46 protein-coding genes and 7 pseudogenes are annotated in these 45,637 nt (G+C 70.1%); 23 read left to right on the plus strand and 30 right to left on the minus strand.

Features of this window, described 5'->3' with window-relative positions:
• Positions 1-95 (minus strand): annotated as a pseudogene (locus tag ABZ646_RS02075) (HAD family phosphatase); the annotation flags it as partial.
• 2 nt (positions 96-97) lie between these two features.
• Here ABZ646_RS02075 and ABZ646_RS02080 point away from each other — a divergent pair.
• Positions 98-366 (plus strand): annotated as a pseudogene (locus ABZ646_RS02080) (L-arabinose isomerase); the annotation flags it as partial.
• A gap of 116 nt (positions 367-482) precedes the next feature.
• Here ABZ646_RS02080 and ABZ646_RS02085 read toward each other — a convergent pair.
• Positions 483-1,115, minus strand: a complete 633-nt coding sequence (locus ABZ646_RS02085) for a TetR family transcriptional regulator (RefSeq protein ID WP_360511993.1) — start codon at positions 1,113-1,115, stop codon at positions 483-485.
• Between the two features lie 165 nt (positions 1,116-1,280).
• On the opposite strand from ABZ646_RS02085, the gene ABZ646_RS02090 reads away from it, so the two are divergent.
• Positions 1,281-2,699 carry a carboxypeptidase regulatory-like domain-containing protein gene (locus ABZ646_RS02090; RefSeq protein WP_360511995.1) on the plus strand — a complete coding sequence of 473 codons (1,419 nt, stop codon included), beginning with the start codon at positions 1,281-1,283 and terminating at the stop codon, positions 2,697-2,699.
• A 28-nt stretch (positions 2,700-2,727) separates the two neighbouring features.
• Here ABZ646_RS02090 and ABZ646_RS02095 read toward each other — a convergent pair whose 3' ends face one another.
• Positions 2,728-3,096 (minus strand): MarR family winged helix-turn-helix transcriptional regulator, encoded by a 369-nt coding sequence (locus ABZ646_RS02095; RefSeq protein ID WP_360511997.1) that lies wholly within the window; start codon positions 3,094-3,096, stop codon positions 2,728-2,730.
• Between the two features lie 467 nt (positions 3,097-3,563).
• Between ABZ646_RS02095 and ABZ646_RS02100 the strand changes: the two genes are divergently transcribed.
• Positions 3,564-3,794: a hypothetical protein gene (locus tag ABZ646_RS02100; protein ID WP_360512085.1), complete on the plus strand. Its 231-nt coding sequence runs from the start codon at positions 3,564-3,566 to the stop codon at positions 3,792-3,794.
• On the opposite strand, the gene ABZ646_RS02105 is transcribed toward ABZ646_RS02100, so the two are convergent.
• From ABZ646_RS02105 to ABZ646_RS02115, 3 genes are read right to left on the minus strand one after another with little or no spacing between them, the layout of a single operon-like run.
• Positions 3,760-4,629, minus strand: coding sequence for an ABC transporter substrate-binding protein (locus ABZ646_RS02105; protein ID WP_360511999.1), 870 nt, complete (start codon positions 4,627-4,629; stop codon positions 3,760-3,762). The genes ABZ646_RS02100 and ABZ646_RS02105 overlap by 35 nt on opposite strands.
• A 45-nt stretch (positions 4,630-4,674) precedes the next feature.
• A complete protein-coding gene (locus ABZ646_RS02110; RefSeq protein WP_360512001.1) occupies positions 4,675-5,430 on the minus strand; it encodes an SDR family oxidoreductase in 756 nt (251 codons plus the stop codon).
• Positions 5,427-6,107: a TetR/AcrR family transcriptional regulator gene (locus ABZ646_RS02115; protein WP_360512004.1), complete on the minus strand. Its 681-nt coding sequence runs from the start codon at positions 6,105-6,107 to the stop codon at positions 5,427-5,429. Before ABZ646_RS02115 ends, ABZ646_RS02110 begins: the two co-directional genes overlap by 4 nt.
• Positions 6,108-6,303: 196 nt before the next feature.
• Here ABZ646_RS02115 and ABZ646_RS02120 point away from each other — a divergent pair, with 196 nt between their 5' ends.
• Positions 6,304-6,546, plus strand: coding sequence for a DUF5302 domain-containing protein (locus ABZ646_RS02120; protein WP_360512087.1), 243 nt, complete (start codon positions 6,304-6,306; stop codon positions 6,544-6,546).
• 214 nt (positions 6,547-6,760) lie between these two features.
• Positions 6,761-7,171 carry a hypothetical protein gene (locus ABZ646_RS02125; RefSeq protein ID WP_360512007.1) on the plus strand — a complete coding sequence of 137 codons (411 nt, stop codon included), beginning with the start codon at positions 6,761-6,763 and terminating at the stop codon, positions 7,169-7,171.
• Here the strand turns inward: ABZ646_RS02125 and ABZ646_RS02130 are convergent.
• Positions 7,158-8,843 (minus strand): ribonuclease J, encoded by a 1,686-nt coding sequence (locus tag ABZ646_RS02130; RefSeq protein WP_360512009.1) that lies wholly within the window; start codon positions 8,841-8,843, stop codon positions 7,158-7,160. The genes ABZ646_RS02125 and ABZ646_RS02130 overlap by 14 nt on opposite strands.
• A gap of 435 nt (positions 8,844-9,278) precedes the next feature.
• Here ABZ646_RS02130 and ABZ646_RS02135 point away from each other — a divergent pair, with 435 nt between their 5' ends.
• The 3 genes and pseudogenes from ABZ646_RS02135 (at position 9,279) to ABZ646_RS02145 (ending at position 10,814) form a co-directional block, all read left to right on the plus strand.
• Positions 9,279-9,734: a GNAT family N-acetyltransferase gene (locus ABZ646_RS02135; protein ID WP_360512089.1), complete on the plus strand. Its 456-nt coding sequence runs from the start codon at positions 9,279-9,281 to the stop codon at positions 9,732-9,734.
• Between the two features lie 311 nt (positions 9,735-10,045).
• A pseudogene (locus ABZ646_RS02140) lies at positions 10,046-10,240 on the plus strand (hypothetical protein); the annotation flags it as partial.
• Positions 10,241-10,274: 34 nt separating this feature from the next.
• The gene (locus ABZ646_RS02145) at positions 10,275-10,814 is read left to right on the plus strand and encodes a MarR family transcriptional regulator (RefSeq protein WP_360512011.1); all 540 of its coding nucleotides are present in this window, start codon (positions 10,275-10,277) and stop codon (positions 10,812-10,814) included.
• A gap of 205 nt (positions 10,815-11,019) precedes the next feature.
• Here ABZ646_RS02145 and ABZ646_RS02150 read toward each other — a convergent pair.
• The 7 genes and pseudogenes from ABZ646_RS02150 to ABZ646_RS02180 form a co-directional block, all read right to left on the minus strand.
• Positions 11,020-11,479 (minus strand): annotated as a pseudogene (locus ABZ646_RS02150) (DUF4142 domain-containing protein); the annotation flags it as partial.
• Positions 11,480-11,596: 117 nt separating this feature from the next.
• Positions 11,597-12,379 carry a DUF4142 domain-containing protein gene (locus tag ABZ646_RS02155; protein ID WP_360512014.1) on the minus strand — a complete coding sequence of 261 codons (783 nt, stop codon included), beginning with the start codon at positions 12,377-12,379 and terminating at the stop codon, positions 11,597-11,599.
• Between the two features lie 136 nt (positions 12,380-12,515).
• Complete coding sequence (locus tag ABZ646_RS02160) at positions 12,516-12,737, minus strand: DUF4396 domain-containing protein (protein WP_360512091.1); 222 nt, start codon at positions 12,735-12,737, stop codon at positions 12,516-12,518.
• A gap of 76 nt (positions 12,738-12,813) precedes the next feature.
• Positions 12,814-13,017 (minus strand): annotated as a pseudogene (locus ABZ646_RS02165) (DUF4396 domain-containing protein); the annotation flags it as partial.
• Positions 13,018-13,147: 130 nt separating this feature from the next.
• Positions 13,148-13,393 carry a hypothetical protein gene (locus ABZ646_RS02170; protein WP_360512016.1) on the minus strand — a complete coding sequence of 82 codons (246 nt, stop codon included), beginning with the start codon at positions 13,391-13,393 and terminating at the stop codon, positions 13,148-13,150.
• A gap of 110 nt (positions 13,394-13,503) precedes the next feature.
• The gene (locus tag ABZ646_RS02175; RefSeq protein WP_360512093.1) at positions 13,504-15,183 is read right to left on the minus strand and encodes a chloride channel protein; all 1,680 of its coding nucleotides are present in this window, start codon (positions 15,181-15,183) and stop codon (positions 13,504-13,506) included.
• A gap of 204 nt (positions 15,184-15,387) precedes the next feature.
• A complete protein-coding gene (locus ABZ646_RS02180) occupies positions 15,388-16,788 on the minus strand; it encodes an amino acid permease (protein WP_360512018.1) in 1,401 nt (466 codons plus the stop codon).
• Between the two features lie 447 nt (positions 16,789-17,235).
• On the opposite strand from ABZ646_RS02180, the gene ABZ646_RS02185 reads away from it, so the two are divergent.
• Positions 17,236-17,643, plus strand: coding sequence for a hypothetical protein (locus ABZ646_RS02185; RefSeq protein WP_360512020.1), 408 nt, complete (start codon positions 17,236-17,238; stop codon positions 17,641-17,643).
• Between the two features lie 394 nt (positions 17,644-18,037).
• On the opposite strand, the gene ABZ646_RS02190 is transcribed toward ABZ646_RS02185, so the two are convergent.
• The 6 genes from ABZ646_RS02190 to ABZ646_RS02215 form a co-directional block, all read right to left on the minus strand.
• Entirely contained in the window at positions 18,038-18,223 is a 186-nt protein-coding gene (locus ABZ646_RS02190) for a hypothetical protein (protein WP_360512022.1), read from the minus strand.
• 76 nt (positions 18,224-18,299) lie between these two features.
• On the minus strand, positions 18,300-18,554 hold the full coding sequence (locus tag ABZ646_RS02195; RefSeq protein ID WP_360512025.1) for an XRE family transcriptional regulator: 255 nt from the start codon (positions 18,552-18,554) through the stop codon (positions 18,300-18,302).
• A gap of 209 nt (positions 18,555-18,763) precedes the next feature.
• A complete protein-coding gene (locus ABZ646_RS02200) occupies positions 18,764-19,336 on the minus strand; it encodes a YbhB/YbcL family Raf kinase inhibitor-like protein (protein WP_360512028.1) in 573 nt (190 codons plus the stop codon).
• A complete protein-coding gene (locus ABZ646_RS02205) occupies positions 19,333-19,899 on the minus strand; it encodes a cysteine hydrolase (RefSeq protein WP_360512031.1) in 567 nt (188 codons plus the stop codon). Before ABZ646_RS02205 ends, ABZ646_RS02200 begins: the two co-directional genes overlap by 4 nt.
• A gap of 24 nt (positions 19,900-19,923) precedes the next feature.
• Entirely contained in the window at positions 19,924-21,729 is a 1,806-nt protein-coding gene (locus ABZ646_RS02210) for an MFS transporter (RefSeq protein WP_360512034.1), read from the minus strand.
• A 27-nt stretch (positions 21,730-21,756) separates the two neighbouring features.
• Positions 21,757-22,197 carry a MarR family transcriptional regulator gene (locus ABZ646_RS02215; RefSeq protein WP_360512037.1) on the minus strand — a complete coding sequence of 147 codons (441 nt, stop codon included), beginning with the start codon at positions 22,195-22,197 and terminating at the stop codon, positions 21,757-21,759.
• 246 nt (positions 22,198-22,443) lie between these two features.
• Here ABZ646_RS02215 and ABZ646_RS02220 point away from each other — a divergent pair, with 246 nt between their 5' ends.
• Positions 22,444-22,749: a hypothetical protein gene (locus ABZ646_RS02220; protein ID WP_360512039.1), complete on the plus strand. Its 306-nt coding sequence runs from the start codon at positions 22,444-22,446 to the stop codon at positions 22,747-22,749.
• Between the two features lie 336 nt (positions 22,750-23,085).
• Here the strand turns inward: ABZ646_RS02220 and ABZ646_RS02225 are convergent, their stop codons facing one another.
• The 3 genes and pseudogenes from ABZ646_RS02225 to ABZ646_RS02235 all read right to left on the minus strand — a co-directional run bounded on the left by ABZ646_RS02225 (position 23,086) and on the right by ABZ646_RS02235 (position 26,462).
• Positions 23,086-25,044, minus strand: coding sequence for a protein kinase (locus ABZ646_RS02225; RefSeq protein WP_360512042.1), 1,959 nt, complete (start codon positions 25,042-25,044; stop codon positions 23,086-23,088).
• 267 nt (positions 25,045-25,311) lie between these two features.
• Positions 25,312-25,413, minus strand: a pseudogene (locus ABZ646_RS02230) (IS5/IS1182 family transposase); the annotation flags it as partial.
• Between the two features lie 179 nt (positions 25,414-25,592).
• Positions 25,593-26,462 (minus strand): helix-turn-helix domain-containing protein, encoded by an 870-nt coding sequence (locus ABZ646_RS02235; protein ID WP_360512045.1) that lies wholly within the window; start codon positions 26,460-26,462, stop codon positions 25,593-25,595.
• A 203-nt stretch (positions 26,463-26,665) separates the two neighbouring features.
• Here ABZ646_RS02235 and ABZ646_RS02240 point away from each other — a divergent pair, with 203 nt between their 5' ends.
• From ABZ646_RS02240 to ABZ646_RS02255, 4 genes are all read left to right on the plus strand, one after another.
• Complete coding sequence (locus tag ABZ646_RS02240) at positions 26,666-27,682, plus strand: zinc-dependent alcohol dehydrogenase family protein (RefSeq protein WP_360512048.1); 1,017 nt, start codon at positions 26,666-26,668, stop codon at positions 27,680-27,682.
• Between the two features lie 144 nt (positions 27,683-27,826).
• On the plus strand, positions 27,827-28,492 hold the full coding sequence (locus ABZ646_RS02245) for an SDR family NAD(P)-dependent oxidoreductase (RefSeq protein ID WP_360512051.1): 666 nt from the start codon (positions 27,827-27,829) through the stop codon (positions 28,490-28,492).
• A 19-nt stretch (positions 28,493-28,511) separates the two neighbouring features.
• Positions 28,512-29,039, plus strand: coding sequence for a cyclophilin-like fold protein (locus ABZ646_RS02250; protein ID WP_360512054.1), 528 nt, complete (start codon positions 28,512-28,514; stop codon positions 29,037-29,039).
• Positions 29,040-29,490: 451 nt separating this feature from the next.
• Entirely contained in the window at positions 29,491-30,258 is a 768-nt protein-coding gene (locus ABZ646_RS02255) for a glucose 1-dehydrogenase (protein ID WP_360512057.1), read from the plus strand.
• Between the two features lie 381 nt (positions 30,259-30,639).
• Here ABZ646_RS02255 and ABZ646_RS02260 read toward each other — a convergent pair whose 3' ends face one another.
• The 3 genes from ABZ646_RS02260 to ABZ646_RS02270 all read right to left on the minus strand — a co-directional run bounded on the left by ABZ646_RS02260 (position 30,640) and on the right by ABZ646_RS02270 (position 31,730).
• Positions 30,640-30,804 carry a hypothetical protein gene (locus ABZ646_RS02260; protein WP_360512059.1) on the minus strand — a complete coding sequence of 55 codons (165 nt, stop codon included), beginning with the start codon at positions 30,802-30,804 and terminating at the stop codon, positions 30,640-30,642.
• Between the two features lie 100 nt (positions 30,805-30,904).
• The gene (locus ABZ646_RS02265; RefSeq protein ID WP_360512061.1) at positions 30,905-31,300 is read right to left on the minus strand and encodes a cupin domain-containing protein; all 396 of its coding nucleotides are present in this window, start codon (positions 31,298-31,300) and stop codon (positions 30,905-30,907) included.
• Between the two features lie 82 nt (positions 31,301-31,382).
• A complete protein-coding gene (locus tag ABZ646_RS02270; protein WP_360512063.1) occupies positions 31,383-31,730 on the minus strand; it encodes a carboxymuconolactone decarboxylase family protein in 348 nt (115 codons plus the stop codon).
• A 163-nt stretch (positions 31,731-31,893) separates the two neighbouring features.
• On the opposite strand from ABZ646_RS02270, the pseudogene ABZ646_RS02275 reads away from it, so the two are divergent.
• From ABZ646_RS02275 to ABZ646_RS02285, 3 genes and pseudogenes are all read left to right on the plus strand, one after another.
• Positions 31,894-32,175: pseudogene (locus ABZ646_RS02275) on the plus strand (helix-turn-helix transcriptional regulator); the annotation flags it as partial.
• A gap of 349 nt (positions 32,176-32,524) precedes the next feature.
• Positions 32,525-33,700 carry a PP2C family protein-serine/threonine phosphatase gene (locus ABZ646_RS02280; protein WP_360512095.1) on the plus strand — a complete coding sequence of 392 codons (1,176 nt, stop codon included), beginning with the start codon at positions 32,525-32,527 and terminating at the stop codon, positions 33,698-33,700.
• Between the two features lie 179 nt (positions 33,701-33,879).
• The gene (locus ABZ646_RS02285; RefSeq protein ID WP_360512065.1) at positions 33,880-34,149 is read left to right on the plus strand and encodes a hypothetical protein; all 270 of its coding nucleotides are present in this window, start codon (positions 33,880-33,882) and stop codon (positions 34,147-34,149) included.
• A 208-nt stretch (positions 34,150-34,357) separates the two neighbouring features.
• On the opposite strand, the gene ABZ646_RS02290 is transcribed toward ABZ646_RS02285, so the two are convergent.
• On the minus strand, positions 34,358-36,049 hold the full coding sequence (locus tag ABZ646_RS02290; protein ID WP_360512067.1) for an acetolactate synthase large subunit: 1,692 nt from the start codon (positions 36,047-36,049) through the stop codon (positions 34,358-34,360).
• Positions 36,050-36,225: 176 nt separating this feature from the next.
• Here ABZ646_RS02290 and ABZ646_RS02295 point away from each other — a divergent pair, with 176 nt between their 5' ends.
• The 5 genes from ABZ646_RS02295 to ABZ646_RS02315 all read left to right on the plus strand — a co-directional run bounded on the left by ABZ646_RS02295 (position 36,226) and on the right by ABZ646_RS02315 (position 40,746).
• Positions 36,226-36,963: a flavodoxin family protein gene (locus ABZ646_RS02295; protein WP_360512069.1), complete on the plus strand. Its 738-nt coding sequence runs from the start codon at positions 36,226-36,228 to the stop codon at positions 36,961-36,963.
• A gap of 181 nt (positions 36,964-37,144) precedes the next feature.
• Positions 37,145-38,410 carry a molybdopterin-dependent oxidoreductase gene (locus ABZ646_RS02300; RefSeq protein WP_360512097.1) on the plus strand — a complete coding sequence of 422 codons (1,266 nt, stop codon included), beginning with the start codon at positions 37,145-37,147 and terminating at the stop codon, positions 38,408-38,410.
• 2 nt (positions 38,411-38,412) lie between these two features.
• The gene (locus ABZ646_RS02305; RefSeq protein ID WP_360512071.1) at positions 38,413-38,916 is read left to right on the plus strand and encodes a hypothetical protein; all 504 of its coding nucleotides are present in this window, start codon (positions 38,413-38,415) and stop codon (positions 38,914-38,916) included.
• Positions 38,913-39,626 carry a methyltransferase domain-containing protein gene (locus ABZ646_RS02310; RefSeq protein ID WP_360512073.1) on the plus strand — a complete coding sequence of 238 codons (714 nt, stop codon included), beginning with the start codon at positions 38,913-38,915 and terminating at the stop codon, positions 39,624-39,626. The genes ABZ646_RS02305 and ABZ646_RS02310 overlap by 4 nt, the downstream gene beginning before the upstream one ends.
• 202 nt (positions 39,627-39,828) lie before the next feature.
• Positions 39,829-40,746 (plus strand): NADP-dependent oxidoreductase, encoded by a 918-nt coding sequence (locus tag ABZ646_RS02315; protein ID WP_360512075.1) that lies wholly within the window; start codon positions 39,829-39,831, stop codon positions 40,744-40,746.
• Here the strand turns inward: ABZ646_RS02315 and ABZ646_RS02320 are convergent.
• The 3 genes from ABZ646_RS02320 to ABZ646_RS02330 are packed head-to-tail and all read right to left on the minus strand — an operon-like array spanning position 40,727 to position 44,306.
• On the minus strand, positions 40,727-42,082 hold the full coding sequence (locus ABZ646_RS02320) for an MMPL family transporter (protein WP_360512077.1): 1,356 nt from the start codon (positions 42,080-42,082) through the stop codon (positions 40,727-40,729). The genes ABZ646_RS02315 and ABZ646_RS02320 overlap by 20 nt on opposite strands.
• A 42-nt stretch (positions 42,083-42,124) precedes the next feature.
• Positions 42,125-43,243 (minus strand): acyl-CoA desaturase, encoded by a 1,119-nt coding sequence (locus ABZ646_RS02325; RefSeq protein ID WP_360512079.1) that lies wholly within the window; start codon positions 43,241-43,243, stop codon positions 42,125-42,127.
• A gap of 7 nt (positions 43,244-43,250) precedes the next feature.
• The gene (locus tag ABZ646_RS02330; protein WP_360512081.1) at positions 43,251-44,306 is read right to left on the minus strand and encodes a ferredoxin reductase; all 1,056 of its coding nucleotides are present in this window, start codon (positions 44,304-44,306) and stop codon (positions 43,251-43,253) included.
• 87 nt (positions 44,307-44,393) lie between these two features.
• Between ABZ646_RS02330 and ABZ646_RS02335 the strand changes: the two genes are divergently transcribed.
• Positions 44,394-45,533 (plus strand): helix-turn-helix domain-containing protein, encoded by a 1,140-nt coding sequence (locus ABZ646_RS02335; RefSeq protein ID WP_360512083.1) that lies wholly within the window; start codon positions 44,394-44,396, stop codon positions 45,531-45,533.
• Positions 45,534-45,637: the final 104 nt, after the last annotated feature.

Raw genomic sequence — 45,637 nt, forward strand, 5'->3', positions numbered from 1 at the left:
GCGAGGAGGTAGGGGTCCGGGTAGGGCTTGGTGCGCGAGACCTCGTCGCCTGCGATGGACAGGGTGAAGTGCTGCGGGCCCAGCACGGTCAGGACATAAGGCCTTGGGCCGGGGGCTGCCCGGCGGCACCAGCTTCATGGAGGACTACACCTACCACCTCGGCCCCGGCACCCCGGGTGTCCTGGGCGCCCACATGCTGGAGGTCTGCCCCTCGGTGGCCGCCGCCCGCCCCAGCTGCGAGATCCACCCGCTCTCCATCGGTGGCCGCGAAGACCCGGTCCGTCTCGTCTTCGACGCGGCCGAAGGCCCCGCCGTGTCCGCCTCACCGCCAACGCGGTGGACGTCATAGCGCCCAGCGAGCCGCTGCACCGCCGAACGGCACCGGGATCGCCGCCTGGCACGGCGCGGCCGCGCCGAGCCGAGCCGCATCAGCCTCGAGCACCACCGGCTGATCGGCGGCAGCTTGCGGGATCCGCGTCTCCTCAGAGAGCACCACTGTCGCCCCGGTCAACCGGTCCTCGGGGAGCGGGCAGTCCTCGGCTCAGCAGGTCCACGGCCTCCGTCACCAGGGTGACCACGTCGGGTCCGGAGTCCGGCTGCCAGCAGCTGATGGCGGCCTGGAGGGTCGCGAAGACGGCGGCAGCGGTCGTGCGCACGTGCAGGTGGCTCTGCGGCAGACCGGTGCGGGTCGCCACCGCCCTGGTCACCGCGTCCTCCACGGCGCGGTTGGTCAAGGTGATCCGGGGCAGGAGTTCCGGACGTTCGCGCACCAGGAGCACCCGTTCCAGCCAGATGCTGCCGGTGGCGAGTTCGCTCAGGCGCCCGACGAAGACCGCCGTGATCGCCTCCACCGGTGTCTCCTGCGGGGGACGGGCCGTGATCCGTTCCTCGATCAGCGCGGGTGTCCCCTCCTCCAGCATGAAGGCGGCCTCGTCCTTGCTGGAGAAGTAGTTGAAGAAGGTGCGCGGGGAGACGTCGGCGTCGGCGCAGATGCTCTCCACGGTGACGGCCTCCGGGCCGTGCAGACGGAAGAGGGCCAGTGCGGAACTCTGCAGTGCCCGGTGCGTCGCTCGCTTCTTGCGCTCCCGCAGTCCGCCGGGGCGGTCGCTCGCCATCCGCTCGTCCTCCCTCCACGGACCGGCAGCCACCGGCAGCCACCCGCACATGTGATGAGTGCGTCATTGCAAAAATGCAGTGCTGCAAGTTTACTCTACGGCGGGCCCCCGGGCCACCTGCCGGGCGAGGTCCGTTCCGGCCGCCCTCAGGTGAACGGAGCACTCGTGGCGCAACGTGCGGAACGATCGAAGGGCCGGTCCGTGGTCATGGCCCTGGCCGAGGCGCTGTGGTTCCCGGTGTGCCTGTTCCTGGGCATGCTGTTCGTCTTCGCCCCCGCGCTGCACGCGCCGAAGCCGCACCATGTGAAGGTGGCGGTGGCCGGCTCCGCGGTGGCCGAGCGGGTCGGCGACGCGCTCGGCACCAAGGTGCCCGGCGGGTTCGACGTCACCGCGGTCGCCGACCGGCGCGCAGCACGGCAGGCGGTGCTCGGCCGGGACGCGGTGGCGGGTTTCGTCCAGGACCGGCGGCACCCCGTCCTGTACGTGGCCAAGGCCAACGGCGCCTCCCTGGAGCAGACGCTCACCCAGGTGTTCACCCGGGTCACGGCGGAGAGCCACCGGCACCTGACCGTCACTGATGTGGCGCCCACCGAGAAGCAGGACGAGCTGGGCACCACCCTGCTGTACTTCGCTCTGGCGTGGAGCGTCCCCGCGTATGTGCTGGCGACCACGCTGCTGCGCGCGGTGACCTTCAACCGGCGCAAGAAGCTCCTCACCGTGGCCGGCGTCGCCGCCGGGTACAGCGCCATCGGGTTCTACGCCGGTCTCGGACTGGGCTACATACCCGACGAACCCGCGGCCATGGCGGTCTCCTTCCTGCTCACCACGGCGGTGGCGACGGCCGCGCTGGGTCTCGCCCCGTTCGTCCGCCAGTTCTTCCCGGCCGTGGCCATGGGGCTGTTCATCGTCCTGAGCGTGCCGACCAGCGGTGGCGCCGTGCCCGCCGCGATGCTGCCGCCGTTCTTCCAGGACGTGCACCGCGTGATGCCGCTCGCCAACGGGATCGACGCACTGCGGGGCGTCCTCTACTTCGACGGGGCCGGGGTCGCCGAGCCGGTCCTCGTGCTCTGTGCCTGGTTCGCGGCCGGAGTCGCCCTGCTGGGTCTCGACCTCTGGTTGCGCACGCGCAGGTCCGGCGCCCCGGCGACGGCGGGCGACGAGACCGGCGCGGGCGACGAGGAGACCGGGGTCGCGGACGGCCCGCCGGTCGAGGATCCGGCGCTGGAGACGCGCAGGCCTGCCGGGCTCCCGGTGCACGCTCATCATTTCGGCGAGCCGGTGCCCGTCCTCTCCGGGCGGGTCCAGGACGAGGAGGGCCGTCCGGTCCGCGGTGCGGCCGTGACCGTCATCGACGGACGGGGGCGTCAGCTGGCGCGCAGCGTGACCGACGGGACGGGTGAGTACGCCGTCACCGGTCTCTCCGAGGGACGCCTCAGCGTCGTGGTTTCGGCGACCGCCCTGCATCCGGTGGTGCATCAGACGCTCGTGCGGACCGGGACGACCGCCAGGGCGGACTTCGCCCGGCGCGGCAGGCCGCAAGGGCGCCATGCCAAGCCCGCGCAGGCGGTCGATGCCCGGTCGTGACACGGCCGGACGGTCCCCTCCGCAGCGGTCACCAGGGCAGCTGCCGGGCCAGCCGCATCCGCGCGGTCCGCTCGGCGTCGGCGAACCTGGTGCGTCCTGCCTCGGTCAGCTCCACCTCGACCGTCCTGCGGTCGTCGGACCGGCGATTGCGTTCGATCAGCCCGGCTGCCTGAAGGCTCTTCAGGAGCGAGGACATCCGGGTCCCCGACTCCTGGAGGAACGCCGTCAGCCGCGTCACGGGTACGGGCCGGCTCCCGGCCCCGGCCAGGGCGCCGAGGATGAGACAGTCGTGAAGCGACAGGCCGTGCGCGGCGCGCGACTCGCCGTGCAGCAGGCCCAGGCTCCACAGGACGGGCGGCGCCTGCCCCGGTGTGTCCGCCGGGACGTGGTCGGTCATGTGTCCTCCCCAGGCCGGGTCCTGCGGTCGCGACGTCGCGGCCACCGTTCACAACCGGGTCCTCGGCGAGGCCGATGGCGCGCCGGGCGGACACGAAGCCCTCGGATCGGGACACGTCGTCTCAGGACACGTCGGCGCCGCGGCGGCGGATGTCCGGATATGAGGCCGATGTGGCATAGAAGGCCGTGCGTCCCCTTCCCCTCCCGGAGCTAGCGTCGACAAGGCGACGCGGTCGCACAGCCCGGGCTCTGGAACGGGAGCCGGACGAGGACCGCGCCGGGACCGGACGGCTCACACAAGGAAGAAGGCGTTCCGCGCCATGGCCTCGCAATCGGACACTGCCCGAACGGTGTTTCACGGACTGGACTTCGGACTCAACACCTGGGTGGTGGACGAGCAGCGGCAGCGTTACCTGCACGACCCCGGCCCGCTACGTCGAGCAGGTCCGGATGGAAGCCGCCCAGGCGATGCTGGAGGGGAGCGACGACCCCATGGCCGTCGTGGCCCGGCGCACGGGCTTCGGCTCGCCGGAGTCGCTGCGCCGGGCCTTCACCCGCACCTGGGCGTCACCCCCGGTGCCTACCGGGCGCGCTTCCGCACCACGAACGGCCCTGGTTCCGCAGCCCGTTGACGGCGCGGGTGGGGGAGCCGCGGGCGGTGCGGCTAGGGCGCGGTGCGGTAGAACCCGGCCGCGGTGACGGTGGGCGGCACGCCGAGTTCGGCGGCGACCGCGCTGATCGCGGCCTCCCCGACCGCGAGGTCCACCTGGCCGTCGGTGGTGTAGTGCGGTGCGATGAAGGTGTCGTAGTGGGCCCTGACCTCGTCCGGTGTGTGGCCACCGAGGAACGTGTGCATGTGCCGCACGGTGGTGTCGGGGTCCTCGTGGATCACCTTCAGGGCCCGCCGGTGCGCTCGCAGGACGGCCTGGACCGCCGGGTCGTCGGGGTCGGTGCGGCTGGTGTCGACCGCCAGGCCCACGGTGGGGATCCGGAAGTGGTCGCCCACCCAGGCCAGTACCCGCCACCCGTGTTCGGCGGCCACCGCCTCCGGCGCCATGGTGCTGCCGACCAGTGCGGCGTCGATCTCGTCGGCGCGGAGCCGGCGCAGGTCCATGCCGTAGTCGCCAGGAGCCCGGACGACCGTCCGGATGTCACGGTCCGGATCGAGGCCGGCCCCGCGCAGCACGATCCGGGCGAAACACCCCGGGGCGGTGCCCGGGGCGTGCACCGCCAGCCGCCGGCCCGCCAGATCGGACAGGGAGTCCAGGCCGGGCCGGGCGAGGAACCAGAACAGCGGGCGGTGCGTGTTGACGGTGAGCGCGACCCAGGGCGTGCCGCCGGTCAGCCGGGACAGCAGGGCCCGGCCGAGCCCGATGCTGGCGCCGCCGCGCAGCCGCTCCTCGTCCCAGGCACAGCCGTCGCGCAGCGCCACATGGACGCCTTCATCGGCGTAGTAGTCCTCCTGGTCGGCGATGTAGGCGACCAGTTCCTCGTGCAGGCCGCGCCCGACGTAGGCGAGATCGATCGTGTCCATGAATACATGTCCTTGAATACGTGTCCTTGGCCGGGTCGCGAGGTGTCAGTACATGGCCATACCGCCGTTGACCGCGGCCGTCGTGCCGGTCATGAACGCGCTGTCCTCGTCGGCGTAGAAGGCGACGGCTCGGGCGACGTCGGCCGGGTGTGCCAGGCGGCCCAGGGGAGTGGCGGCCACCTGCCGCTGCCTCGTCGCGTCGTCCAGCACGTCGTCGGCGGTCCGGGACTCCACCGGTCCGGGCGACACGATGTTGACCGTGATGCCCCGCGGACCGAGTTCCTGCGCGAGGTACCTGGCGAACTGCTCCAGCGCGGCCTTGGACGTGCCCAGTGCGATCATGCCGGCCCGCGGCCGACGGCTGAGGCCGGTACCGAGGTAGACGACGCGTCCCCAGCCCTGTGCGGTCATGTGCGGCAGGACGGCCTTGGTGACGGCGAACGCGGCGCGCATCTCCGCGTCGAGTTTGCCGCCCAGTTCCTCCCACGTCATGTCCTGGAACGACCTGACGGCGTAGGGGATGAGCGCGTTGTGCACCAGCACATCGACGCCGCCCCATGCCGCCCGCACCTGCTCGACCATGTTCCCGACGGCGTCGACCTCGCGGACGTCGGCCCGTACGGCCATGGCCTGGCCGCCGGCCGCCTCGATGCCGGCCACGACCTCCTCGGCAGCCTTGGTGTTGCTGAGGTAGTTGACCACCACGCGCATGTCCCGTTCGGCCAGGACGCGCGCGGTGGCCGCGCCGATTCCGCTGCCTGCTCCGGTCACCAGGGCCACCCTGCCGGCCTTCCCGGTCATGGGCTCACCTCCTCGCCGTCGTCACGGGCTGCCGGAATGACCGCCCCGAGCGGTTCGGCGCCGCCACCCGCGCGGGTGGGGCGGACCGCCCCGTAGAGCACGGTGTCGACGGTGGCCCGCAGCAGCTCGGCTGCGGTCCGGTCCGTCTCGTGCGGGAGGCGGGAGGTGAACAGCCGCTCCAGCGCCCCGCGGGTGATCTCACCGAGCAGTTCGGGAGGTGCCTGGAGCAGCCCCTGCCGGTGCCCGTGCCGGAACAGCTCGTCGATGCGCCGATAGATCACCGTGTCCACGCGCTGCTCCACGTACTGCCGCAGCATCGCGTCGCCGCCACGTCCGGTGGCGAGCTGAGCGGCGCCGATCCGGCCGAGTTCGGTGCCCGCGGCGACCAGGAACCGCCGGACCCGTACGTCGAACGGCTGCCCTTCCGCGCTGTCGGCGGCCGCCGCCAGCGTCTCCTCGACCGCCGAGAACCGCCGGTCCAGCACCGCGGCCAGCAGGCTGCGCTTGTCCGGGAAGTGGCGGTAGATCGTCTTCTTGCTCATCCCGAGCTCACGAGCGAGTTCGTCCATGCTCATGGGCGCGCCCGGCGCGAAGAACAGTCGGCCGGCCACCTCCACGATCACATCGGCACGCCGCTCGTCACCGTCGGAAACTTTCGAAACTACATCAGTTTCCATGGTTTCCATCGTGGATCCACGCCTCCCCGCTGTCAAACGTCCCTGGGTGATCGAAGCCGTCCTCTTCGGGCCCTGCCGGGTTCCTCGTACGAGAGGGATACCCGCCGAAACGGAGCAGGACGACGTCGTCGGCGCCTCGCACTGCGCCCAGCATGACAAGCTGTGCTTGCCCATTCCCCGAACCCAGGAGGTCACCATGACCGCAGAGCCCGTATCTACGGAAGGTTCGGAGCCGGCAGCCCCGGAGATGTCCCCTCTGGAGCCGGACAGCGAGGGCAACTACGACCTCAAGCGCAAGTTCCGCGAAGCGCTGGCGCGCAAGCGCGGTGCGCAGGCGGACGCCGCTGATGTTGCCGCCAAGTCAGATGCGTCGAAGGTGCGTTTGGCGCACGGCCCGGCTGCGAGCCAGCGGTCGTTCAGGCGCAAGAGCGGCGGCTGAGTCGATGAGTCCCGCGATCTGACGCATGCCTCCCGTGCAGTGGCCCGCGAGGTGCGCATGCCCGTGCGCGCGTCGCGGGCGGGGCGTAACCGGCGGACTCGCCAGGGGGACGGCCCGATGCGACTGGCTCGGGTCGGTGACACCGCGGAACGGGAATTCCGAGACGAGGGAACTGCCTGGTCCGAGGGCACGCGGCCGGTGCCGCGCAGGTGGCGTGCCCCTTCCGTTCTCCGCCCTGCTGCGGCTGATCGGCGCACAGTCGGTCGCGTTCCCGGCAGCGGTCGCCTTCGTGCCCACCGGCGACGTGCAGGTGCCGCCCTGCCCCGAGTGGACGCTGTGCGATCCGGTGCACCCTCTGGGCGGGGTACACCGTCGCTGCGTCACCGGCTCCTCCCGCGGCTTCGGCCGCGAGTTCGCGCAGGCGGCCCTGGAACGCGGCGACATGGCCGTCGCCCGCAACACCGACTTCCTCGCGGACCTGTCGGCCGCCCGCGGCGAGGGGATCCGCCTCGTCGAGCCCGGCGGCTTCGCCATGGACCGGTCCCGGCGTGCCCGACCTCGATGCGGGCGGGGCACGGCCGGAACCGGGAACCATGCCGACGGGCTGGGGCTCAGGCGTCGATGATGACGGGGATGATGAGGGGCTTGCGGCGATAGGTGCGGAACGCCCAGTTCGCCACGGCGCGGGCGACGAGTTGTTCGAGTTGGCGGGCGTCTCCGACGCCTTCTTCGGCCGCGGTGGCCAGGGTCTTCTCGATGACGGGGATGACCGGCTCGAAGGTGGTGTCGTCGTGGACGAAGCCGCGGGCCAGGAAGTCGGGGGCCTCGGCGAGGGCGCCGGTGTCCGCGTCGACGATCGCCACCACCGTGACCACGCCTTCGGCGGCGAGGGCGAGGCGGTCCTTGAGGGACGCCTCGGTGGCGCCGCCGACTTCCATGCCGTCCACGTAGACGTTGCCGGCGGGGACCTTGCCGGTGATGGACGCGCGCCCGTCCACCAGGTCGACGACGACGCCGTCCTCGGCGATGACGACCCGTTCGGGGTCGACACCGGTACGGATGGCCAGGTCGGCGTTGGCCCGCAGGTGGCGCCATTCGCCGTGCACGGGCATGACGTTGCGGGGTTTGACGATGTTGTAGCAGTAGACGAGTTCGCCGGCGCTGGCGTGCCCGGAGACGTGCACCTTGGCGTTGCCCTTGTGGACCACGTGGGCGCCCCACCGGGTGAGTCCGTTGATCACCCGGTAGATGGCGTTCTCGTTGCCGGGGATGAGGGAGCTGGCGAGCAGGACGGTGTCGCCCTCGCCGATGCGGATCTGGTGGTCGCGGGTGGCCATGCGTGACAGCGCGGCCATGGGTTCGCCCTGGGAGCCGGTGCACACGAGCGTGATCTTGTGGTCCGGGAGCTTCTCCAGCTCTTTCGTGCTCACGACCAGACCGGAGGGGACCTTCAGATAGCCCAGGTCACGGGCGATGCCCATGTTGCGGACCATCGACCGGCCGACGAAGGCGACCTTGCGGCCGTGCTGGTGGGCGGCGTCCAGGACCTGCTGGATGCGGTGCACGTGGCTGGCGAAGCTGGAGACGATGACCCGGCGCGGCGCGGTGCGCATCACCTGCTCGATCGCCGGGTTCAGCTCTCGCTCGGAGGTGGTGAAGCCGGGTACTTCGGCGTTGGTGGAGTCGGTGAGGAACAGGTCCACGCCCTCCTCGCCGAGGCGGGCGAAGGCGCGCAGATCGGTGATGCGGTCGTCGAGAGGGAACTGGTCCATCTTGAAGTCGCCGGTGTGCAGCACCATCCCGGCCCGGGTGCGGATCGCGACCGCGAGGCTGTCGGGGATGGAGTGGTTGACCGCCACGAACTCGCAGTCGAAGGGCCCGAAGCCACGCCGGTCGCCCTCCCGCACCCGCACCGTGCGCGGCCGGATTCCGTGTTCCTTGAGCTTGGCCTCCAGGAACGCCAGCGTCAGCTTGGAGCCGACGACGGGAATGTCGGACCGCTCGCGCAGCAGGTACGGCACGCCGCCGATGTGGTCCTCGTGGCCGTGGGTGAGGACCACGGCCACGATGTCGTCCAGCCGGTCCCGGATCGAGGTGAAGTCCGGCAGGATCACGTCCACCCCGGGCTGGGTCTCCTCGGGGAACAGCACGCCGCAGTCGACGATGAGCAGCTTGCCCGCGTGCTCGAAGACGGTCATGTTGCGGCCGATCTCACCCAGGCCGCCCAGGGCAGTGACCCGCAGCCCTCCTTCGGAGAGGGGAGGCGCGGCTTTCAGGTCGGGGTGCGGATGACTCATAACCTGACGGTACCCGGAGATCGGGACAGCGTGATCCATCGCGTGTGTGATCCAACGAGCGCTCGATACGATCTGCCGCCGAAGACGTACTGGCGCTCAGGTCGGCATCGAGGGCCGAACGTGATGTCGACCTGCGCGTTCCGTTGTGGTCGGGAAGAGGCGAGGCCGGAATGCCGGGCCGCCGGGGCAGGCGAACGGGCCGGGGACGATCCGTCTCACGAGGCCATCCCCGACCTCATCCCGTACCGGCGCTCTGCCACGGCAGGCCCAGGGAGAGCAGCCGTCGACCAATTCGTTCTCCGGCTTGTCCGCAGCGGTTCGGGTCCAGGAACGGCGCAGGCACGCCCGCGCGAGCGGCCGACCCGCCGCAGGAACGCGTTCCCCGGTGCGAAATACTCTCCCGATGGGTTCACGTCTTCCCCGGTCAGACAGCCGATCACGATACGGAGGGCCCTCGCACGGGATGCCAAAAGGCTCACGCGGCTCGTGCGTGGCTCAGGCGCCTACGCGGGTAAGTACGCAGCCGCCGTCGCGGGCTACCGGGTCGGTCCTGATTACATCGAGGCCCACCGCGCCTTTGTCGCCGTCGGCGCCGACGAGCACGGAGGCCGTGTCCTCGGGTTCTACTCGCTCGTCCTCGTTCCACCGGAGCTCGACCTGCTGTTCGTCGCCGACGACGCGCAAGGACGGGGTATCGGACGGCTGCTCGTGGCGCATATGCAGTCCGAGGCGCGTGCCGCAGGGCTCGACCGTGTCAAGGTCGTGTCGCACGTTCCGGCCGAGGGCTTCTACCACCGCGTCGGTGCGGTGCGGACGGGGACCGCGTTCGCGAACCCGCCCGTCGTGCCGTGGGACCGTCCCGAATTCGAGTTTCGCATTCCTTCGGAATGACGCGGTCAGGCCGGCGCCACGCTCCACCGCATCGTCTTCACCTGCTTGCGGCCCGAGAGGTCTTCCACCTGGTCCCTCACTGGGCACCACCTGGCACAGGTTGTAGAGACCGTCCAGGGACGTCTACGCCAGTCCAGCGCGGGCATGAAAGCCCAGTTCAAGGCATCCTGGGCCGCGGGGGTGCCCGTATGTCCTCGGTCAAGGGAAACGGGGTGCGTCGGGTCGGCGACCCGGGCAGCATGGCGGGGTGAGCGATCTTCTGCGGGATGACGTGAAGTGCTTCTTCGGCCTTGACTTGATGGGGTCGTTGCCGGGACGCCCAGGGCTCCTTCTGTCCCCTCGGTGACCGGGCCGGCCTGCTCAAGGAGCCCGAAGCGGACCAGGCCCTGGAAGTTCCGCGGGAAGACCTGGTCAGACATGCCGACGGGCCGCTCGATGACGACGCCGCGATGCTGCTCCTGCGGTACCACGGTCACGTGGAAGGAAAATCTGTTCCCATCGCGTGAGGGAGCGCCGACTTCGGCACGGTAAAAAGGACCTATGCCGGAGCACGAGACCCCATCGGGGGCCATGGACGATGTCGACGCGGTCACCAGGGCGGTGCTGACCGCCTCCCGCCTGCTGGTGGCGGTCTCCGCCCGTTCCCTCGGCGAGGTCGAGGAGCGGGTGACCCTGCCGCAGTTCCGGATGCTGGTCGTGCTCGCCACCCGAGGGGCCACCAAGCTGGTGGTGCTCGCAGACCTCCTCCAGGTTGCGCCGTCCACCGCGATGCGCATGGTCGACCGGCTCATCGCGGCCGGGCTCGCCGACCGCCAGACCAACCCCGACAACCGCCGCGAGACCCTGCTACAGCTCACCGACGAGGGCCGACGCACCGTCGAGTACGTCACCGCCCGGCGCCGCTCCGAGATTGCGGCGATCGTCGCACGGCTCGGTCCCACGCAGCGGCTCGCGCTGATCGAGGCACTGGGTGCCTTCAACAGGGCGGGCGGCGAGCCGCCGGCGGCCCCCGCCGCCGACCATCCGGATCCGCACCCGCTCGGCTGGGTCGTGGACGAGGCGATCGTCCACGACATGTGACCCGCACGGGTAGGAATCCCAGAGCACGTTCGACCGGGCCCCGTTTTCGGACACATCTTTTCCGGTAACGCAAGGGAATTGTGAACACCGGCCGCGCGACCCGCTCTGGGGCGCGTGGCCTGCGCGCAGGTCCGGCTGAGACCGCGCGGTCGCATGGCACGGGCGCCGGAAGTGGGGGCGCGGGGCTGTGCGGCGGGTGGGTGAGGTCCAGGACGGTGTCGTTGGCCAGGTCGGCGTGCTGACGCACCAGGGTGTTGGTGGTGCTGGCGCGGATCTTGGCAATGGTCGGGAAGATCTGGCCGTGGGTGACGCGCATGATGTTCGCCGCGGTGGAGTCGAACTGCTGGGCGGACTGCGCCGCCGAGTTCGCGACGAACTGCTGCTGTTGCGGGGTCGCCTGGTTGGGCAGCGTGATGTTCAGCATGGGCGCGATCCTGCGGCACAGCTCGTCCAGCCCGGCGTGCCCCACGATCAGGTGCTTGCCGGCTTCCTTCATCTCCGCCGTCGAGCCCTTCTCCGTCCCCACTGGGTGTGGGCGATGATCCGGGACGGCTCGGAGGACGTGGTCTGGACGCCGAGCATGCCGGGTAGACGAGGGCGGCCAAGGTGGCGGAGAGCGCCCCGCCGACGACGAGGGCTCCGATCGAGTTGCGGGCAATGGGCATGCAGGATCCCTCCTGGCGCGAGCAAAGCGTTCGCCAAGAGGTAGCGGGGGACGCGTCCATCGATCATTGCGCAAGGTAAAACTTGCATGCTGCTATATGGCGGTCGGTCGGGCCGCGTCATCCCGCGGTCGGCGACGGCGTCGGGGACGCCGCCGAGGAGCCCTCCGAGGTGACGGCCGGACCGGTCGGCACTCCCTCGGTCGACAGCCCGGGAGGTACCGTGAGGACGACCTGGGGTGCGCCCCCCTGCGGCACGGGCGGGGTGACCTGGGCGGCGGGGAGCTTCGGCGGGGTCGTTATCTGGAAGTTGACCTGGTCGTAGTTGACCAGTCCGGTCTTCTCCATCTGTGTGATGTGGTCCAGGACCACGTCGTTGGCCTGGTCGGCGAGGGCGCGCACGAGGGTGTTCTCGGTCGTGGAGCGGACCTTCGCGATGGTGTTGAAGATCGAGCCGTGGGTGACACGCAGGATGTTGGCGAAGTCGATGTCGAACTGCTTGCCCTGGTCCGACTGGAACGTCGCCAGAAAGCCCGCCTGCTGTGGCGTCGGTTGGTTGGGGATGGTGATGTTCAGCATGGGTGCGATCCTCCGGCAGCTGGCGTCGAGTGCGGCATGCCCGATGACCAGGTGCCTTCCGGCTTCCCGCACGGCCGCGGTCGTCCCCTTCTTCATGGCCAGATCCCCCGAGGGCCCCTCCCAGAGTCCGGCGGAGCGTACGAAGACGACGAAGTTGCGGTCGGACTCGGTGAGCGGCCCCCACTGGGTGTTCGCGAGGATCCGGGACGCGTTGGAGGAGGTGGTCTGGATGCCCAGCATGCTCGGGTAGACGAGGGCCGCGAGGGTGGCGGCGAGTGCCCCGCCGACGGCGAGGGATCCGATCGTGTTGCGCGAGATGGGCATGGTGCCTCCTGGTGCGGACCGTGTGGCTGTCCGGATGTACGGAGGCGACAGGGAAAGAAGACCTTTGCGCTAGGTAAAGATTGCATGATGCCATCCAGGTTGGGTGCCGGACGGAGGCCGACTCGGGCGGACGCGGTCACATCCGTTCCTTCCGGCCGGCGCGTACGAGCCGGCTGTTGACGGGCCAGGCCGTGAAGCAGCCGATGATCATGGCGAGCTGCATCAGCAGCCAGTACGCGGCTGTGGTCTTCGCCAGTCCGGGCGCGAAGAGTGCCTCCTGGTAGACCCACATGCCTGCGAACAGGCCGATCTGGAACGACACGATGGAGAACGTGTCGGCCTTGACGGCGGCCCACAGTCCCTGGGCAGACGCCGATGTCGCGCATGGGGGCGATGGTGAAGTACTGGAAACCGATGCCGAGCGGCCAGGCGAGGGTGAAGTCCATCAGGAAGTCGGCGTGCAGCGACTTGCCTGCGACGGTCATGCCGGTCGCCCGCACCAGCCACTCGCCGACGATGTCGCCGAGGATGCACCCCGCACCGCAGTGACTGATGGCCTTGGCCGAGGACACCCATCGCACGGGGCTGCCGGACCCCAGTACAGGGCCGTGATCGGGTAGACCAGATGCATGATCCACATGTGCTGTCGGTATCCGCGGAGGGCCGTGTCGGCCGCGATCGCGAGCGTGCTCACGGCGGCGAGCGCCAGACCGGCCCGGCCCAGTGCCTCCAGCCGGCCGGGCGGTTGGTGATGCGGCTCCATCGCGGTCACGACTCGTACAGGTGTGCCGTCGCCACCCGTCCCGGCCGCATGATGCGTATCTTGCCGCGCTCGCAGGCCGGGCAGCGGGGCGACTGCAGCGGTGACGGGACGGCCCTGCCGCCGAGGTGGTACGTGGCGATGACCCGCCCCTGGTCGTCCACGGTCACGTCGATGTCGTACGTGGCTTCCCAGCCGTGTCCGCAGTCGAGGCAGGCGAACGAGTAGGCATGCCGGGTGTGCTCGCTGTGCATGGCACCTCCTGGAGTGATGTCACCCTTCGGGGCCCCAGTACCCATTTTTGCATAATGCAAAATAAGGGCGGAGGTCACCGGACCCGGGCGGACCGCGTGCGGTCGTGGGCTCAGGCCGTGGTGTGCACTGCGCGCAGCGCACTCTGGTGGCTGAGCCAGCCCACCGGCTTTCCCTGCTCGGAGTCGAGGACCGGTACGCCGGTTCCCGCGGCCGACAGCAGGGTGTGCAGGGCGTGGGCGAGCGGCTGGTCGGCCACCACGGGCAGGGGCGCCTCGGCGAGCTGTCCGACCCGTGTCGGTGCGTCGTCCGGCTGTTCGGCGAGGGCCTCGGCCACCGCCTGGGCGGTGACCACGCCGACATAGGCTCCTGCGTCGTCGACGACCGGGAGCGCGCCGTGGCCAGAGAGACGGAGCAGATCCACGGAGTCCGCGAGCGTCGTCGATGCGGACAGCGGGGACGGCAGGGGCTCCATCACGGCACCCACCCGCTGGCTGCCGATCCGCGCACCGGGGGCGGGTCCCTCCAGGTCGATGCCCCGCCGTCGCAGCTTCAGGGTGTAGATGGTGTCCCGGGTCAGCAGGCGGCTCGCGGCGGTGGCCAGGACGATCGCCAGCATCAGCGGCAGGATGATCGAGTATTCGCCGGTGAGCTCGAAGAGGATCACCACGGCGGTGATCGGTGCCCGTGCCGCGCCGGCGAACACCGCTCCCATGCCGACCAGCGCGTAGGCGCCGACAGCACCGGCCGATCCGGGCAGCAGGTGGTGGACGGCTGTGCCGTACGCGGAACCGAGCATCGCCCCGATGAAAAGGCTGGGTGCGAAGACGCCGCCGGAGCCGCCGATGCCGATCGTCAGGCTCGTCGCCAGCATCTTGCCCACCAGCAACAGCAGCAGGAAGCCGATCGCGTAACCGCCCTCGGTCGCCTTCTGCAGGACCGGGTAACCGACGCCGTACATCTGCGGCAGGAGCAGGAGAACCAGTCCCAGTGCCAGTCCGCCGACCGCCGGCCGCAGCCACTCGGGGCCGCGCCACAGCCAGTCGCAGGCGTCCTCGATCAGGTACAGGAACCGGGAGAACCCCACACCGACCACCGCGGCCCCCACCCCGAGCGCGGTGAACAGCCCGTACTGGGCCAGGTGGTCCACCCGGAAGCCGGGAAGCCGCAGGAAGGCGACGTTTCCGAAAGCGGCGCGCCCGATGACACTCGCGGTGACGCTGGCCAGCACGGTGGCGCCGAAGGCTTCCGCGCCGAAGGTGCCCAGGATCAGTTCCATGGCGAAGAACACCCCGGCGAGCGGTGCGTTGAAGGTGGCCGCGATGCCGCCCGCGGCGCCGCAGGCGACCAGCAGTTTCATCCGGCCCTCGGACACCCTCGCCAAGCGGCCGAGGGTGGCACCCAGCGCCGAGCCGATCTGCACGATCGGGCCCTCGCGGCCGACCGAACCGCCCGAGCCGATACACAGGGCGGAGGCCAGCGTCTTGACCACGGCGACCTTCGGGCTGATCCGCCCGCCGCGCTGGGCGACGGCCAGCATCACCTCCGGCACCCCGTGTCCGCGCGCCTCCTTGGCGAACCGATTCATCAGGGGCCCGTAGAGCAGGCCGCCCACTACTGGCGCGAGAAGCACGAAGTACGGGCCGAGCCAGGGCACGTGCGGATTGACCGCGCCGGGAAAGGCCGCGTAGTCCGCGTGACCGGAGAAGAGGCGGGTGAACGTCTTGATGCACCAGCGGAAGACGATCGAGCCCGCACCGGCTCCGGCGCCGACCGCGACGGCCAGCGCCATCATCACCCAGGGCGCGGTGCGCACCGCAGGAAATCCCAGGGCCGGTCTGGTACCGCTCGTCGTACTGCTGGGCACGTGCTTTCCGCCTGTCGCCGCTCGTATGGCACTCATCGCATCCCCTTTATACCTTTGCATTATGCAAAACGAGTCAAGGGGGCGGTGCTGCGGGTGGTGCCCGGGGCGGCGTATTGCGCCCTGTGAGAGTCAGTCTGCTTCGGCGCGGGCCTCGACGTCCTCGATGTCCGTGGGCCGTCCGGCCCGCGTCCACCGGGCGTACAGGGCGCCCGCGACGAGCAGGGTCGCGGCCAGGGAGAGGATGGGCCAGCCGCGCAGCAGGTTCACCGCGAGGGTGAACGCGACGGCCACGGCGGCGAGGCCGTTCATCCAGGCCAGGGCCGACTTCCGCGCCCGGTGGGCGAAGCGTGCCATGGCGAGCAGGCCGACCAGGAAGCTGACGAAGACGGCGACCGCATAGAACAGGACGAGTTCCTGTTCCTGGCCGGCCGCCGCGACGATGATCAGTGCCGCGGCGGCCAGGTAGGCCACGACCGACCAGTAGGGGGTGTGGTGGCGGTTGGTCCGGCCCAGTACCGGCGGCAGCACTCCGGGCCGCTCGGCGGTACCGGACAGGGCCTTCAGCAGTCCGGGGCCGGCCTGGAAGGAGGAGCTGGCGGCGGCGAGCAGCAGCAGCGAACTGGTCAGCTGGAAGGCGCCGTACAGCCAGCCCGGGCCGGCCGCGGCGTGCGCGATGTCGGCGATCTGGGTGGAGTCGGAGCCGGGGATCCCGATGTGCAGGCGCACGGCGAGGGCGGTCAGGGCCAGGGTGAGCCCGCCGACGATGACCAGCAGCAGCGCGAGCGTGCCCCGGCCGAAGCGACGGCGGTGGGTGTCGTCGAGCTGCCCGAGCTGGGCGATCGCGGTGGACGGCGCCTCGATGCCGGTGGCCAGCGCCATGGCGACCGGGAAGGCCAGGACCACTGCCAGCGCGGCGGAGCGGCCCGGGTCGGCCGAGGCGGCCGCATGGCCGGCGCGGTGTGGGGACGTGAAGCCCAGGACGAGAACGGCCACCGAGATCACGACGAAGGCCACGGTCATGACGGCGAACAGCAGCCGCCCGCCGTGCCCGAACCAGGTCAGCCCTGCCACCACCACGAGCAGCAGCAGCGCGAGCGGGATCCGGTACGGGGCCAGGCCGGGAAAGAGGGCGATCACCGCGCTTGCCGCGGCCGCGATGGAGATCCCGATGGTCAGCACGAAGTCGACGACCAGGGCGCCGATGGGCAGGAACGTCCAGCGGGCGCCGAACGCCCGCCCGGCAGCCGCTGCGGCACCGCCGCCCTTGGGGAAGCGCCGTACCAGCTGCCAGTAGTTGGCGGTGACCAGTACGACGAGCCCGATGACCAGGCTCATCGTCGGAAACAGCAACGCGAGGTCACCGTGCAGGGCGCGCAGCGCCGCCTCGATCGCGTACGCGACCGAGGAGACGGGGTCGGCGATCACCGCGAAGGCGAACGCGAAGAACAGGACAGAACGGCGGGGTCCGCGCCGGTCCGGGGCGAGGGACGGGGCGTTCGAGGCGACGGCAGCCGACTTCGAGGGGGTCACGGGAAGACCTTCCTTGACGTGAACCGCCTCGGCGCCTTCCGTCGCCCCGCCGGCCGGGCCCTGCCTTCTTGATACTCCTATGTTCTCGCCGACCAGCTGGCCGGATCCCGCAGTATTGAGGAGGCACTCGCCGGATACGAATGCCTGTGGCGCCCGGTCGTCTCCCGCAGGCAGCGCTCCGCCCGCAGGACCGCCCGCTGGTTCGTCCCCGCCACGCCCCGGCAACTGCGGCTGCGCCGACTCGCCCTGCGGCTCGCCGACCTCCCGGTGACGGGCAACGTCGTCGGCATGGCACTCGCCGGCAGACAACGGCCGTATCTGCGTCAATTCGCGGCGGTGCCGCCCTGGTCGAGGACGGCGAAGTCGACCGGGCCACACTCACCTCCGGCCAAGTCGACGTGAACAGCGAGGAGTTCCGGCGAGCAGACCCAGCGGGCGGAGAGTTGGATGTCATCAATCCCCAGGCCCGGCCCGAGCCTCGTCACCGCTCGCCTGCGCGAAGCCCTGGAGACCGCCGACTGCCTGCTGCTGGCCGATCTCCTGCACCCGAACGTGCACGGGAGTCCGCCCGGAGGGGGCGAGACCGGCTGCCACACCCGCTCCCACGTGCTGAGCCGGTTTGCCCGCTTGCACGCGCTCGGACTGCGGGCGAGCGCCGAGGAGACCTTCACCTGTCCGATGGCCGCCGTCCTCGGGCTGCGGATTCTCGGCCCGGTGGCGCCGGCCGACCCGCAGAGCGTGGGCTACCACGTCTTCGGCGTCACCGGCGGCCTGATCACAGGTATCACCGGTTACACGGACCGCGCCCAGGCGCTGGAGGCGGCCTTCGCCGGGACCACCGGCAGGTCAGGCTGAGGTGACCCGGGCCCGGAACCGGATCAGTCCGGCCGCGCCGAACCGAAGGACCACCGGTGGTGTGTCGCGCGCTGACGCCTCGCACGTGATGCAGCAGGACGCGTGGTCCGTCCGCGGCGCCGAACGTGACATTGGTCCCGCTCGTCACCAGGATTCCGGTGGTGGAGAGTGATCGGTCGCCGTCGTCGTTCCGGACGGTCATGGCGAGCGGGGTGTCACCGAAGCGGTCGAGACGCGCGACGGCGCCCGTGACCGTCAGGTCGACCTCGCCGGCGACGACCACATGAACGCTGCCGGGAGCGGCCGTACCGCCGGTGCTCGGGGAAGCGGTGTCGGCAGTGTGGGCGGAGGAGTTGTCAGCGCAGCCTGTGGTCGCAACGGACCCCGGCCGCATTCAGGATGACCAGGACGACGGTCTGCAGGGCGATGCCGCGCGATGCCGCCAAGGATGTTGCCGACGGCGGACGTCCAGCTGACCGGCCAGGAGACGCTCGGCCAGTACGTCGGTGGTGTCGGACAGCTTGATGCCCGCATACCAGATGACGGCCGCGCTGAGCACGAACAACAGCAGCAGCACCACAGAGCTCGAAGATCCCCTGCGGCGGCGAGTACCCGCCCGGGATAACCGAGCTGGCATGGGCCTGCCCATGGGAAGGTCAAACGGGCAGACCGGGACGGGCGGTGCCGACGGTGTGAACAGACCGGCTTGCTGTCTGCACTTCGCCGAGTGGCAGGCGCAGCGCCTTGGCAAGTTCCGTCAATTCGTCCGACGTCGGCTGGATGGGGCCGGCCGTGCCGTCTTCGGCGAATGCCTTGATGCGAGGGGTGCGGATGCCGGTGGCGTAGGCGACCGCGTCGACGCTCATATGCTGTTCGCGCATCGCATCGGCAAGCAGTTCGGCGAGGTGCATGGGTCAACCTCCTTCGGGCCGGCAGCATCGGGTGACGACGGTCCTTCCCGCTCCTGCCGACCGACTGGGTGCATTCCCTGCGTATGCCCACATCGCGTCAGCGTATGAGCGGCGGTTGAACCTCGGTAAGCGCCTGTCTGCTGCCCGGCACGACCGCGCTGCCACGCGGGACACGGCGGCGACCGTCCACCTGGACGAGGACGCAGGGGTCAGCGTTCGAATGTGCCGGTCAGTCGGCCGCGGGCGAGGACGGGTGCGGTGATGGCGGGCAGGAGGGCGCGGGGCCGCGCCCGGTTCGGTTGCGCTGTGTCGGGGGTGCTTTCCACGCGGGTGGCGAGGGCGAACAGCTGGAAGACGTAGTGGTGCGGCCCGTGGCCTTTGATGGGTCCGGGGCCGTGGTATCCGCGACCGATGCTGGAGCGCAACAACTGCACTCCGGCGGCCGGCTTCCGTGCGTCGAGGGCACCGGGCTCCAGGTCTCGGGCTGCCGGGTCGATCAGGGCGGCGCAGTGCACAGCGGGCTTGGCCATGGGGACGTCGATGTCCTCCATGACCAGGAGGAGTTGGGCGGTGCCGGCCGGCGGCGGGGTCCAGGCCAGATGGGGGGACAGGTTGTCGCCACCGATGTTCTTGAGGCAGTGCTCCAGCGGGAGGGAGTCTCCGTCGCCGAAGTGCCGACTGGTGAGGGTCAGCGACTCGGCACTGTGCAGATTGGGCAGATTCCACGCTATGTGGGTCTCGCCTGCTCTGCGGTTGTTCAGGATGCGGCCCAGCAGAGTCATCGCGTTGCCTCGATCATGTCGATGATTCCCGTGACGGTGGTGGTCTCGCCGAGTTTCGGGAAGACGCGTTCGGTGCTGTGGCGGTGGGCATCGGCATCAGGGTCGCTCATGGCGTCGGTGGCCAGGACGACGTGGTAGCCGTAGTCGGAGGCCGAGCGCGCGGTCGACTCCACGCCTGAGCTGGTCGCGATTCCGGCGAGCACGATCTGGGTGACGCCCAAGTCCCGCAGGAGGGTGTCGAGCCCGGTGTCGTGGAATGCGCTGCGCCGCCGTTTGGTGATCAGGTGGTCGGTCGGCTGGACGTCGAGTTCGTCGATGAGGTCGGCCCAGCCGGATGGCAGCGCGGCGCTGCTCCCGGACCGTCGGGCTTCGGTGCGTCCCGGCGCGCGTCCGGTGACGTTGACCAGGACCACGGCCAGGCCGTGCCGCCGGAACTCGGTCGTCAGGTGCGTCGCCTGCTTGACGGCGGCAGCCGCCTGGCTGTCGGTGTGGGCCGCGACTATGCCCTTTTGCAGGTCGATCACGACGAGCGCGGGCGTGGGATCGATCGTTGTCAGTGCCATGGGTGTTTCTCCTGTGGATATCGGCTAGTTGCCGGGATCAGGGCGCACATGGCCTTTCTCTCCATGCGTCGCTTCTGTCCCGTCGTCGGTCGCAGCGGAAAGGGTGTCGCCGGTGGCGGCCGTTCGTGGTGCCAGGGGCTCGGCGGTGGGACTGGTGCCGCGCAGCAGGGAGGCGAGCGCGGCGAGGAAAGCGAGGGCGGCGCCGAAGGCGAACACGATGACCAGGCCGGAGTGGAAAGGCCCGGAGAGCAGGTGCGGGAAGAATTCGCGTCCGGTCAGGACCTGTTGCTGGGCCGCCGTCACGTGGGCCAGGGCGCCACTGGGTTGGAGCAGGTGCTGGATCGGGTTGACGCCCAGTTGGGCGGCGAACAGGGACGAGACCGGAGGCAGGACGCCGACCTGGGTGGCGACGTGAGCCGGTATGCCCTGCTCCCGCAGGCCGGCGGTGAGGGTGTGCGGGAGGCTACTGCTCAGCCCTGCGATCATGAGGGAGAAGAAGACGCCGATGGAGACGGCGGTACCGGAGTTCTGAAAGGTGGAGCGCATGCCGGAGGCGACACCGCGTAGCTCTGCTGGAACGCTGCCCATGATCGAGGAGGAGTTGGGGGAGGCGAACATGCCGCTCGCTGTCCCGTTGAGCGCGATCAGCACGGCGAAGATCCAGTAGCTGAAGTCGATCGGCAACAGCATCAGCCCCAGGAAGCTCGCGCCGAACAGCAGCGCGCCGCCGGTGGCCAGGCCCCGGGAGCCGAGCCGGTCGGACAGGTAGCCGGACACCGGACCTGCGGCGAGGAAACCGGCGGTCAGCGGCAGGATGAAAATGCCGGCCCACAGGGGCGTGTCGCCGTAGTCGTAGCCGTGGAGCGGAAGCCATATGCCCTGCAACCAGATGACCAGAACGAACTGCATCCCGCCTCGGCCGATCGAGATGCCCAGGCCCGCCAGGTTGCCGAAGGTGAAGGCCCGCCGGCGGAAGAGACCCAATTGGATCATCGGTGCGGAGACGCGCTTCTCGATGACGACGAACGCTGCCAGCAGGAACAGTCCGCCGAAGATCAGGATGTCGACCAGCGGGTTGGTCCAGCCCATGGTGTGCTCGCCGTAGGGCTGCAGGCCGAAGGTGACCGCGATGAGGACCGCGCTGAGTCCCACCGCGAAGGTGATGTTGCCCCACCAGTCGATCCGGCCGCCACCGCTCTTCCCCGTCTCTCGCAGGGTGCGGTAGGCCCACAGCGTGAAGAACAGGCCGACAGGCACATTCACCCAGAACACCGCCCGCCAGTCCCAGGCCGACAGTAGACCCCCCGCGACCAGGCCGAGGAACATCCCGGCCAGCCCGGCGACCTGGTTGATGCCCAGGGCGAAGCCTCGTTGTTCCTTGGGAAAGGCATCGGTCAGGATCGCGGCCGAGTTCGCAGCCAGCATCGACCCGCCGACGGCCTGCACCACCCGCCAGCCAATCAGCCACATCGCCGCGTGGACGCCGTCGAAGGGGTCGAGGGACAGCAGGATCGAGGCGAAGGTGAAGACCGCGAACCCGGAGTTGTAGATCCGGACCCGACCGTACATGTCTCCCAGGCGCCCCACCGTGACCACCAGAACAGCCTGGACCAGCCGGTAGCCCATGATCATCCACAGCAGGAAGGCGATGTTGCCCGGAGCCAGCGGGTCCAGGTGCACGCCTCGGAAGATCGCCGGCAGGGCAATCAGCACGATCGAACCGTCCAGCGCGGACATGAAGACCGCGGCGGTCGTATTCGCCAGCGCCGTCCATTTGTACCGGTCACCGGCCGGGCGGCGCGGGGCGTGCGTCTTGGGAGGAGCCGTCATCGGTGTGCTTCCCTGGTTCCGTCGGGGTCAGATGTGCTGGGCCAGCCGCTCAAGGAGCTGCGCGGCCGATGCGAGTTGTTCCAGCTCAGCAGGGGTAAACGCGCCGCTGGTCAGGGACCGGGCGATGAGTTCCATCCGCGCGTTGCGCTTGTCCCGCAGCGCCTGCCGACCGGCGTCGGTCACGGACAGCACCATGCGCCTGCCGTCGTTCGGATCCGGGCGGCGGTCGACCAGGCCACGGGCCCGCAGTGCGCTGAGCGTCGCCCCCATGGCCTGCGCTGTGATCTGCACCTGGCGGGCCAGCGCCGAGGAGGTAGTGGGGCCCGAGCGATCCAGGTGCGACAGCGCGGTCCGCTCGGGCATGGTGAGTCCGCCGTCGACAGGTACTTGGCGCACCCGTCGTATCAGCGTGCTGAGACCGGCCAGCAGGACCGAGGCGACTTCGTCGGGGTCCAGGTCATCGTTCATATACTAAGGCTACCTTATCAAGTTACCTTATCAAGTAACCTTAGTATCTGGCCCCTGCTTCACCGTCCCGGGAGAAGCGGGGCGGCCACTGCGGGCTTGCCCGTCGCCACAATGCGAGCCACGCTGACCCCGGCGTCGAGCGGCTCGCACATACGGACCTTTCCCCGAGCAAGATCGGAACCCGCTACCCGGCGGCGGTGAACCGCTGGTTCGGTTCGCAGAACTCGTCCTCGCTCAAAGGTGGGGATGTACGACCCCAGCGGGCCGGGCTGTCTGCTGTTCGCGTTCTTCACGACGATGGCGGAGACCGAGCGGGAGGACATCCGGGAGTCGACGCTCGAAGGGCTCGATGCGGCGGCCCGCGAGGGCAAGTACGGCGGACGGCCACCTGTCATCACCGACGACGTGCTGCACACCGTGCTGCGGCGCCGGGCGAACGGCGAGTCGGTCGAGGAGATCCAGCCCGACCTGGTGCGATCCGGTCGGCCTCGGCGCGCGCGTATGGGGCAAAGGAGCCGTCGCAGGTGCCGAAGACCTCGCCGCCGCGCTTGAAGCGGGTCACCTTTGCGCCCAGCGCCGCGGCAGCCCCGTAGCGCAGTCGTGGGCTTGCGGGAGTCCGAAGCCGAGGCGGGCCAGACAGGGCAAGCCGGTCATCAGGTGCCAGACACTCGGGTCGACGGCCGCCGCGTGCACCCGCAGGGGCACTTCGTCGTCGCGGGGCTCAGGCACTCGATCTCCCGTGACTCCAGGACGTCGGCGGTGCCGTAGCCGTCTTGGGTGATGGCTGTCGTCGATCCCCCATCACGTTCCACGCCGGCGGCGTGCCTGCGCCATGACGCGGTTGTGGGGTAGCGGAGACTCCGTGCCCACCTTTCGGCGGCGGGGCCGTCAGGACCAGTTCCACACCTGGTTGGCGCTGCCCGCGCATCCCCAGCCCTGCACCGGCTGACCGTCCTGTCCGGAGGTGGGGGCGTCGGCGTCGAGACAGAAGCCGTCCGGAACACTGACCAGTGTCCCGCCGTCGAGCCGCCATCGCTGGGCACTGAGCCCGTCGCAGGTCCTGACCTGGATCTTCTGACCGTTCTGGGCGGCCGTGCCGGCGTCGGCGTCCAGACAGAGATGGCTGCCCCGATTGACGACGAGGTACTGGGAGTCCTGGCCGGCCACGCGATACAACGCCCACTCCTGAGCGGCCGTGGCATTGCACCCCCACACCTGGGGGTTCGACTCGCGGCTGTCGAGGCATCGGGCGACCGAGGTGGCGTTGACGCTCTCCGTCACCGTGACCGAGCCGGCCTGTACGGCCCCGCGGTCCAGGCCGTACAGGAGTTTCTTCGTCGGCGCGTCGGCCTTCCCGTCGGCGGTGAGGCCGGCCTCGGTCTGGAAGGCTTCGACCGCGGCGACGGTCGCTGCGTCGAACTCCCCGTCGGCCGGGACATAGAGGCCGTGGTCGGCCAGGAGAAACTGAAGGGTCTTGACGCAGGCGCCGGTGGCCCCCGACGCGAGTTCGGCGGGGCATGCGGCGGTGCGGAGGTCCGCTGTCCCGGAGTCCTGCCCGGTGGAGTCCTTCGTGGCCGCCTTGCTCGGCGACTCCTTCACCGTCTGGTCCGTCTTCGACGGGCTGGACGTCGGTGTCTCTGTCTGTGAACTGCTGGGCGTGGCGGCCGGGTTGTCCGTCGCGATCGCCGACACGCCGGGTCCGGGGTCGGCTTTCGCGCTGGAGTGGCCCGGCGACAACAGCGCCGCGGTGACAGCCGCGGCTGCCACGACACCCGCCGTGGCAGCCGCGCCCACGATGAGCTTCCTGCGCTTCCCCGGAGCGGGCATGGCGGGAGTGGCGGCCGCGACGGGGCCGGTGGGCAGGTCCACGGGCGGCGCGGCGGCGGGTCGGCTGTCGCGAAGGGGCGCCCTCTTCGGCGCGGGCCGTGATGGCCGCTCGGTCGGCGCGGGCAGCTGGTGCCCGATGGCGGTCCGGAACACCGTCTCCGGTGACGGGCGCGATTCGGGTTCCTTGTCCAGACAGGTGCGGACGAACGCGGCCAGGTCCGGGTCGAGGTCCGCGACCTTGTCGAGGACCTGTTCCTTCGGCGGCTCGAAGGCCACCCGGTGCAGGACGTCGACACCTGTGCCGTCGCCGAACGGTGCCTGCCCGGTGACGGCGTAGGCGAGGGCGGAGGCCAGCGCGAAGATGTCGGAGGCGGCGGTCACCTCCTTGCCCCTGACCTGCTCCGGGGACATGAAGGCGGGCGTTCCCACGTTCTGGCCCGTGACGGTGATGGAGGTGCCGTCGGTGGCCTGGACGACACCGAAGTCGATGACGTGGGCGCCGTCGGCGGCCAGGATCACGTTGGACGGTTTGAGGTCACGATGGACGATGCCCGCGCGCCAGATGGCCTCGACCGCACGCCCCAGGTCGGCCAGCAGCCGCCAGGCGGCCGGCGCGTCGATCGGCCCCCGCGTGTCGACGGCTTCGGCGAGGGTGGGCCCGGGGACGTACTCGGTGGCCACCCACACCAGGTCCTCGTCGCAGCCGCTGCCGAGCAGTCGTACTATGTGCGCCCCCTGGACGCGGTCCAGCGCACTGACCTCGCGTTCGAAGCGCTTCCGGAACTGGGGGTCCTCCGCGTATTCCGGCCGGATCACCTTGACGGCGGCCAGGCCCGAACCGCCGGTGGTGTCGCGGCCCAGATAGACCCGGCCCATCCCCCCGCTGCCGAGCACCGACATCAGGACGTACGGGCCGACCCGAACGGGGTCGTTCTTCCTGAGGGGTACCGGCGGCGGAGGTTCCATTCCGGCCGCCGCGTAGGCGAGCGCGACGGATCGGCTGGGTTGGGGGACAGACATGGGAAATCCCGGACTCCCGCGTGACATGTGCGACGTGTGGCGACTGATGTCGGTCAGCGCGAGAGTATCGCAACAGCCTTGTGAAAAAGGCGAGTTGATGTTCGATTCAACCTCGTGCCGACTCACCCGGCAACGCCTTGGCGATGACCACCTGCTGGATGTGGCCGGTGCCCTCGTGGACGTGGAACAGCCGGGCGTCACGGTAGCAGCGCTCCACAACCACCCCGCGCAGACAGCCGATTCGCCGCCGTGGATCTGCACCGCGCGGTCCGCTGTCCGGTCCGGCAGGACGGCCGAGAGCCACCGCAGCCGGCTGTCGGGATCGGTGACGACCTGTACGTTCAGTCCGTGCCGGCGCCCCCGAGGAGACGGCGGTCTCCAGCACCGTGGAGATCATCGCCGCCGGGAACCACGCCACCGGTCGCCCCTTGCCAAGGCTGCCCGGTCCCCTCCACCGCGACCGGGCGCCTGCGCTGCGGACCGCCGTCCGAACAGACGCGGCCACGGCCACCGCGCCCGGCCGGAGGCTCTGTCCGGCCGCCCGACGCTCAGGCGAGGGCGGAGGAGGGGGCCAGGTGCTGGTCGGCGGCCCAGGAGGCGAGGATCCGCAGCCGTTCGTGGGTGGGGGAGCCGGGGCCGGCCGTCCAGACGGTCAGGTGCTGGTCGGGGTCCGTGTTGGCGGTGTAGGTGTCCCAGTCGAGGACCAGTTCGCCCACGACCGGATGATTGAGCGTCTTCGTCCCGACGGTCCGGGCGGCCACCCGGTGATCTCCCCACCACCGGGCGAACTGCTGGTCACGCGTGGAGAGTTCACCGACCAGCGCGCTCAGCCGGGAATCCTCGGGATAGTTGGCGGCCTCCATCCGCAATTGCGCCACGGCGGTACGCGCGGCGTTCTCCCAGTCCGCGTACAAGGTGCGCATGGCCGGCTCGGTGAAGATGAGCCGCGGATAGTTGCGGTGCTTCTCCGGAACGGCGGCGAAATCGGTGACCATCGCGGAGGCCAGCGCGTTCCAGGCGAGGACGTCCCCGCGCCGGCCCTGCACGATGGCCGGCGTGGCGGTGAGGTCGTCCAGGACGCGCTGCAGCTGCGGCTGGACCGTCTGCCGGCCGCGGCGCCGCGTGCGGGTGGTGGGCTTGCCCGCGAGACGGAAGAGGTAGCCCCGCTCGTCGTCGTCCAGGTGCAGCACCCGTGCGAGGGTCTCGAGCACGGGCGCGGACGCCTGCATGCGGCCCTGCTCCAGCCGGGTGTAGTAGTCGGTGCTGATCGAGGCCAGCTGGGCGACCTCCTCCCGGCGCAGCCCCGCGACCCGGCGGGGACCGCCCGTCTCCGGCAACCCGACCGTGCGCGGGCTCAGCTCGGACCGGCGCTTCTTGAGGAATTCGCCCAGCTCGTTGAGGGGTGCGTTGCTGGTCATGCTGCCCAGGATGACACCGATCGCACCTCGGCAAGGGGGGAGAGTTTCCTCCCAGGATGCGGCTCTCCCCGGATGGATTTCTCCGCTTTTCGCACCCATCCATGCGTGTGACTCTCGATGCCAGGCACTCGGACGAAGCACGCCACCCGTCTGCCGTCCGGGACCGGCCGACAGTCACTCCTGCTAGCGAAAGAAGGATCATCATGCGCGGAGCAGTCATCCACGCCCCCGGCGACGTCCGCTTCGAAACGCTGGACGACCCGGAGATCATCCGACCCAGCGACGCGATCATCCGCACCGTCGTCACCTGCGTGTGCGGCTCGGACCTGTGGCCGTACCGCGGTGCGGAGCCCGTCGACGAGCCCCATCCGATGGGCCACGAGTACGTCGGCATCGTCGAGGAGGTCGGAGCCGAGGTCACCCACGTCAAGCCGGGCCAGTTCGTCATCGGATCCTTCGCCACCTCCGACAACACCTGTGCGAACTGCCGGGCGGGCTACCAGTCCAGCTGCGTGCACCGCGAGTTCATGTCCACCTGCCAGGCCGACTACGTCCGCATCCCCAACGCCCAGGGCACCCTCGTCGCCACTGACGAGCACCCGGCCGAGGCGTTCCTGCCCAGCCTGCTCACCCTGTCCGACGTCATGGGCACCGGCTGGTACGCGGCCCGGGCCGCAGAGGTCAAGCCCGGCGCCACCGCGGTAGTGGTCGGTGACGGCGCGGTGGGGCTGTGCGGCGTCATCGCCGCCAAGGAGATGGGCGCCGAGCGGATCATCGCCATGAGCCGCCACGAGTCCCGGCAGAAGCTGGCCCGGGAGTTCGGCGCCACCGACATCGTCACCGAGCGCGGCGAGGAAGGCGTCTCCCGCATCAAGGACCTGACCGGCGGCGTCGGCGCCGACAGCGTGCTGGAGTGCGTCGGCACCCCCGAGGCCATGCGGCAGGCCCTGCACTCCACCCGCCCGGGCGGCAACGTCGGCTTCGTCGGCGTCCCGCACGGCGTGGAGATCGACGGCCAGGAGCTGTTCTTCTCCCACGTCGGCCTGCGCGGCGGGCCCGCCCCCGTGCGCGGCTACCTGCCCGACCTCATCCAGCGCGTCTTCGACGGCCGCATCAACCCGGGCAGGGTCTTCGACCTCACGCTGCCCCTGGAGCAGGTCGCCGAGGGCTACAAGGCCATGGACGAACGCCGCGCCATCAAGGCCCTGCTCAAGCCGTGACCACGCACGTCCTGCCCTGAGCGAGCCGGCTCGGACCGTGACTCCGGCCGGTCAGTACGAGCAGGACCGGCCCCTCTTCCTCCGGGTCCGCAAGACAGGACCACCCGCTTTCAACGACTCACCGTCCCCTTTCAAGGACTCACTGTGACGACCTTCGCTCTCATCGGCGCCGGTCCCGGCCTCGGTGTGGCCGCTGCCCGCCGGTTCGGGACCGCCGGCCACACCGTCGCCCTGATCGCGCGCGGTGCCGAACACCTGGACGGCCTCACGGCCGAGCTGGCCCGCGACGGCATCGAGGGCCGCGGGTTCGCCGCCGACGTCCTCGATCCCGCCTCCCTCACCGCGGCCCTGCACGCAGCTGCCGACACGCTGGGGCCCATCGAGATCCTCCAGTACAGCCCGGTGCCCCGAGGCGACTTCATGAAGCCGGTCCTCGACACCACCGCCACCGGCCTCGACGACCCACTGGCCTTCTCCGTCAAGGGCCCGGTCACGGCCGTGAACGCCGTCCTTCCCGGCATGCGAGCTCTGGGCCGGGGCACGCTGCTGTTCGTCAACGGCGGCAGCGCCGTAAGGCCGCATCCCGAGCGGGCGGGTACCTCGATCGCGTTCGCCGCCGAGAGCGCCTACGCCGCGATGCTCCACGACGCCCTCGTCGGCGAGAACATCCACGTCGCGCAGCTGGTTGTCCCCGGTGCGATCAGGCCCGACGCCGAATACTCCAGCCCCCAGGCCCTGGCCGAGCGCCTGTATGCCCTCCACGCCGAGCGCGGCGCCTTCCGGCACTACTCCGAGCCCATGCCGACGTGACGACACCGGAGACCTCTGCATGAACTCCGCAATCCGCCGCCGACTCCTCCGCGTCGCTCCGGCGGCCACCGTGCTGCTGGCCCTGACCGCCTGCTCCAGCGGCTCCCCTCACGCCACGCCCACCTCCGCCGCTTCCTCCCCGGGGCGGCACGAGGCGGCACCCTCGGCCGCATCATCCCCCTCCGACAGGAGCACTGCCATGAACATCCGGGTCACCCTCGACGGCCACCGCGTCGGTGCCACCTTGAACGACAGCCCCGCCGCCCGCGACTTCGCCCGGCTGCTCCCGCTGACCCTGGACCTGGAGGACTTCCACAGCACGGAGCGGATCGCCGACCTGCCGCGCAAGCTGGACACCTCCGGCGCTCCCGCACCGGCCGCGGCCAAGGTCGGCGACATCGCCTACTACGCGCCCTGGGGCAACCTGGCCCTCTTCTACCGCAACGGTCCTGCCCCCTCCGCCGACCTGCTCATCCTCGGCCACCTCGACGTCAGCGCCGATCAGCTCGGTCGGGCCGGCCGCATCACCACCGAAGCCGACTCCTGAGCTCGACACTGACCACCTCCGCCTACAACACCGGCATCGCCGCCGGCTCAGCCCTGGCAGGCCATGCCCTGGACACCTCCCTCGGCCTGACCGGCCCGCCCCTGGTCGGCGCCGTCTCCGCCGCCCTCACCCTCATGCCGCTCACCGCTCTGGCCCTCAGCGGCACCCGCAACCCGGCACGGATCGTGGCCCAGAGCACCGCCCCCGCCTCCGCGGACGCAGCCGACACCGCACCGGTGCCGTCCCGGTGCTGATCTCCATCCGCGTCTTGCCGACCGCAAAGTCCCAGCCCGGCTTCCCCCTTCATTCGTGGAATGGCGCTCAGCTCGTTTCCGGGTTGTCACCGCGGTGCTCTGGCCGTTGGCCGCGCCGCCGCCGTCACCACCAGGTAGGCACTCGTCGTTCAGCGGTCACACCGCTCGATCCGCACGTCGCCCCGCAAGGAGTTCCGATGAATCCCACCTACGACTTCACCGGCCAGGTCGCCTTCGTCACTGGCGCCGCCTCCGGAATGGGCCTGGCCGCGGCCCGTGCCTTCGCCGCCTCTGGTGCCGCGGTCACCCTCACCGACCTCGACGCGGGCGCGCTGAAGACAGCGACAGACGAACTCGCCGCAGCCGGGCACCAGGTTCTCGGCCTTGCCTGCGACGTCACCGACGAGGACCAGGTCGCCGCCGCGGTCGACCGCACTGTGGAGGCATTCGGCCGCCTGGACATGGCCTACAACAACGCCGGCATCCAGATCCCGCCGAGCGACGCGGCCGACGAGCCCGCCGAACGGTTCGACCGCGTCAACGCCATCAACCTGCGCGGTGTGTGGGCCTGTATGAAGCACGAGCTGCGGCACATGCGCACGCAGGGCAGCGGCGCCATCGTGAACTGCTCTTCGCTCGGGGGGCTGGTCGGCCTGCCCGGGCGTGCCTCCTACCACGCCTCCAAGCACGGGGTCATCGGCCTGACCACCAGCGCCGCCCTCGAATACGCCCCGCGCGGCATCCGGATCAACGCCGTCTGCCCAGGCACCATCGACACCCCCATGGTCAGCGACATGATCGCCAAGGGGGAACTCGACCGCGCCGAGGCCGAAGCCAACCAGCCCATCAACCGCCTCGGCACCGCCGAGGAGATCGCCCAGGCCGTCCTGTGGCTGTGCAGCCCCGGCGCCGGCTTCGTCGTCGGCGTCGCGCTGCCGGTGGACGGCGGCTACGTCGCCCGTTAGCAAGCGGTCAGGCCAGCCCGCACGGTGTGGTCTGGTCGGGCGCGGCCCGGCCAGACCCGGCGAGACGGTGAGTGGGGCAACCGGTTCGGGGCCTACTAGGGCGAGGGTTTTCGCACCGTGCGACGGGGCCGCTGCCGGTTTCTCCCGCCCGGCGGGTCCGCGAGCCGCTGACCGCGGAAGACCTCGCCTTCGCACCGCACGACGCCATGCACGGAGTGAGCCGCGACCCGGCTCGGGTGCCGCCGTTCTGCCACCCCGCCTGTTCCGGACGTCCGGGAGGAGGCCCGGACACCGCCGTCGCGCTGGCAGATCCGCGAAGCGCCGCGGTTCTCCACCACATCCACCGCTCCACGGTGCACCGGTGGGAGGCGCAGTTCTCGCTCACGGTGTCGGTACGCCGAGACGGCGTTGCCGGAGATCCGGCCGGGCGACCAGCTCCTTCCTCTGCGCAGGGCGGTGTGCACCGCCTCGGCGGTCTACGCCCAGGTCCAGGGCCGGCATCTCGACGCCGTTGTTCAGGGTGAGCGTGGGGTTGTGCCGGGTCATGATGCGGGTTTTCTCCCTCAGCATTCTGGCTGGTCCGGCGGCCACAGGACCGTGGTGGCGGACCGGCTACCGACCAGACGGGGTGGCGCGCGGCCGTGGGTCAGGGACGGATGCGCGGACCGGAGTATTCGGCGTCGGTGACGTGCTCCAGCCAGTCCACGTCGTCGCCCTCCCACAGCGCGACGTGGGCCATGAACCGGTCGGGGGCGGCGCCGTGCCAGTGCTCCTCCCCGGCCGGGGTCCACACGACCTGCCCGGGGTGCGCCTCGATGATCTGCCCGCCACGGGACTGGATCAGCGCGATGCCCTCGACGACGTACAGGGCCTGCCCCAGGCCGTGGCTGTGCCAGGCGGTGCGGGCGCCGGGCGCGAAGCGGACCATGTTCGCCCTGGCCCGGGACTCTCCCTCACCCCGGTAGATCACATCCGCCCAGGCGTCGCCGGTGAACCACTGCTCGGGCAGCTTCATGGTCGAGGGCTGCTTCACTATCTCCATCTGCATCTCCGATGTCGGTGTACATGCCGCGCAGGTCACGGGCGCGGCCCGCCCGGTGGGCGAAAGGGGTGGGGTACGTGTGTCAGGCGGCCGGACCGGCTTCTTCGACGATGGTCTTCAGCTGGGAGACGGCGCTCATCGCAGTGGGCCAGCCGGCGTAGAACGCCAGGTGGGTCAGTGCCTCGGCCAGCTCCTCCTGGCTGAGCCCGTTCTCCAGAGCCCGGCGCAGGTGGAAACCGAGCTGGTCGGTCCGGTACAGCGCCGCCAGGGCCGTGACGGTCACCAGGCTGCGGTCGCGCGGGGACAGCTCCGGCCGTTCCCACACGTCCCCGAACAGGACCTCGTCGGTCAGCTCCACCAGCTTCGGTGCGACGTCACCGAGCAGTGGCCGGGCGCCCGACGGCTGCTTGCTCTGCGTCTCCTGAGTCATCGTTCCTGCCTTCGTGCCACGCTACGAGCTGAGGACCGCACACGCCTGCGGTCCCTCGGTACCCACCAGGAAACCGCTCATCGACACGGCGAGGGAGTTCACGCTGTTCCGTGTACTGACAGGGCACCCCACGCCGTCCCCGCCCGGCCCAGCCTTGGGATACGTGGACAACCGCAGCGAGGTCCGCGAGTTCCTGATCTCGCGACGAGCCAAGATCACTCCCCAGCAGGCCGGGCTGCCCGCACACGGCGGCCGCCGGCGCGTCGCCGGACTGCGCCGCGAGGAGGTCGCCCTGCTTGCCGGCGTCAGCGTCGAGTACTACGCCCGCCTGGAACGCGGCAACCTCTCCGGCGTCTCGGAGAGCGTCCTGGAAGCCCTCGCCCGAGCCCTGCAGCTCGACGAGGCCGAACACGCCCACCTTTTCGACCTGGCCCGCACCGCGAACACCGGCCCCCGCACCCGCCGCCGCCCCGCCCGCCAACAGATCCGCCCGGCATCCAGCGGTGCGGTGCGGCGGCCACTCGGGTGTCCGTCGAGGTCGATCACAGAAGCCGCCTGCCGCATAAGACCTCAGCCTGACTCGAGCACGCCGGCCGTCGTCGGATCCTGACCGTCAGCGAACGAGGCCGTCGCCTGATCGCGGCGGTGCAGTCGAAGCATGGCCCGTGATCGGCCGCGGTTGACGCTCGGCGTGGCAGCTTCCACCCTGTTAGGGGGGTGAAAGGACCGCGGTCGTGAGTGGTGGGCGCAGTGGGTATCCCGAGCTGCTGACGGCTGCGGAGACGGCGGCGCCGGTGGAGGCCGTCGACGTGTTCGCGGAGGAGCTGCTGCGGCGCTTCGGCGCCACGAAGGTCTCATTCCTCATCGTCGATCTGACGGGGAAGGCAGTGGCGCGGCTCTCCACCGCCGGCGCGGTGGAGGACGGGCGGGAGGCGGAGCGGATCCCTCTCTTCGGCAGCGTCTACGAGGTCGTGATCCGCACCCAGCGGCCCTATCAAAAGGCGACAGACCAGGGGCAGCGGGTGATCGTGCCGGTCACCAACCGCGGAGACGCCATCGGACTGCTGGAACTGCTCCTGCCGGCCACCCCCGGCCCGGACGTCCTGGAAGCGGTCGGGGAAGCCGCCCACGTGCTGGCGTACGTCGTGATCGCCAACGGGCGCTTCACCGATCTGTACACCTGGGGCAAACGCTCCCGGCCACCCACCCTGGCAGCGGAGATCCAGTACCAGCTGCTGCCGCCGTCGCTCTCGTGCGAGGCCGCCCAGTTCACTCTGTGCGGGAGTCTGGAGCCCTCCGCAGCCCTCAGCGGCGACACCTTCGACTACGCCCTGGACCGCGACACCCTGCACATTTCGGTGACCGATCCCATGGGCCACGACATCGACGCCGCCCTGGCCGCCACCGTCCTGGTGAGCGCCCTGCGCGGCGCCCGCCGCGCAGGAGCCGGTCTCGCGGAGCAGGCCCACCTGGCCGACCAGGCCCTGGCCGACCACAACCGGGGCCACGCCACCGGGCAGCTGCTGCGCATCAACCTCCACACCGGGCGGGCCCAGCTCGTCAACGCCGGCCACCCGTGGCCCCTGCGCATGCGCGACGGGATCACGGAGACGATCACCTGCCAGGTGGACCATCCCTTCGGGCTGTCCGTGCGCCTACCCCACCCCTACCGCGTCCAGGACATCGATCTGCGTTCCGGTGACCGTCTGCTCATGCTGACCGACGGCATGCTCGAACATCACGGAGACAAGGTCGACCTTGCCGACCTGCTGGAGAGGACCCGGGATCTGCACCCGCGGGAGACCGCGCTGATCTTGACCTCCGCAGTCCTCGACGCGGCAGGCGGCCGCCTCGAGGACGACGCCACCGTGATGTGCCTCGACTGGCACGGCCCCCAGCACACCCAGCGACACGTCAGCTCCGGCGCGGACACCCGGCAAGCCTCAGCGGCCCGTACGAAGCATCCGTGACCGCGGGCGCTCTCAGGGAGACCGCATGGTGGCCGCGGACCCGAATGACGTGAGGGCCGGTCCAGCCCACCCTGTTCCTGCCGGAGGGCCCGTGCCCGCGATGACGGGCGCAGCCCGGCCGAAGCGTTGATGATCAGAAGGCCGTCCTGGTCATAGCCGACCCCACCCTGCGGGAACCGTTGTCGAACCTCGGCGATGCCGAGCTGTTCCGCACCTGCGCGCGTCTCGGCCCGCGCGACGGCGGGGGAGACGAGGACGTGGTGGCTCCGGCCACCTTCATGGCGTTGCGCATGCTCGCCGAACGCATCGAACAGCTCACCGGGCAGATCGATGAGCTCCCGCAGAGCGTCTGCCGCCAGGACCGTGGGCGTGTCTTTCAAGCGGGCGGCGATCGCGGACAGCATCGCCACTGTGCGGCCTTCTTCCCCGGGGAACGGGGGAGCCGTTGAACATCGGCTCGACTGCCACCACCGGTCGGTCGATCGGAGCGTCGGTGTCGCGAACAGGTGAGCGGAGCGCCCGGAGTGTCGGGATTCAGGAAGCGCTGACGCCTCGGCCGGTGGGTGACAGACACCTGCAGGGGTGTACAAGGGGGACAACCGAAATCGGCCTTCAGCAGGACGATGACCGCAAACTCCGGGTTCTGGGGCCGCCAGTTCAGAACGGGCCGTGGAGACTGCCCAGTCTGTCGGTCAGGCGAAGGTTCTCGGAGTAGTCCACGGGGCAGGCGATCACGCAGACGCCGTCGTCGTCGAGGGCGCGGCGCAGTGTGGGCAGCAACTGGTCGGCGGACTCGACCCGGTAGCCGCGTGCGCCGAAGCTCTCGGCGTAGGCGACCAGGTCCGGGTTGGTGAACCGGGTGTGGCTGTGGCGGCCGAGTTCGAGTTCCATCTTCCAGGTGATCAGGCCGTATTCCTCGTCCACGAGGACGAGGACGACCAGGGGGATGCGTTCGCGGACGGCGGTCTCCAGTTCCTGGGAGTTCATCAGGAAGGAGCCGTCGCCCATCATGGCCAGGACGCGTCGGTCCGGCCGGGCCAGTTTGGCGGCGATGGCGCCCGGCAACGCGAAGCCCATGGTGGACAGTCCGTTGGAGACCAGGCAGGTGTCCGGTTCGTAGGTCGGGTAGAGGCGGGACATCCACATCTTGCCGGCGCCGGTATCGGCGAGCACGATGTCGCGGCGGTCCAGCGCGGTGCGCACATCGCTCACGACGCGCTGCGGCACCAGGGGAAACGCGTCGGTGTCGCGTCCGTACTGCAGTTCTTCGTCGAGCAGCGTACGGATCTTCTCGCTGCTGCCCGCGTCGTAGGTGAGTCCCTCAGGGAGCGCTGCCGCAAGTGCGTCCAGCGCCTGCGAGGGGTCACTCTCGACGCCCACGGTGACCGGGTAGTGGGCGTCCACCTCGGCAGGGAAGCGGTGAATGTGCACGATCCGTTTGTCGCCGTTCGGGTTGATCTTGGCGGGGTCGAACTCCTGGATCTCGTAGCCCACGCACAGCAGCACGTCAGCCGCGTCGAAGCCGAAGTTGCCGTAGTCGTGGCGCATGAAGCCAACCGCGCCGAGGGCGTTCGGGTGGTCGTCGGGGAAGACGCCCTTGCCGTGGAAGGTGGTCGCGACCGGGATGTTCAGCCGTTCGGCGAACCGCACCAGGGCGGCCGAGGCCCCGGCTCTCGCGGCGCCATGACCCGCCAGCACGACCGGGTGCCGGGCGGCCGCGAGCACCTCGGCGGCCCGTGCGATCTGGGAGGGTGACGGCGCGTCGGCCCGCACCGCGTCGATCTGCAGGGGCGCCAGCGGCTCCGCGGGACGCTCCGCTTCGATGTCCTCCGGGACTGCCAGGAACACGGCGCCAGGCCGCTCGCTCTGCGCGGTCTTGAACGCCTTGCGTGTCATCTCCGGCACCGCGTCCGGACACTCGATGCGGGCCGACCACCGGGTGACCGGAGCGAACATCGACACCAGGTCGCTGACCTGGTGCGACTCCTTGTGGATGCGGCGCAGGGAGCCTTGTGCGGCCAGCGCCACCATCGGGGCGCTGTTGGTCATGGCGTCCGCGGTGCCGAGCAGTAGGTTGATCGCGCCGGGCCCCAGGGTCGCCGAGCACACCCCGGCCCGGCCGGTCAGCCGTCCGTAGATCTCCGCCATGAACGAGGCGGCCTGTTCGTGGCGCACCAGGATGTACCGGATACCGGAGCCGTTCAGTGCGTCGACGAAGCGGATGTTCTCCTCGCCGGGGATCCCGAAGACGTACTCCACGCCCTCGGCCCGCAGGCAACGCACCAACAGGTGCGCGACGTCCTCAGCTGCTGCCGTGTTCTGCGACTCGGTCGCGCCTTCGGTACCCATGAGACGAACGTAGGCATCGCCACCGGTCCCGGCCACTCGTCGGCAGCCGACCGGGGCGCGGAACGCCGGAACCGTTCGGAGGCGTTGCGGTGGCGGCTGCCGAAGTCGACACGCAGGCTGGGCACAGTGGACGAGTCGCCGCGCACCGTGCGGCGGCAGGGCTCCGGGAGGACCGCGTGACTACTTCGTCGCCCGCTACCGACGCACCGCCGGCCCGGTACGACGACCTGCGTGCTCTGGTGTTCAACTGCACGCTCAAGCGCTCGCCGGAGACGAGCAACACCCAGGGGCTGATCGACCGCAGCACCGCCATCATGGACGCCCAAGGGGTCCAGGTCGACGTGGTGCGGGCGGTGGACCACGACATCGCCACGGGTGTGTGGCCCGACATGCGGGAGCACGGCTGGGAGACGGACGCCTGGCCCGAGCTGTACCGGAAGGTCATGGCGGCCGACATCCTCGTGCTGGCCGGTCCGATCTGGCTGGGTGACAACAGCTCCGTGACGAAGCGGGTGATCGAGCGTCTCTATGCCTGCTCCAGTCTGCTCAACGGGTCAGGCCAGTACGCGTACTACGGCCGGGTCGGTGGCTGCCTGATCACCGGCAACGAGGACGGTGTCAAGCACTGCGCCATGAACGTCCTCTACAGCCTGCAGCACCTGGGCTACACCATCCCGCCCCAGGCGGACGCCGGCTGGATCGGCGAGGCGGGCCCCGGCCCCTCCTACCTCGATCCCGGCTCGGGCGGTCCGGAGAACGACTTCACCAACCGCAACACCACCTTCATGACCTGGAACCTGCTGCACCTGGCCCGGGCGCTGAAGGACCTGGGTGGCGTCCCCGCCTACGGCAACCAGCGCACCGCCTGGGACGCCGGGTGCCACCGCGACTACGAAAACCCCGAGCACCGGTAGCGGGATGACGATGGCAAGTGGTGAACGGCCGTCGAGTTCGGACCCACAAAGTGGACGGGCGCGCCGGGGACCGAACGAGAGGCGCGCGCGGGAGCGGCTGAGGCGTGTGCGGGCCGGCTGGGCGGCAGTGGTGGCGTCGGCGGCAGCCCGTACCCGTACGGCGTCGCAGCGCGTCGGCCAGATGCCCCCGCCCCCGGGGCCGTTCCGGCCGGGATTCTGGCGCAGTCCGATCCGCGGTCCCTGGCTGACGTCGGTGTTCGGGCTGGTCCTCCTGATCTGTATTCCGGTGCTGTTCGTCACCGGGCTGCTGTCCTACGCCTCCTACAACCCCGGCCTGAGCCCCCTGAATGACGAGACACCCGACAAGGGCGTGCTGGGCTTCTACCTCTTCAGCTGGCCCACACATCCCTACTGGCTCTACCGGCTGCTCCAGGGCGTCCATGTGACGTTGGGCGTGGTCCTCGTCCCGGTCCTGCTGGCCAAGCTGTGGTCGGTCATCCCGAGGCTGTTCGAATGGCTGCCGGTGCGCTCCGTCGCTCACGGACTCGAGCGGCTGTCCCTGCTGATGCTGGTCGGCGGCGTCATCTTCGAATTCGTCACCGGTATCCTCAACATCCAGCTCTACTACGTCTTCCCGGGCTCGTTCTACCGCCTGCACTTCTACGGCGCCTGGGTGTTCATCGCAGCCTTCGTCGTCCACGTGTGCCTCAAGCTCGGCCGGATGACACGGGCCCTGCGCTCGCGCAGTCTGAGCGCCGAGCTGCGCACCGACCTTACCCACACCGTGCCCGAACCCCCCGATCCCGACGGCCTGGTGGCAGCTGCCCCCGCTCAGCCGACGATGACCCGCCGCGGCGCGCTGGGCGTGGTGGGCGCGGGATCGCTGCTCCTCCTCGTCGTGACCGCGGGACAGAGCATCGGCGGCCGGCTGCGCGGCACTGCGCTCCTCGCACCGCACAACCGCGATCCGGGCGAGGGTCCGAACGGCTTCCAGATCAACAAGACGGCGGCGAAGGTCGGCGTCACCCCCGCTCTGGTGGGCCCCGGCTGGCGGTTGGAGGTGCACGGACGCGGAGCGCCGCAGGTCTTCACACGCGAGCAGCTTCTGACGATGCCCCAGCACGCCGCCGCGCTGCCGATCGCCTGCGTGGAGGGCTGGTCCACCGACGACCAGAACTGGAGCGGCCTCCGGCTGGCCGACCTCGCCGCCCTGGCCGGCATGACCGATGCCGGAAGCGTCCTGGTCGAATCCATCCAACCACCCGGCCCGTTCACCAGGGTGGTGCTGCGGGGCAACCAGATCCGCGATTCCAGAGCGCTGCTCGCCCTCCGCGTCAACGGCGCGGACCTCTCGCTCGATCACGGATACCCGGCCCGCGTCATCGTCCCGGCCAACCCCGGCGTGAACAACACCAAGTGGGTCCATCGACTCACGTTCAAGGCGTGACCATGACACGATTCGTCCGCTGGTACGGCTCCGGCCCCCTGCATCTGCTGGTCCTGATCGCCTCGTTCGCCCTCAGCGCCTACGCAATGGTGCGCCTCTTCGCGGTCCGGCCGCTGGAGGTGGCGATCTGGTTCGTCGGCGCGGCCGTCCTCCATGACCTCATCCTGCTGCCCCTGTACTCGCTGGCCGACCTGTCCGCCCTCTCTGTACTGCATCATCGCACCGCCGACGGACCGGCAGTGCCGTGGATCAACCACCTGCGCGTCCCCGCCTTCCTGTCCGGCCTGCTCCTGCTGGTCTGGTTCCCTCTCGTCTTCCGCCTCGCCGTCTCCTACCCCGGTGACACCGGGCTCTCCGACCGTGTCTACCTCGGCCGATGGCTGGTGATCACCGGCGTGCTCTTCGCCGCCTCCGCAGTGGCCCTCGCGATCAGACTTCGCCGCGCCCGGCGAGCCGACCGCGGCGACAAGGGCCTGTCCGCCGCAGGTCATGGCGCCACACCGTGACCGCCGATGAGGACAAGCCGTACGGTGCGGAACAGGGCCCCTACGCGATGGCCCTGCTACCCGGCCGTGGACCGGTGTATCTGCGGCTGGTGGACGGGCGCCGGATCCGGTTGCCCGTGCACCGCTGGCACGAGCAGCCCACAGCAGCCGACACGACCGTGCTGGAACGCTGCGTCGGCCCAGTCCTGGACGTCGGCTGCGGGCCGGGCCGGATGTGCAGAGAGCTGCTGCGCCGGGGAGTCTTCGCTCTCGGCGTCGACATCGCACCCCGCGCGGTCGCACTCACCACCGTCCAGGGCGGGCTCGCTCTGTGCCGGTCGGTCTTCGACCGTCTGCCGGCCGAGAGCGGCTGGCAGACGGTTCTGCTCATCGACGGCAACATCGGCATCGGAGGCGACCCGCACAGCCTGCTGCGCCGTTGTGGTGGACTCATGGCCCCGGCGGGACGCCTCGTCGTCGAGGTCGACGCCGATGACATCGAGGAGCTGTGCACGGCGCGGTTCGAGGACCACCAGGGCCACCGCGGTCCGTCTTTCCCTTGGGCACGGCTGGGGCGACGCGCGCTCCACAGGGTCGCCGAGGACCTCGCCCTCAGCATCACCGACCAGTGGACGAGCGGACACCGCTCTTTCCTCACCCTGGCTCATCGGAGATCTTCCTCGGTCGACCCTCGCGAGGGACCAAGCCGGGTGCGCGTGGCACGAGTTTGACGAATGGAGGGTGTCACCGTCATCCGGCCTACCGGACCCGTACCCCGCGATGAGCGTCGGCGTCTCCAATGACCACGTGGGAAAGGTTCGTTATGCCGGGCTCCGAACTCTATGAGATCGCGACATCGTCAGCGGCTCTCGCCGCCAGGCTCGGCAACACCCACCACAACCCACAGCACATACGAGGAAGGGGCCAATCTCGATGAAAGCCATTGTGGTAACCGACCAGGCCGCGGGAACGGCCGGGATGACGTTGACGGAGCGGCCTGAGCCGTCCGCAGCGATCAACGACGTCATCGTTCAGATTCATGCATCGGGCTTCGTCCCGACTGAGATGGAGTGGCCATCGACCTGGACCGATCGCGCCGGCCGTGACAAGACACCGTCGATCCCCGGCCACGAGCTGGCCGGAGTGGTCAGCGCCCTCGGCTACGGCACGACGGGGCTGTCGGTCGGGCAACGGGTGTTCGGCCTCGCCGACTGGCACCGCGACGGCACCCTGGCGGAGTACGTGGCGATCGAAGCACGCAACCTCGCACCGCTGCCCGGCGACGTCGACTTCACGGTAGGCGCGTCCCTGCCGATCTCAGGTCTGACCGCGTGGCAGGGGCTGTTCCAGCACGGCCGCCTTCAGGCCGGCCAGACCGTCCTTGCCCATGGCGCGGCCGGGGCAGTCGGGACGATGGTGACCCAGCTCGCACGTGAGGCCGGCGCTTACGTCGTCGGCACCGGACGCGCCGCCGACCGCGAGAAGGCACTCGACTTCGGCGCGCATGAATTCGTCGATCTCGAGAACGACGCGCTGAAGGACGTCGGCGGTGTCGATCTGGTCTTCGATGTCATCGGTGGCGACGTTCAGAAGCGGTCCGCTGCCCTGATCAGGGCCGGAGGAACGCTGGTGTCCGTGGTCGGCCCGGTCGAGGCTCGGCCCACTGACGGTCTGGCGGTGGACTTCGTTGTCGAGGCCGATCGTGCCGGACTGGGTGCGATCGTGCAGCGGGTGCGGGACGGACGGCTGCGGACAAACATCGGTCACGTCGAGAGCTTGGATGATGCCGTGGGTGCCCTTGACCCGACCACGCGACGCAGCGGGAAGACAGTCATCCACGTACGCCGATAGGGAGTCGGTTCGGCCGCGACGCCGCCGAACCCACCGCCCCCCAGCGGGCACGGCAAGCTGCTGTTCGCATTGTCAGACCGTCCAGCTGGTGGAGGGCCATGTTGCCGGTGGTGGCGCTTCCCGGGGCTGGTGCCCGGAAGGTGGCGACGAGGTGGGTCCAGGTGCCGATCGTGCCGCTGTTGGGGTCGCCTTCGGCGGTGGGGAAGTCGGAGTGGTGGTCTGGAACATCCAGGCGGCGCTGGGTTTGTCGTAGGAGAGGTAGAAGGCTTGGTGCTGGGTGGTGCCCTGGCAGACGGCGGTGGTGCCGAGCGCTGAGTTGATCTTCACCCAGGCGGAGACGGTGTAGTCGCCGAGGGTGTTGACCGCGCTCTGTTTGCTCTTGAGGAAGCCGGTGCTGCCGTCTAGGGACGATCACGCTGCCTGCGTCGGCGTCGACTGACCGACTGGGTGACCGGCGCGTCGTCGGAGCGCTTCGAGCGCCGGGTTCGGGTCGGTTGCTCGGGTCGGGTCTGTCGCGTCGCGACCAGGAGGTCGGCGAGGTGTTCGAGTTCGGGAAGGAGGCCGGTCTCGCGAGCCAGCCCCACTGGAAGACGGCCACGACCGCGCCGAAGGTGGCGGCCACCGACAGCAGGAAGCCGAGACTGGCCTTCAACGGGACGATCACCGAGCGGAAGACGAGCAGCAACAGCAGCAGTGACAGGCCGACGACGGGCGCGAAGGGGATCAGAGAGTTCGCCGACCGGTCGGAGACGTCGATGTTCACGGCGGTCGTACCGGTCACCGAGACCTCGGCCTGTGTCTGCTGCTGCCAGGTGGGTGCCTCGTCGCGGATGTGCTGTACGAGGTCCTTGGTCTTCTGGTCCGAGGGTCCCGTCTTCGGTACCACCTGGATGACGGCCGCCTCCCCGTGGTCGATGACCTGGGGCTTGCCGACCGCGGCGACGCCGTCGGCGGCCTTCAGGTACTTGGCGAGCGTGGCGGTGGCCGCTTGCGCGTCCGTGGCGTGGGAGGTGTCGGCGTGGACGAGCAGCGGTCCGTTGAAGCCTGGCCCGAACTTGTCGGAGATTGTGTCGTACGCCTGCCGCTGCCTGCTGCTCGTGGGGGCGGATCCGTTGTCGGGCAGGGCCAGTTGGAGATACCTGGCCGGGACCGCGATGGCGAGCTGGCCGACGAGGACGGCCAGCAGGGTCAGCAGCGGCTTGCGGATGGCGATCCTGCCCCCGTGTTCGCCCGTCGTCCTGCGCGCACCGTGCCCGCCGTGCTGCCCGTTGCTGTGCGCGGCCTGCTCGCGGCGGGCGGCGCGCGAGCCCGGACTGGGCCGCAGCCGTTCTCCCAAGGGCGCCTGACCTCGGGTTCGTGAGCCAGGCGCTCGTGACAATCAGGCGGCGACGAGCTCCTGCTCACGGTCCGGCGTCTTGACCTCGGGCTTCTTGTTCGGCAGCGAGAGCCGGAAGACCTTGCGCCACGCGGAGAACACCTGTTTGGGCAGCGGTCCGGTGACGTACTCCAGCTCGTACTTCTCGAACAGCGCGCGCACCTTCACCGCGACCTCGGCGTACCGGTTGCTCGGCAGGTCCGGGAACAGGTGGTGCTCGATCTGATGCGACAGGTTGCCGGTCATGAAGTGCATGGCCCTGCTGCCGCTGATGTTCGCCGAGCCCATCATCTGGCGCAGGTACCACTGGCCGCGCGTCTCTCCCTTGATCGACCGGCGCTCGAAGACCTGTACGCCCTCGGGGAAGTGCCCGCACATGATCACGGAGTGGGACCAGATGTTGCGGACCAGGTTCGCGGTGAACGTGGCGGCGAGCGTGGGGAGGAACGACGGGCCCGATAGCAGCGGGTGGATCACGTAGTCCTTGAGCACCTGCTTGCGGATCTTGCGGCCCACGGCCTTGGCCCGCGCGCGGAACTCCGGGTTCTTGCGGCGCCGCTTGTCCAGGTTTTTGCCGAGCTCCAGGTCGTACGCTGCGATGCCGTACTCGAAGAAGCAGGCGTTGATGAAGTTCCACAGCGGCTGACCGAGGTGGAACGGGTGCCATTTCTGGTCCTCGTCGACGCGCATGATGCCGTAGCCGAGGTCGTTGTCCTTGCCGATCACGTTGGTGTACGTGTGATGCAGCTCGTTGTGCGAGTGCTTCCACTGGTCGGCCGGCGAGACGTGATCCCACTCCCAGGTCGTGGAGTGGATCTTCGGGTCTCGCATCCAGTCCCACTGACCGTGCAGGATGTTGTGGCCGATCTCCATGTTGTCCATGATCTTCGCCACGGACAGCCCGGCGGTGCCGAGCAGCCACGCGGGCGGGAACATCGAGAACAGCAGCACGCCCCTGCTGACCAGCTCGAGTTTGCGTTGCGCCGAGATGACCTTGCGGATGTAGGCGGCGTCCTTCTCGCCGCGGCCGGCGATCACCTCGTCACGGATCGCGTCCAGCTCGCGGCCGAGCTCCTCGATCTGCTCCGCGGTCAGGTGGGCGGTGGGGTCGATAGCGGTCAAGGTGCTCCTACCGTTCGATGTCACAGGGGCCCGCCGCGGCGGACACGCAGGTCTGGATGAGGACGCCCGGCTCGGCCTCGGTGATCTCGCCGGTGCGCAGGTCGCGGACGGCGCCACCCCTGAGCGGCGTGACGCAGCCGAAGCAGATGCCCATGCGGCACCCGGACGGCATGAGTACGCCGGCCTCCTCGCCGATGTCCAGCAACGGCGTGGCGCCGTCCGCGTCGACGGTCTTGCCGGTGACGCTGAACGTGACCTCGCCACCGTCGCCGGCGACGACGATGCCGGGGCGGAAGCGTTCGGTGTGCAGGCGCTCTTGGACGCCGTGTTCGCTCCAGTGCTCTTCGGCGGCGTCGAGCAGGCCCGCGGGTCCGCAGGCCCAGGTCTCGCGCTCGGCCCAGTCGGGCACGAGTTCGTCGAGCCGGGCGATGTCGAGCATGCCGTCTGTGTCGGTGTGCACGCCGATGAGCCGCAGCTTCTCGTCCGCGACCAGATCGTGCAGTTCGCTGCGGAAGATCACGTCCTGCGGCCGTGGCGCGCAGTGGACCATGACGACGTCGTCGAACTCGGTGTCGCGCAGCATGCCCATCACGGGTGTGATGCCGCTGCCGGCCGTCAGGTAGAGCACCTTGGCGGGCTTGGCCTGCGGCAGCACGAAGTCACCGGTCGCCTGGTCGAGCTGGATCAGTGTGCCCGGTTTCGCCCTGCGGACCAGGTGGTTGCTGACCTTGCCGTCCGGGATCGCCTTCACGGTGATCGTGACACGGCCGTCCTGGCGGTTCGTCGGCGAGGTGATGGAGTAGGCACGCCACAGGCGTACCCCGTCGACGTCGACCCCGATCCGCACGTACTGACCGGCCGTGTGGCCGCGCCAGCCCCGTCCCGGCCTGATCACGATGGTCGCGGCGTCATCCGTCTCGGGGTGCACGGCCTCGATGCGCCCCCGCAGGTCAGCGCCCGCACGCAGTGGGCTGACCAGGTCGAGGTAGTCCGACGGCAGCAGCGGCGTCGTGACCATCTCCAGCAGTTTCCACGCCCTGCTGCGCAGGGCAGTACTCGTCATGACTCCAGCTTGCTGCGCCTCAGGGCGTAAAGTCCTGACCGTAGGACGTAAATCTGGTGGGTGGAATTGTTCGCAGGGAATAAAAACGTGAGTCGTGTAACCCAGAGGGCCAGCGAACTGGCCCTGGATGAGACGACGGTCACCGCACTTCGGGCCGCGCTGAAGACCACCGCCGACGAGGTCGTCCAGGCGATCATCGACGAGGTCCCTTCCTACGCCAACGCCCTTTCGGGCAGCATGGGCGGCACCATCCGCCGAGCCGTTCGCACCGCCCTCGGGCACTACCTGGACCTCGCGAGCGGGAACGCCGCGGGCGGCGACGGCGGTGACGCGGCCTACGAGCTGGGCCGCGGCGAGGTGCGCGACGGCCGTTCGATGGACGCCCTGCTCAGCGCCTACCGCGTCGGCGCCCGCGTGGCTTGGCGATGCCTGGCAGCGGGCGCCGTGTCCGCAGGTCTGCCCGCCGCCGAGGTCGCCAAGTTCGCCGAGCTGACCTTCGCCTACATCGACGAGCTCTCCGCCGCGAGCGCCGCGGGCCACGCCGACGAACTGGCCGCCCGGGGCAGGGCCCACGAGCGCCACCTGGAACACCTGGCCCGCGACCTCCTCGCCGGCGCGAGCCCGGACATGCTGCTGGCCTCTGCTCAACGGGCCGGATGGCAGCCTCCGGTTACGCTGACGGCGGTCCTGCTGCCCGCCGCCCAGGCCCGGCCTGCCTACCGCGCGCTCGACCCGAGCACCCTCGTCCTCGACGATCTGCCGGACGCCACCGGTGTGCTGCTCGTCCCCGATTCCGACCGGTCACATCTCTTGCGGCAGCTGACCGACCGCACCGCCGTGGTCGGCCCGGCCCGGCCATGGACTCGTGCGTCCGCCTCGTACGCACGAGCCGTACGCGCGCGCTCCCTCTCCTCTGATATCCGCGACACCGAGGACCACCTGCCCGAGCTGGTGCTGAGCGCCGACGTGGACGCGTTCGCAGACCTGCGTGTCCGAGCCCTCGCACCGTTGCGCACCTTGCCTGTCGCGACCGCACGGCGGCTGGAGGAGACGTTGCGGGCGTGGCTGCTGCACCAGGGCAGGCGGGACGAGGTGGCGGCGGCGTTGTTCGTCCATCCCCAGACAGTCCGGTACCGGATGTCGCAGCTGCGGGAGCTGTTTCCGGATCTCGCATCGCCACACCGGGTCCTTGAACTGACGCTGGCGGTCGGTCTTCGGGCCAGTTGACGCGTACTTCGACCGTCCACGAACTCCCGGAGGATCCCGGCATCGTGCTCGGTGTCTACCTAGTTCGGCACAGGCCTGGGCGGCGGCCGGGTGGGTGCCGGAGG

The sequence above is a fragment of the Streptomyces sp. NPDC007162 genome (assembly GCF_040634175.1).
In the GTDB taxonomy this organism is placed as follows: domain Bacteria; phylum Actinomycetota; class Actinomycetes; order Streptomycetales; family Streptomycetaceae; genus Streptomyces.

Excerpts from the sequence above, each read along its gene's own strand:
- ABZ646_RS02085 (WP_360511993.1), bottom strand. The coding sequence starts at position 1,115 with ATGGCGAGCGACCGCCCCGGCGGACTGCGGGAGCGCAAGAAGCGAGCG.
- ABZ646_RS02095 (WP_360511997.1), bottom strand. The coding sequence starts at position 3,096 with ATGACCGACCACGTCCCGGCGGACACACCGGGGCAGGCGCCGCCCGTC.
- ABZ646_RS02100 (WP_360512085.1), top strand. The coding sequence starts at position 3,564 with ATGCTGGAGGGGAGCGACGACCCCATGGCCGTCGTGGCCCGGCGCACG.
- ABZ646_RS02105 (WP_360511999.1), bottom strand. The coding sequence starts at position 4,629 with ATGGACACGATCGATCTCGCCTACGTCGGGCGCGGCCTGCACGAGGAA.
- ABZ646_RS02110 (WP_360512001.1), bottom strand. The coding sequence starts at position 5,430 with ATGACCGGGAAGGCCGGCAGGGTGGCCCTGGTGACCGGAGCAGGCAGC.
- ABZ646_RS02115 (WP_360512004.1), bottom strand. The coding sequence starts at position 6,107 with ATGGAAACTGATGTAGTTTCGAAAGTTTCCGACGGTGACGAGCGGCGT.
- ABZ646_RS02120 (WP_360512087.1), top strand. The coding sequence starts at position 6,304 with ATGACCGCAGAGCCCGTATCTACGGAAGGTTCGGAGCCGGCAGCCCCG.
- ABZ646_RS02130 (WP_360512009.1), bottom strand. The coding sequence starts at position 8,843 with ATGAGTCATCCGCACCCCGACCTGAAAGCCGCGCCTCCCCTCTCCGAA.
- ABZ646_RS02145 (WP_360512011.1), top strand. The coding sequence starts at position 10,275 with ATGCCGGAGCACGAGACCCCATCGGGGGCCATGGACGATGTCGACGCG.
- ABZ646_RS02155 (WP_360512014.1), bottom strand. The coding sequence starts at position 12,379 with ATGCCCATCTCGCGCAACACGATCGGATCCCTCGCCGTCGGCGGGGCA.
- ABZ646_RS02170 (WP_360512016.1), bottom strand. The coding sequence starts at position 13,393 with ATGCACAGCGAGCACACCCGGCATGCCTACTCGTTCGCCTGCCTCGAC.
- ABZ646_RS02175 (WP_360512093.1), bottom strand. The coding sequence starts at position 15,183 with ATGGCGCTGGCCGTCGCGGTCGGCGCCGGAGCCGGTGCGGGCTCGATC.
- ABZ646_RS02185 (WP_360512020.1), top strand. The coding sequence starts at position 17,236 with ATGTCATCAATCCCCAGGCCCGGCCCGAGCCTCGTCACCGCTCGCCTG.
- ABZ646_RS02195 (WP_360512025.1), bottom strand. The coding sequence starts at position 18,554 with ATGCACCTCGCCGAACTGCTTGCCGATGCGATGCGCGAACAGCATATG.
- ABZ646_RS02200 (WP_360512028.1), bottom strand. The coding sequence starts at position 19,336 with ATGACTCTGCTGGGCCGCATCCTGAACAACCGCAGAGCAGGCGAGACC.
- ABZ646_RS02205 (WP_360512031.1), bottom strand. The coding sequence starts at position 19,899 with ATGGCACTGACAACGATCGATCCCACGCCCGCGCTCGTCGTGATCGAC.
- ABZ646_RS02210 (WP_360512034.1), bottom strand. The coding sequence starts at position 21,729 with ATGACGGCTCCTCCCAAGACGCACGCCCCGCGCCGCCCGGCCGGTGAC.
- ABZ646_RS02215 (WP_360512037.1), bottom strand. The coding sequence starts at position 22,197 with ATGAACGATGACCTGGACCCCGACGAAGTCGCCTCGGTCCTGCTGGCC.
- ABZ646_RS02220 (WP_360512039.1), top strand. The coding sequence starts at position 22,444 with ATGTACGACCCCAGCGGGCCGGGCTGTCTGCTGTTCGCGTTCTTCACG.
- ABZ646_RS02225 (WP_360512042.1), bottom strand. The coding sequence starts at position 25,044 with ATGTCTGTCCCCCAACCCAGCCGATCCGTCGCGCTCGCCTACGCGGCG.
- ABZ646_RS02235 (WP_360512045.1), bottom strand. The coding sequence starts at position 26,462 with ATGACCAGCAACGCACCCCTCAACGAGCTGGGCGAATTCCTCAAGAAG.
- ABZ646_RS02240 (WP_360512048.1), top strand. The coding sequence starts at position 26,666 with ATGCGCGGAGCAGTCATCCACGCCCCCGGCGACGTCCGCTTCGAAACG.
- ABZ646_RS02250 (WP_360512054.1), top strand. The coding sequence starts at position 28,512 with ATGAACTCCGCAATCCGCCGCCGACTCCTCCGCGTCGCTCCGGCGGCC.
- ABZ646_RS02255 (WP_360512057.1), top strand. The coding sequence starts at position 29,491 with ATGAATCCCACCTACGACTTCACCGGCCAGGTCGCCTTCGTCACTGGC.
- ABZ646_RS02260 (WP_360512059.1), bottom strand. The coding sequence starts at position 30,804 with ATGACCCGGCACAACCCCACGCTCACCCTGAACAACGGCGTCGAGATG.
- ABZ646_RS02265 (WP_360512061.1), bottom strand. The coding sequence starts at position 31,300 with ATGGAGATAGTGAAGCAGCCCTCGACCATGAAGCTGCCCGAGCAGTGG.
- ABZ646_RS02270 (WP_360512063.1), bottom strand. The coding sequence starts at position 31,730 with ATGACTCAGGAGACGCAGAGCAAGCAGCCGTCGGGCGCCCGGCCACTG.
- ABZ646_RS02290 (WP_360512067.1), bottom strand. The coding sequence starts at position 36,049 with ATGGGTACCGAAGGCGCGACCGAGTCGCAGAACACGGCAGCAGCTGAG.
- ABZ646_RS02300 (WP_360512097.1), top strand. The coding sequence starts at position 37,145 with ATGCCCCCGCCCCCGGGGCCGTTCCGGCCGGGATTCTGGCGCAGTCCG.
- ABZ646_RS02305 (WP_360512071.1), top strand. The coding sequence starts at position 38,413 with ATGACACGATTCGTCCGCTGGTACGGCTCCGGCCCCCTGCATCTGCTG.
- ABZ646_RS02315 (WP_360512075.1), top strand. The coding sequence starts at position 39,829 with ATGAAAGCCATTGTGGTAACCGACCAGGCCGCGGGAACGGCCGGGATG.
- ABZ646_RS02330 (WP_360512081.1), bottom strand. The coding sequence starts at position 44,306 with ATGACGAGTACTGCCCTGCGCAGCAGGGCGTGGAAACTGCTGGAGATG.